43 protein-coding genes (1 of these 43 running past the window's edge) are annotated in these 57671 nt (G+C 46.0%); 8 read left to right on the top strand and 35 right to left on the bottom strand.

Annotation, left to right across the window (positions count from 1 at the left end; translation table 11 throughout):
* On the bottom strand, positions 1 to 511 hold the start of the coding sequence (locus NXH67_RS13905; protein ID WP_272797764.1) for a flagellin. 692 nt of this gene lie to the left of the window's left edge; 511 of the gene's 1203 nt are visible here — the first part of the coding sequence; the start codon lies at positions 509 to 511; the stop codon falls past the left edge of the window.
* Positions 512 to 673: 162 nt separating this feature from the next.
* Between NXH67_RS13905 and NXH67_RS13900 the strand changes: the two genes are divergently transcribed.
* The 4 genes from NXH67_RS13900 (at position 674) to NXH67_RS13885 (ending at position 5900) form a co-directional block, all read left to right on the top strand.
* Positions 674 to 1990, top strand: a complete 1317-nt coding sequence (locus NXH67_RS13900; RefSeq protein ID WP_272797763.1) for a Mur ligase domain-containing protein — start codon at positions 674 to 676, stop codon at positions 1988 to 1990.
* Between the two features lie 445 nt (positions 1991 to 2435).
* A complete protein-coding gene (locus NXH67_RS13895) occupies positions 2436 to 3518 on the top strand; it encodes a DnaD domain protein (protein ID WP_022778882.1) in 1083 nt (360 codons plus the stop codon).
* Between the two features lie 184 nt (positions 3519 to 3702).
* Positions 3703 to 4686: an ATP-binding protein gene (locus NXH67_RS13890; RefSeq protein ID WP_022778881.1), complete on the top strand. Its 984-nt coding sequence runs from the start codon at positions 3703 to 3705 to the stop codon at positions 4684 to 4686.
* Positions 4686 to 5900: a ribose-phosphate pyrophosphokinase gene (locus NXH67_RS13885; RefSeq protein ID WP_022778880.1), complete on the top strand. Its 1215-nt coding sequence runs from the start codon at positions 4686 to 4688 to the stop codon at positions 5898 to 5900. The genes NXH67_RS13890 and NXH67_RS13885 overlap by 1 nt, the downstream gene beginning before the upstream one ends.
* 161 nt (positions 5901 to 6061) lie before the next feature.
* Here NXH67_RS13885 and NXH67_RS13880 read toward each other — a convergent pair whose 3' ends face one another.
* The 16 genes from NXH67_RS13880 to NXH67_RS13805 form a co-directional block, all read right to left on the bottom strand.
* Positions 6062 to 6643 (bottom strand): hypothetical protein, encoded by a 582-nt coding sequence (locus NXH67_RS13880; protein ID WP_272797762.1) that lies wholly within the window; start codon positions 6641 to 6643, stop codon positions 6062 to 6064.
* Positions 6640 to 7062, bottom strand: a complete 423-nt coding sequence (locus NXH67_RS13875; protein WP_272797761.1) for a hypothetical protein — start codon at positions 7060 to 7062, stop codon at positions 6640 to 6642. The genes NXH67_RS13880 and NXH67_RS13875 overlap by 4 nt, the downstream gene beginning before the upstream one ends.
* 116 nt (positions 7063 to 7178) lie before the next feature.
* Positions 7179 to 7841 carry an HAD family hydrolase gene (locus tag NXH67_RS13870; RefSeq protein WP_272797760.1) on the bottom strand — a complete coding sequence of 221 codons (663 nt, stop codon included), beginning with the start codon at positions 7839 to 7841 and terminating at the stop codon, positions 7179 to 7181.
* 46 nt (positions 7842 to 7887) lie between these two features.
* Positions 7888 to 9147, bottom strand: coding sequence for a hypothetical protein (locus NXH67_RS13865; RefSeq protein WP_272797759.1), 1260 nt, complete (start codon positions 9145 to 9147; stop codon positions 7888 to 7890).
* Positions 9148 to 9181: 34 nt separating this feature from the next.
* Positions 9182 to 9664: an RNA polymerase sigma factor gene (locus tag NXH67_RS13860; RefSeq protein WP_272797758.1), complete on the bottom strand. Its 483-nt coding sequence runs from the start codon at positions 9662 to 9664 to the stop codon at positions 9182 to 9184.
* A gap of 413 nt (positions 9665 to 10077) precedes the next feature.
* Positions 10078 to 11250, bottom strand: coding sequence for a GNAT family N-acetyltransferase (locus NXH67_RS13855; protein WP_272797757.1), 1173 nt, complete (start codon positions 11248 to 11250; stop codon positions 10078 to 10080).
* Positions 11251 to 11253: 3 nt separating this feature from the next.
* Positions 11254 to 12372: a helix-turn-helix domain-containing protein gene (locus NXH67_RS13850; protein WP_272797756.1), complete on the bottom strand. Its 1119-nt coding sequence runs from the start codon at positions 12370 to 12372 to the stop codon at positions 11254 to 11256.
* 160 nt (positions 12373 to 12532) lie between these two features.
* Complete coding sequence (locus NXH67_RS13845) at positions 12533 to 13786, bottom strand: coproporphyrinogen-III oxidase family protein (protein WP_272797755.1); 1254 nt, start codon at positions 13784 to 13786, stop codon at positions 12533 to 12535.
* A 24-nt stretch (positions 13787 to 13810) separates the two neighbouring features.
* Positions 13811 to 14713 carry a radical SAM protein gene (locus tag NXH67_RS13840; RefSeq protein ID WP_272797754.1) on the bottom strand — a complete coding sequence of 301 codons (903 nt, stop codon included), beginning with the start codon at positions 14711 to 14713 and terminating at the stop codon, positions 13811 to 13813.
* Between the two features lie 42 nt (positions 14714 to 14755).
* Positions 14756 to 15523 (bottom strand): hypothetical protein, encoded by a 768-nt coding sequence (locus NXH67_RS13835; RefSeq protein ID WP_272797753.1) that lies wholly within the window; start codon positions 15521 to 15523, stop codon positions 14756 to 14758.
* Positions 15524 to 15883: 360 nt separating this feature from the next.
* Positions 15884 to 16336 (bottom strand): GNAT family N-acetyltransferase, encoded by a 453-nt coding sequence (locus tag NXH67_RS13830; protein ID WP_272797752.1) that lies wholly within the window; start codon positions 16334 to 16336, stop codon positions 15884 to 15886.
* Positions 16337 to 16364: 28 nt separating this feature from the next.
* Positions 16365 to 16874, bottom strand: coding sequence for a GNAT family N-acetyltransferase (locus NXH67_RS13825; protein ID WP_272797751.1), 510 nt, complete (start codon positions 16872 to 16874; stop codon positions 16365 to 16367).
* A gap of 457 nt (positions 16875 to 17331) precedes the next feature.
* Entirely contained in the window at positions 17332 to 18885 is a 1554-nt protein-coding gene (locus tag NXH67_RS13820) for an ATP-binding cassette domain-containing protein (protein ID WP_272797750.1), read from the bottom strand.
* A 583-nt stretch (positions 18886 to 19468) separates the two neighbouring features.
* On the bottom strand, positions 19469 to 19999 hold the full coding sequence (locus NXH67_RS13815; protein WP_272797749.1) for a hypothetical protein: 531 nt from the start codon (positions 19997 to 19999) through the stop codon (positions 19469 to 19471).
* A 252-nt stretch (positions 20000 to 20251) separates the two neighbouring features.
* Positions 20252 to 20767 (bottom strand): GNAT family N-acetyltransferase, encoded by a 516-nt coding sequence (locus NXH67_RS13810; RefSeq protein ID WP_272797748.1) that lies wholly within the window; start codon positions 20765 to 20767, stop codon positions 20252 to 20254.
* 188 nt (positions 20768 to 20955) lie between these two features.
* Positions 20956 to 21558: an AAA family ATPase gene (locus NXH67_RS13805; protein ID WP_272797747.1), complete on the bottom strand. Its 603-nt coding sequence runs from the start codon at positions 21556 to 21558 to the stop codon at positions 20956 to 20958.
* Between the two features lie 383 nt (positions 21559 to 21941).
* Between NXH67_RS13805 and NXH67_RS13800 the strand changes: the two genes are divergently transcribed.
* Positions 21942 to 23636, top strand: a complete 1695-nt coding sequence (locus tag NXH67_RS13800; protein ID WP_272797746.1) for a M3 family oligoendopeptidase — start codon at positions 21942 to 21944, stop codon at positions 23634 to 23636.
* A 50-nt stretch (positions 23637 to 23686) separates the two neighbouring features.
* Here NXH67_RS13800 and NXH67_RS13795 read toward each other — a convergent pair whose 3' ends face one another.
* From NXH67_RS13795 to NXH67_RS13775, 5 genes are read right to left on the bottom strand one after another with little or no spacing between them, the layout of a single operon-like run.
* On the bottom strand, positions 23687 to 24469 hold the full coding sequence (locus NXH67_RS13795) for a histidine phosphatase family protein (protein ID WP_272797745.1): 783 nt from the start codon (positions 24467 to 24469) through the stop codon (positions 23687 to 23689).
* Positions 24470 to 24481: 12 nt separating this feature from the next.
* Positions 24482 to 25120 carry a lactate utilization protein gene (locus tag NXH67_RS13790; protein WP_272797744.1) on the bottom strand — a complete coding sequence of 213 codons (639 nt, stop codon included), beginning with the start codon at positions 25118 to 25120 and terminating at the stop codon, positions 24482 to 24484.
* 29 nt (positions 25121 to 25149) lie between these two features.
* Positions 25150 to 25644: a hypothetical protein gene (locus NXH67_RS13785; protein ID WP_272797743.1), complete on the bottom strand. Its 495-nt coding sequence runs from the start codon at positions 25642 to 25644 to the stop codon at positions 25150 to 25152.
* Between the two features lie 11 nt (positions 25645 to 25655).
* On the bottom strand, positions 25656 to 28784 hold the full coding sequence (locus NXH67_RS13780; protein ID WP_272797742.1) for a glycoside hydrolase family 2 TIM barrel-domain containing protein: 3129 nt from the start codon (positions 28782 to 28784) through the stop codon (positions 25656 to 25658).
* A gap of 31 nt (positions 28785 to 28815) precedes the next feature.
* Complete coding sequence (locus NXH67_RS13775; RefSeq protein WP_272797741.1) at positions 28816 to 31374, bottom strand: hypothetical protein; 2559 nt, start codon at positions 31372 to 31374, stop codon at positions 28816 to 28818.
* 89 nt (positions 31375 to 31463) lie between these two features.
* Here NXH67_RS13775 and NXH67_RS13770 point away from each other — a divergent pair, with 89 nt between their 5' ends.
* Complete coding sequence (locus NXH67_RS13770; protein ID WP_272797740.1) at positions 31464 to 31946, top strand: DUF402 domain-containing protein; 483 nt, start codon at positions 31464 to 31466, stop codon at positions 31944 to 31946.
* A gap of 7 nt (positions 31947 to 31953) precedes the next feature.
* Here NXH67_RS13770 and NXH67_RS13765 read toward each other — a convergent pair whose 3' ends face one another.
* The 6 genes from NXH67_RS13765 to NXH67_RS13740 form a co-directional block, all read right to left on the bottom strand.
* A complete protein-coding gene (locus NXH67_RS13765; RefSeq protein WP_272797739.1) occupies positions 31954 to 33090 on the bottom strand; it encodes a cell wall hydrolase in 1137 nt (378 codons plus the stop codon).
* A gap of 61 nt (positions 33091 to 33151) precedes the next feature.
* Entirely contained in the window at positions 33152 to 33634 is a 483-nt protein-coding gene (locus tag NXH67_RS13760) for a deoxycytidylate deaminase (protein WP_022778845.1), read from the bottom strand.
* A gap of 233 nt (positions 33635 to 33867) precedes the next feature.
* On the bottom strand, positions 33868 to 34497 hold the full coding sequence (gene upp / locus NXH67_RS13755; protein WP_022778844.1) for a uracil phosphoribosyltransferase: 630 nt from the start codon (positions 34495 to 34497) through the stop codon (positions 33868 to 33870).
* Between the two features lie 448 nt (positions 34498 to 34945).
* On the bottom strand, positions 34946 to 35383 hold the full coding sequence (gene rpiB, locus NXH67_RS13750) for a ribose 5-phosphate isomerase B (RefSeq protein ID WP_272797738.1): 438 nt from the start codon (positions 35381 to 35383) through the stop codon (positions 34946 to 34948).
* A gap of 67 nt (positions 35384 to 35450) precedes the next feature.
* Positions 35451 to 36509: an L-threonylcarbamoyladenylate synthase gene (locus NXH67_RS13745; protein WP_022778842.1), complete on the bottom strand. Its 1059-nt coding sequence runs from the start codon at positions 36507 to 36509 to the stop codon at positions 35451 to 35453.
* 15 nt (positions 36510 to 36524) lie between these two features.
* Entirely contained in the window at positions 36525 to 38237 is a 1713-nt protein-coding gene (locus tag NXH67_RS13740; protein ID WP_022778841.1) for a glycosyl hydrolase family 18 protein, read from the bottom strand.
* Between the two features lie 689 nt (positions 38238 to 38926).
* Here NXH67_RS13740 and NXH67_RS13735 point away from each other — a divergent pair.
* Positions 38927 to 39721, top strand: a complete 795-nt coding sequence (locus NXH67_RS13735) for an adaptor protein MecA (RefSeq protein ID WP_022778840.1) — start codon at positions 38927 to 38929, stop codon at positions 39719 to 39721.
* Between the two features lie 69 nt (positions 39722 to 39790).
* Here NXH67_RS13735 and nifJ read toward each other — a convergent pair whose 3' ends face one another.
* Complete coding sequence (gene nifJ / locus NXH67_RS13730; protein WP_272797737.1) at positions 39791 to 43324, bottom strand: pyruvate:ferredoxin (flavodoxin) oxidoreductase; 3534 nt, start codon at positions 43322 to 43324, stop codon at positions 39791 to 39793.
* 430 nt (positions 43325 to 43754) lie between these two features.
* On the opposite strand from nifJ, the gene NXH67_RS13725 reads away from it, so the two are divergent.
* Positions 43755 to 43925: a DUF362 domain-containing protein gene (locus NXH67_RS13725; RefSeq protein ID WP_081644326.1), complete on the top strand. Its 171-nt coding sequence runs from the start codon at positions 43755 to 43757 to the stop codon at positions 43923 to 43925.
* Between the two features lie 243 nt (positions 43926 to 44168).
* On the opposite strand, the gene dnaB is transcribed toward NXH67_RS13725, so the two are convergent.
* The 6 genes from dnaB to NXH67_RS13695 all read right to left on the bottom strand — a co-directional run.
* Positions 44169 to 45512 carry a replicative DNA helicase gene (dnaB, locus tag NXH67_RS13720; RefSeq protein WP_022778837.1) on the bottom strand — a complete coding sequence of 448 codons (1344 nt, stop codon included), beginning with the start codon at positions 45510 to 45512 and terminating at the stop codon, positions 44169 to 44171.
* 3 nt (positions 45513 to 45515) lie between these two features.
* The gene (gene rplI / locus NXH67_RS13715; RefSeq protein ID WP_022778836.1) at positions 45516 to 45962 is read right to left on the bottom strand and encodes a 50S ribosomal protein L9; all 447 of its coding nucleotides are present in this window, start codon (positions 45960 to 45962) and stop codon (positions 45516 to 45518) included.
* Position 45963: 1 nt separating this feature from the next.
* Positions 45964 to 48018 (bottom strand): DHH family phosphoesterase, encoded by a 2055-nt coding sequence (locus NXH67_RS13710; protein WP_026668735.1) that lies wholly within the window; start codon positions 48016 to 48018, stop codon positions 45964 to 45966.
* 119 nt (positions 48019 to 48137) lie between these two features.
* Positions 48138 to 53363: a CehA/McbA family metallohydrolase gene (locus NXH67_RS13705; protein WP_272797736.1), complete on the bottom strand. Its 5226-nt coding sequence runs from the start codon at positions 53361 to 53363 to the stop codon at positions 48138 to 48140.
* A gap of 89 nt (positions 53364 to 53452) precedes the next feature.
* Entirely contained in the window at positions 53453 to 54637 is a 1185-nt protein-coding gene (locus tag NXH67_RS13700; protein ID WP_272797735.1) for a YibE/F family protein, read from the bottom strand.
* A gap of 270 nt (positions 54638 to 54907) precedes the next feature.
* The coding region (locus tag NXH67_RS13695) for an InlB B-repeat-containing protein (protein WP_272797734.1) at positions 54908 to 57671 on the bottom strand (2764 nt) is incomplete at its 5' end.

Genomic DNA, 57671 nt, shown 5'->3' with positions numbered 1-57671 from the left:
CCAGGTCTTCATCACTTGTGGCTGCGGTAAGGCTCCCACCTCCTATTCCGGACCAGGGGATATCAGGCATATTGGGAGTAACCCAGTTCTGGGGTATGCCGTCTAATACATGTAGTTCATTAAAAGATGTAGTGGATCCGGTTCTGTCGATCTCAACCTGAAGCTCGTTGATCTCCTCCTGAATATAGGATCTGTCTTCATATGTAAGGGTGTCGTTGGCAGCCTTAACACAGAGCTCGTTCATTCTCTGGAGCATCTCATGGATCTCATTCATGGCGCCTTCTGCGGACTGCAGCAGGGAAATTCCGTCCTGGGCATTATCCGTAGCCTGAGTAAGCCCGCGCACCTGCCTTCTCATCTTCTCTGATATGGCAAGACCCGCTGCGTCGTCCGCTGCTCTGTTTATCCTGTATCCCGAAGATAATTTTTCAGATGCCCGTTTCTGGTCACGTACATTAATATTCAGCATTCTGTTCGCATTCATGGCGAGTAGACTGTGCTGTACGACCATCTTTTTCCCTCACATAAAAAAGTACATAGTTCCATTTCTTATATCGGCATAAGTCACCATATTTTTGACATATATATAATAAGTAATATAATGATGTAGGTGTCAAAAGGTACTTTTGACACCCATATCAAAATATTAATAAGAAGAATCGAGAAAACTATTATGAATATATATATATCAGGAATATCCGGAACCGGCATGGGACCCCTGGCTTTAATGGCAAGAAAGGCCGGAATTAACGTGTATGGCTCCGACAGAAGCCTTGGCGCAATAGCAAAAGAGCTTGAAAATGCCGGTATCGAGTATCAGGTGGGCCCTCAGGACGGAACATATTTTTCCGAAAAAATAGATACCGTGGGAATTGACTGGTTCATTTACACCTCAGCACTTCCCCAGGATCATCCTGAACTTTTGATGGCAAAAGAGCGTGGGATCAAGGTCTCCAAGCGTGATGAGCTCATCGCGAAGCTGGTAAAAGAGCTTGACCTTAAAATGGTGGCTGTAGCAGGAACCCATGGCAAAACTACCACTACCTCAATGCTGGTCTGGGCTATTGATAAGCTCAGGGATGAGAATGGTAACAGACTCCTGCCCTCTTCATATCTGGTGGGAACCATTCTTTCTTTTGCCCCATCGGGGTCTTACAAAGAGGGAGATAAGTTCTTTATATATGAAGCGGATGAGTACGACAGGAATTTCCTTCATTTCCATCCATGGGTCAGCCTTATAACCTATGTGTCCTACGATCATCCTGATATTTACAAGACAAGAAAAGATTACGAAGAGGCCTTCATACAGTTTGAGGAGCAGTCTCAGAACGTGATCTTTGCTACAAAAGAGGCATCTCTCCATGGCATAGACGTCCTTACAGCAGGAGGAAAAGAGCCCCGGATCATCCCTGAAATCGACAAGCGAATCACTCTTTCGGGAAGTCCCAGAAGAGAGGATGCCACCAGTGCATTTTTCGCCCTGAAGGAAATGCTTCGTTACTGCGGCCGGGAGGTTTCAGACGAGAAGCTAATTGAAGTTTTGAATGAATTCCCCGGAGTAAGACGCAGATTTGAGCGGGTAAGCGAGGGCTTTTACTCAGATTATGCCCATCATCCGGAGGAGGTAAAGGCCACTATTGATATAGCTTCGGAAGAGGCAGGAAAGCTCAGCAAAAAAGGTGTTGTTGTAGTTTACCAGCCCCATCAGAACACCCGTCAGCACGAGGTCAGAGCCCTGTACAAGGATGCCTTTGACAAAGCAGACAAGGTTTACTGGCTTCCCACCTTCCTTACAAGAGAGGATGAATCCCTTCCCGTGATCACACCCAAGGAATTCATAGCTGATTTAAATACAAAAGATAAGGCCTTTGTGGCAGAGCTTGGTGATGACCTTGCAGGCAAAATAAAATCAGATCACAGCGAAGGCTACCTTATCATACTTCTGACTGCAGGACCTGCGGATGCATGGTTCAGAGAAAACTTTAGTTGAACAAAAAAGTTCCTTTCGCTAAATTGCACTAAGGGTAATTTGTTGATAACACCGGGAGCCGCAGATGTGGTTAAAATCGGGGATAGGCTCCCCCGCAGGTAATACTTTTCCACTTTTCCACTTTTAAAAAACAATTTATGTAAATCATTCAATGTGGATAACAGCCATCAATTGTGGGTAAACGTTTTCGTAAAAATTCCCGCTAACGATGGCTGTTTTTAATTTCTCAGGAAAAAATAATCCACGTTATCCACATTGTCCACAAAAGAATGTGTATAAGGAAACTCAGGCCCCACCTGAAATATCTTCGTTACATTTGTCCATATCATATAAAAAATCACCATGCTATAATCTGAATTGTTCCGAAAAACATAAGAAAAATTTTAGATTCTTAATAAATAGGCTTATGGTTTTGGATAAATGTGCGAAGTAGGTGATTAAGTTTATGATGGGGCGAGTTTCAATCAGTCATTCTTTAGGGGAGGATTCAACAAATGTATCAAATATCTTTATCGACGAATACATGCAGGACGCAAACGACGCGCAGATTAAGATCTACCTCTATCTGCTGCGGATGATGAGTGCGAATTTATCCACCAGCGTTAGTGCTCTGGCCGATAAATTCAACCATACGGAAAAGGATGTTATCCGTTCTTTAAAATATTGGGAGAAAAAGGGACTTATAAGTCTCGAGTACGATGCATCACAGAATCTTACCGGAATTCATATGGAAGATATCACTTCCCAGAAAAACACCGTAAGAAAGAAGGAGAACACAGTACTCAGGGCTCTTCCTCCTGTTACACAGGCCGTTCCCGAGAAGCCCAACTATTCTGTGGCCATGCTCAGATCCTTTAAACAGTCTGACGGCCAGGGACTTCTTTTCATTGCGGAACAGTATTTTGGAAGAACTTTGAATCCCACAGAGATTTCAACTATATATTATATTCACGATGAGCTTAAATTCTCAGACGAACTTTTGGACTATCTGATGCAATACTGCGTCGATAATCATAAAACTGACTTCCGTTACATGGAGAAAGTTGCCATTAACTGGAGTCAGGAAGGCATCACAACACCAAAACAGGCCCGTGCGGAGAACTACAGACATGACAGTGACATTCTCACTATCATGAAGGCACTTGGTATGGAGAACAATCCTACAGATAAGGAAGTGTCCTACATCAACAAGTGGCGTGGGGAGTTGGGATTTACGATGGAGATTATCTTGGAAGCCTGCGACCGTACTGTTTTGGCCACACAGAAGAACCGTCTTCGCTACTGCGACGGTATTCTGAAGAGCTGGCATGAGAGTAAAGTTATAACCAGGGAGGACATTGCCAGACTGGATGCAAGTTTTACCGCAGATCTCAAACAAAAGAGATCCAAGGCTTCCAATTCCATCGATAATAAAGAACGTTACGGCGAATCATCTATTCGCCTTGGCGCTAACCAGAACCGTTTTAATCAGTTCCAGCAGAACACCTATGATTTTGCTGAATTGGAAAAAAGGCTTCTGGACAACTAATTCATTGGCTGTCTGCTGCCATACGCGGCAGGTGGCGATCGAACGCTTCGGTCAATTGGGGAATTGGTCCGAAGAATTACAAAAGCCTGGCCCTGTACTTTGGCTTAGCGGTGGCAATTACGCCTTCCCTGATACACGTACAGGGCTCTAGTTTTGCAAGAAAATCAATGCGGAGGAGAATAACATGGCACTGACCAATGCTCAATACGACGCGATCATGCATGAATATGAGGAGAGACGCTCCCTTCACAGACTTGAACTGGAGGAACGTCAGCGCTATGTTTATGAAAATGTCCCGGGCTACAAGGAGCTGGAGGATGAATCCGCCAGTGCCAGCGTACGCTTTGGTAAAAGACTTCTCTCCGGCGAGAAGCTGGACAGAAATATACTTAAGAACCAGCTCGCAGAGCTGGCTAAACAGAAACAGATTCTTTTGACGGAAGCTCAGTTTTCTTCCGACTTTCTGGATATGGGCTACACCTGCCCCGACTGCAAGGACACAGGTTATATCGGCAATGAGAAGTGTCACTGTTTCAAGCAGAAGATCATTGACGTACTGTATGACAAGTCCAATCTGAAGGCCCTCGCCAAGAAGGCCAATTTCAAGATTTTAACAGATAAATACTATCAGGGAGAAGATCTTAAGCGCTTTCACGGAGCAAAGAAGGCTGCTGAAGATTTTATAAATAGTTTTAAGGAACACTACCAAAATTTATTCATTTATGGTACAGTGGGTACTGGCAAATCCTTCCTGTCTGTTTGTATCGCCAACGAGCTCCTCAAAAAGGGAAACTCAGTGATATATTTCAGCTCTTCGGGTTTGTTCCAGTTACTGGCGGACAACGCCTTTAATCCTCAGAAAAAGGTCGACAGACAGAGCACCTACGATGATATTTACGGGTGTGACCTTCTGGTGATCGACGATCTTGGAACGGAGCTCATCAACTCTTTTGTTGCCTCGGAGCTATTCTCCTGCATCAATGAGCGAGATATCCGCAAAAAGAGCACCATCATCACCACCAACCTTTCTCTTGAGCAATTACAGGCCACCTATTCTGACCGTATTTTCTCAAGGATCACCAGTAACTACCGACTTCTTAAGCTATCAGGTCAGGACATCAGAAGTATTAAAAAACTTGCTCAAAAAGAAAGTGAGGTTGTGCAGTAATGCCAAGAAGAGAAGAGAAACGTAATCTGGAGACCATTCCTGTAGGTTCCCTGGGTATCATACCACTTAAAGGTGTAAGGTCACTTGCAGATAAGGTTGATTACTATCTCGTTAAGTGGAGAGCAGAACGAGAGAATGAACATAAAGGAAGCCTGGCTTTTACCGGCTATGAACGTCCTTCCTATATTCTTGATGCGGAGGTTCCAAGATTTGGTACCGGTGAGGCCAAGGGTGTTATCAAGGCTTCGGTCCGCGGAGATGATCTATACCTTCTTGTAGATGTTTGTAACTACTCTCAGACCTATTCTCTGTTTGGTCAGGAAAACCACATGTCCCCTGATGATCACTATCAGGATCTTAAAAGAATCATCGCTGCTGTAGGCGGCAAGGCAAGAAGAATCACAGTTATCATGCCTTTCCTCTACGAGTCAAGACAGCATAAGAGAAGTTCAAGAGAATCTCTTGACTGTGCTATCGCTCTTCAGGAGCTGGTGAGCATGGGTGTTGACAATATCATTACCTTTGACGCTCACGATCCCAGAGTTCAGAATGCTATTCCTTTAAACGGTTTTGAGACCGTTCGTACTACATATCAGTTTATTAAGGCTCTCCTTCGCAATGTTTGGGACCTTAAGATCGACTCAGACCACATGATGGTTATTTCTCCCGATGAGGGCGGAATGGGTCGTGCAATCTATCTTGCCAGCGTTCTTGGCCTTGATGTTGGAATGTTCTATAAGAGACGTGACTACACACAGGTTATCGACGGCAGGAACCCTATCGTATCCCATGAGTTCCTCGGAACCAGCGTTGAGGGCAAGTCAGTTATCATCGTTGATGATATGATCTCCTCCGGCGAGAGCATGCTGGATGTAGCAAGAGCCCTCAAGGAGAGAAAGGCTGCAAGAATCTACGCCTTCTCAACCTTCGGTCTTTTCACAAGCGGACTTGAACAGTTCGACAAGGCCTACGAAGAAGGCATTATCGACAGAATCCTTACAACCAACCTGATCTACCAGACTCCGGAGCTTCTCTCCCGTGAATGGTACATCAGCTGCGATATGAGTAAGTATATTGCTTACCTTATTGATACACTAAACCATGATGCTTCCATCAGTGATCTGCTGAATCCGGTAGAGAGAATAAATAATATTATCGAGAGATACAATTCAGGAGAGTTGAGAGCTTCTATGGAAGCAGAAAAGAAGATCTGAATTTCCCTACGGGAATGAAATCAATTGCGCATAAATAAATTAAGACTATGTCTTTTCTATATACTATAGAAGGCATAGTCTTTTTCATGCGTCCGGCGCAATTCATTGTACTGCTTTTTGCTGCTATATCCCTTATCCTTTTCTCGCCCTCTATAAGCTTATTATCCGTTTAGTTCATCCTCTATATCCAGTGCCGTCTCGTAGGTATTACGAAACTGCTCCTGAGAATAATAATACGTAGTTATTTCATGATAGTACTTTCCATACTTGGCAGAATCAAATTTCTTATTTTTTATTAGTGAATCGCTGAAATTATCGGGACAGATAAACCCTATATACTCTTTACTATGAATTTCTTTGCCCTGATTATTGTTATAAATAAGTACATCTGTAACGCGCACCTCAAACCTATTTTTTCCCTCTTTCGTTACAGTAATATCTACCTTATCATTCTCAAAACGATATCCGTCGGTAGGAGGTTCTGCCTGGACGCTGAGTTCGAACCTGTCAAACTTAATCTTGGAGAAGAGGCTCTTATAGTAGTAGTACTTAACACCATCCCTTTCTACGCAAATCTCATTGCCTGAAGTTTTACCGGATGAACCTGCTGTTACAATCTCCGGACTACTTCCCTCAAGAGTAGGCTTAAACATAGAAAATATTATCGCTATAAAAATAATTAATGATGCAATTATTCTCAGCGTAATAATAAGCACTAATAACAGCGTATTTCTTTTTTTCATATTCCCTCCACCTTATTGTTATATTTGGGGGAATTATGTATCGTGATTATCACGGCTAATATCGAGTAACATATTCCAAAGCAGGTATTCATCTTAAGTCCCACATCCGGAACTGCGCCTTCAATCGACATTATATATCTTCCGGCGAATCCTGTGCAGAAGCTTATTACAGTTCCTGTAAGTACCGCGATCATAAGGCCTGTATCCAGAGGCCTTTCTTTGCCATTTGCAAAAAGAAAGCCTACAAAAGCCATTGTGCTGTAGCCAACTCCAAGGGCGGAACTCATAAGGCCAAGAAGTAAGGCAGTACCGAAGTCTCCCAGAGTTAATCCTCTGCGTTGAATATAGCTGTCAATCACAAATGTAGACATATACAATATTACAGGTATGAAATTAAGGAACCACAACTTCTTTTTCATTTTCTCTCTCCGCTTTTATGTAAAAAAATTTGTTTAATAAGCTCTTATATCAGAAAGTATATAGTATTTGCGGGATGAGATAAACATGTATAAAAGCAAATTATGGCATCGTATTTTTATGATGTAGGTGTCAAAAGTCCCTTAATATCAAGTAGCGACGGAACACAGGCATACAACTTTTTACTCAGTTCCTCGTCCGGCTGTGTCAGATCCGGCACCATGATGACATTACAACCGGCCTCATATGCACTGGTAACACCGTTTGGCGAATCCTCAACAGCGAAGGTCTCTTCCGGAGAAAGTCCAAGCTCCTTACAGGCATAGGCATAGATATCGGGCGCGGGCTTACCCTGCTTTACCATATCTGCACAAATTATTCTGTCAAAATGGTCAAAGAGTCCGAGCTTAATAAGATAGCCCTTAGTTCTCTCATATTCATTGGCGGTTGCGATACAGGTAAGAATGCCGCGCTCGCGCAGCCATGTCAGGATCTCCACAGCACCGGGCTTAAGGGGAATCCCCTGCTCTTTAATAATATCTGCCACAAGGCCTCTTCTGTATTCTCTTACTGTATGATAGTCGAAATCCTCTCCGAACCACTCCTTGAACTTAACCGGTGCAAAAGGCCTTCCCAGTGAACGCATCTCCAGAGGCATCCAGGGCTCGCACTCATATCCAAAGTGAGCCAGAGCCTTAGGCCAGGCTATCTGATAGAATTTCTCGGTATCGGTCAGGGTACCGTCTAAGTCGAAAATTACTGCTTTAATGTTTTTAGACATTTTTATCTGTTCCTTTTTATCACAAGCCGTCCCCTTGTCAGGTCTATCAAAGCTCGTAGTATTCCGCATTAATATATTTCGTATCATCCTCAAAGGCTGAGGGCTCAGTGTGTGTTTCATTCACTTCCACGGTATTTCCGCCTCCAAAGATACTTGTGATCAGCGACTTCACAGTGTCCGATCCAATGAATGCAACGTCTGAGGAAACAGAGCTTACAGCCCCTTTCTGTTCATCGCTGCAGGTAACCTTGGCGCAGTCCCTGATCTTGAGCCTTTCTCTGATAAGCTCAGCAGGGATATCTTTTGCAATCTTAAGAAGAGCACAGTCTCTTATCAGTATACCATCTGCTGCCGCTTCAATGGTTACTCTGTCAAGGTTGGCAATCGGCATATCTTCTATTACGATGCCTTTGGCGACAACGATTTTTTTGTAGGAAGCCTTGATCTCGTTAAGTCTTGGAACACACTCCTGATTGGTGACCAGCTCGCCCTCCACAACAAGGGATTCAAGCCTGTTAAGAGCGCTCATATTAGCTGAGGAAATGTGAGCATCTCCGATGATATACAGGTTGGTTCCGTAGGTATTGACGAACTGCTCGTCGATCTCGTTCTCATCAGAAACGACAACCCTGCAGTTATCGGGTATCTCCACGATCTCCGCCTCTATGTTAAAAAGAGGAAGCGCCGTCTCCAAGTGACTCTGTCTGATATAGATCTTGTCCGTTGAAAACTTCACGTTCTTCTCAGAGAGTTTGGCAAAATCGGTCTCGGGATCATTGTCGTAGATAAAAGTAGCTGCGAAATAGCCAGTATCCCTTGGCGCTCTCACAGGGAAATACTTATCCAGCTTGTAGCGATTGTCCATGAGCACGTAGTCATCTGGATATGCCTTGGTCATGCCGTTTATGGAAAGTCCCGGGAATGGCAGCATTGCGGCAATGCTCTTGGGGCAAAGGATGATTCCGTTTACTGTGATGCGGCAGTATTTTTTCAGAACCTCCTGGGAACCGGGGGCTATCTTCAGCATTCCGTTGACGGAGATAGCGGTACCCTCTGCCACGGTTGAATTGGGCGAAATCTCATATACACCGTTGATGGTCTGGGTCATGTTGCCGGGAGCTTCGCCGATGTCCTTGCTCCTAACCTCCTCTGCCTTGATGTTAAAGGGAAGTCTGTTGAGGATTTCTTTACTTCTGTCATCAACGATAAGGTTCTCTGTATAAATTCTGATACTGGAAAACTCCTTGTAGTTGTCTTCGTTAATTCTTCTTGCGTCACAGGTTTCGCAGTTGATTCTGAGTTTCATGTTTTTCCCCTTTCAAACGTATGTATTTATGCTCTTAAATTATCTTTTTCTTTAGATGTTCTCTTGCCTCATGGAGCTTGCTTCTGACTGTCCCCGGGGGAAGTCCCAGCATTTCTCCTATCTGTTTGGAGGAAAAGCCCTCCACATGCCGAAGGATCAGTAGCTTGGCCTCCAGAACATCCATGGTCTTAAGCACCTCAAGGATCTCTTTTTCCGAGTACTTGTCATAGAAGCTCTGCTGCATAGGCAGCTCCTCTGAGCCTGTCAGCTCTCCCTGAAGGCACTCGTTTTTTCTTTTCCTCACGGTGTCGATAAAAACATTCTTGATGGTGCGATAGAGCCAGGCTCTTTTCTGCTGAAATGTCAGGCCCTCAATCTCGTCGTAGTGATCGATGGCCCTTAGGAACCCCTCCTGAACCAGCTCCCTGGCCATGTCCTCGTCCTGAGTCATGATGCAGCACCACCTGAGCAGTTCGGTATTTAGTTGTTTATACAAGTCGGTAATTTCCTGCTCCATATTTCGGCTCCCCTTAGTGGTCAGTCCCCATCAACAAATTGTGAACTTTACCGGCTGGCAGATGTCAACGTTGTTCTCTCACAATTGTACAACTTTTCTATTAGATACCACGAGTGAAAATGCTTTTTTTCCTTAAGCGCCAGCTGAACCAGATACAAATTAACCATAATTATCCTCCAACGATCTACAACTATCCATAATCATTTGTTACTGTTCAAAAGCGCTTTCTGTATATATAACGTTTGAAGGGGGAAAAGTGTTGAAACTTTTTAAAGTTTTTTTCAGATGACAAGTGGGGGAGTTTTTATACCAGTGGGGACGGTTCTCTTTGGTATATTTTGTACATATCTTCACATGCACAAAATATACCAAAGAGAACCGTCCCCACTGGTATAAAAAACTCCCCCACTGACTTACAGTTCCTTCTCATAGCACAGGAAATCCTGGTCGTACATAAAGCACTCCCCAACCACGTTGAATCCAAAGGTGGCATAACAGCGGATTGCCTTGACATTGTGCTTATTAACTAAGAAATGAATTCCCTTGTAGCCGCGTCTTTTCAGCTCTTTCATTCCGAACCCCAGCATTATCCGGCCAAGGCCCCTACTCTGCTCATCCGGAAGCACTGCCAGTCTGGCAAGCTCGCTTGAGGGATTAAGATTCGGGTTCCAGCATTCAAGGGCGTCCACGTCCGGATCCTCCTCCAGTGAGATGGCGGCGTGGATCCTGCCATCAATTTTAAGAACATACAGGGCATCTCTGGACAGGTCAAAATCTATGGTCTGATCAGAAGGATAGTCCTCATCCCAGGGGCAGAACTCGCGGCCCTTCTGCATGTCGTACAGGGCAAGGATCTCAGCTCTGTCCTCTTTAGTTGCAAGGACAATCTGATGTTCCGCCACGTTATCACTACAGATGTTATTCTTGGTTACAGGCTGAGCTACCGGTGTGAGTATCTCCTCAGGCTTATCCACCACATATGTAGCTCCTGCGCTCTCCAGCTCTTTCGTGTCGCCGTAGCCCCAGAGGACTCCGACAGAATCAATGCCAAGCTCCCCTGCAGAAGCAATATCATAATGTCTGTCTCCAACCATAACAACGCTGCTCTTGTCCGTAATTCCACACTCTGTCAGCGCAAGTCTTATAACATCTGTCTTGGTCAGTACATCTGTGTCGTTGGCAGTTGCCACCACATCGAAGTACTTGTTAAGGCCAAAGTGCTCGAGAACCAGCTTGGTTCCCGGAGCTCCTTTGGAAGTGGCGATGGCAAGCTTTTTCCCAGACTTCTTGAGATTATCAAGAAGCTCTGTGATTCCGGGATATACCTCATTCTCCAGGGCTCCGCCATGGTTAAAATAATATTCTCTGTATAAAGTTATGGCCTTCTGAGTATCCTCCTCGGAGTACCCAAGCGCTTTTCCAAAAGAATCGGAAAGGGGCGGGCCGACGAATCTACGAAGCTGCGCTCTGTCCGTCACGGGCTTTCCCATCTTTGCCGTTGCATATTCAAAAGAGTTCATGATTCCCGGACCGGAATCCGTAAGTGTCCCGTCAAGGTCAAACAGGTATGTCTTATAGTCCTTCATTAGTTAGTTGTCTCCATGTACATCTTTGTAGTACTTGCTGTCTGTAGTTGCGTTGAAGCCATCAAGGAAGTATTCCTTTGGCATATATTGTTCATAGTCAAGATCCATAAAGTAATTGCAGAAGATCTGCTCAGCGTAGATAATCCGGCCCTCGCCGTCTGTCAGCGCATAGACAAAGCCGTTGTAGGAATCCGCATTTACTGCGAGCAGCTGATAGGTCTTTTCCTCTTCCACGTCGTAGTAGCCGGTGTATTCGGTGGATTCATAGGCTTTCAGCCTTTTTACCTCTGCGTCGTACTCTGCAGGGCTATAGTCAACCACAAGATATCCTAAATACTGGGCATCCCAGGGGTTGTAGTAGACCATCTTGAAATCCTCCACCTTCATGGAGTCAGTGATCTTCTCAGGCCATATGGTCTCATCCATGCCCCACTTGGTCCACTGAGTATCCACGCCTTCCTGATATGCTCCGTTGGAGAAGTTCATATATTCGTTGTAATGGGAAACATCGTCGTACTCTTCAATTGGCGACAGCCCCACCATAACCATGAGGATTCCAACAATAACAGTCATTACGATAACACGCCAGAATGCTACGGCCAGGCCTATAATAGTCGCGAGCTTAATACTGCGTACAAGCTTCTTGTTCTTCACAATCTTCTCCAAAAGCCCTGTCACATATAAGGTAACAACTGACATTATAACCAGCGCTATAAATGTAACGAACAGGACTCCTTTGTTTATCTTGTTTGAAGCGATCCCAATCGTCTGTAATCCTATCGACAGTAGCAGAACCAGAACTCCTATGAAGCTTATGATCTGCATCCTGCGAAGGAGCTTACTCTTTTCCTCATTGGCATAATCCGCCATCTTGGTGGCCACTTCCCTTACTTCCTTATCCATCATCTCGCTTTTTCTCTCCCCTTCAATAATCTCTCTGACATCAACTCCGTAGAAATCTGCGATCTCCACCAGCAGCGATATATCCGGAAGATTGCTCCCGGTCTCCCACCTTGAAATGGATCTGGTGCTCACGTTAAAAACCTGTGCCAGCTGCTGTTGTGTCATCTGTTTCTCATGCCTTAGTTCTCTCAAAAATCTGCCTGACTTTTGCTGATCCAAATGTGTTCTCCTCCTCTTCCTTAGGATATACCAAGTGTAAAAAAGTCCTCCGCCAAATACAACGACACAAAGCGAGAAATGCCCATATTTAGCCACCGGACACGGTATGTCCTGTCGGATTTATACCAATGGGGACGGTTCTCTTTGGTATATTTTTCGTCTATAACTCCATCCCATCCGGGAATGCTTCTTTTCTCATAAGCCCCCACATCTTATCAATGTAAGATAGCGTATAGTAGTTCTCATAGTAATGGAAGTAAAATGCCCCTTTCTTAGTCAGGGTAATGATTCCATTCTCTTCTGTTATGTAGCCTAAGACCTTGGCCAGGAATATCTCAAGGCCATACATCTTTTTCAAAGGAACGCCAAAAAACTCTTCAAATTCCCGCAGCCCCACTCTGGTGCTGTAGGCTGTCCAGAACAGGTAATAGACCATTCTCTGTCTTTTCCTGAAGCGGGTTGTAAGGGATGTCGGGAGCTTACCTCCATCTATGCGCGCGATGTACTCCTTGGTCGAAAAAGTATTCACCTTGAAACAGTCCCGCAGCAAAGTGGTCGCAGAGCATCCAAAGCCCAGGAAGTTCTCCCTTGTCATTGATGAATACTTGGCTTCCTCACCGGTGGAAAAAGTCCAGATGGAGCTCCTGTAGTAGCCTTTTTCCTCAAAATACTCCGTCATGGCATCCATCAGCGCTCGTTTCCTTCGCTTAGCCATGGCCTTAACAGGACTTGAAGTGAAGGTAAAATCGATAAAAGGGTACACCGCCACATGGTTGGCCCCGGTCTCGAAGGCCTTATCGATATCGGCTTTCAGATCGTCTATGGTCTGCCCGGGAAGGGCAAAAATCAGATCCATGGATACGGTCTCAAATGGAACCTCCGCGAGCGCTGCATTCATGGCCTTCGCATCAACGGCCGCTCTTCCAAGCACTCCCACATACTTATCAAGGAAGCTCTGAACACCGATGCTGATTCTGGTAACGCCTGCTGCCTTGAGCTGTCTTAATATATCAGACGTTACGTTATCAGGATGAAGCTCAAGTCCGATGCCTTCGGTGATTTCAAAGTGGTCACTCAGCGCATCAATGATCTCGCCTATCCTGCTCGCCGCAAGGGCCGGGGTTCCGCCTCCGAAGTAAAGGCTCGTCACAGTCTTTTTTCCCCTCAATGTGCTCCCCACCATATGAATCTCTTTGATGAGAGCATCGATGTAGCGGTCAAGCTTCTCCTCACTATAGATTTCCTTGCAATAGGGGCAGAAGTTACATATGTACCTGCAAAAGGGGATATGGACATAGAGCCCAAGCTGTGTGCAATCCTCGAAATCCAGCTTTTCATCATATTCATTTGTAAAGACAAAGGGTGACAGGCTTCTGGTAAACCACATCCTTGTCAGGTCGGTCTTAATGCTCATGGCGAGTGCTCCTGCTTCTTGTAATCATACGTACTTTAAATATGTTCGGAACATCTCGAATATAACCTTGAGCTTGCCGCTGAACAAAAGCGTGTATTCCGCCACAAAAAAGTAGCCGCACTCCTCGCACAGTCCCGGTACATCAATGCAGCGCCCGCAGACGGAAATCTTGCCGTTCTCGATTACAAGGCACTGATGACAGGGCGTGGGAAAACTATTGTTTATCAGATATGGAAAAGCGCTCTTAAGATTAAAGACCGGTACCCCCTCATCCATCATCTCCGCTATCACATCGCAGCACTTTTTCTTATCTTCCTTGGAAAGCGCCAGGTCGCGAGTGTCCGGATAAGGTGTGTGGAAATTGAAGGAAACTGCTCGGACGTTCTTAGTATCCCTTGCGGTGCGACATACCTCGCGGATCGCATCCTTGTTGATCTGATTCACAGCCATATAAAAACAGATGTTATCAGAGGTTGCGTTTCTGATATTCTCCATGATGGTATCATAGGTATCGCCCCTCACCGCGTTGTGGCGCTCCCTGTCTCCGTCAAGGCTAAGAAGGATCAGGTCCGCCTCCGGAAGGTCAATCGGAAAGGTTCCGTTGGTCACCACATTGACGATCAGAAAGCCCATAGCCTTGGCTTCCCTGACCAGATCCTTGATGGTCCTGTCGCCGTCTCTCCAGATAAAAGTCTCACCACCGCAGAAAAAGAGTATCTTTACTCCCAGGTCAAACAGCTGCTGCATCTCCTTTTTAATCTGTTCAAAAGGATGCATCACCGCAGTGATATTGTTCACCGAGCAGTGCTTGCACTTAAGGTTGCACCTGTCGGTTATAATAACGGTCCCAAGGATGGGATCCTTCTTCTTAAATAAAACAGTTCTTACCCCAAACCGCATAAGCGGCCAAAACGCTGATGCTTTCATACTTCACTCCCAATTTACATAATAAGATGCCCTGACATCATATTATAGCAAACTATAGTCCTTTGATTTCAATAAAGTGAACTTTCCATCAAAGATTTCCCGGCATATCCTAAGCTCCAGCTCCTGCCTGTGCCCCAAATGCTCAAGCATTGCCTCGTGCCCGGACTTATTTCTCGCAAGAGCATAAGGTGAATTGTCAAAATAGCCGATCATTAAAGGGTACCACATCTCATTTCCCTTATCATCGGAACGCTCTTTTCTGATAACATCGATGTTCGCCGCGATATCCGAAGTCTCCAGATACATGATCTGATAGTCCCTACCCTCAAGCGCCTCTTTCACTTCCTTGTAAAAGTCCAGAATCTGCTCATCACTGAAGTTCCTAAACAAAATCATATCTTCAACTATATTCTGGAAAAGAGAGCACTCAAAAATGTTGTTATCTGTATCCCACCTGCGAAATCGCTCTAACACTATCTTCTTAAAGCTGTCAAAATCAATTTGTCCATTGTAAATCTCATACTGCTCAAGATCCTTGTGAAATCCCGGAATATCAGTGATTATCTTGGTGTAGCAGATAACCCTGTGGTCGCCTTCTTCGAAGCTCTTCTCCTCTATCTCGCTTCGAATCTCACTATACTTATCCAAAATTTCATCGTACTGCTGCCTGCTCACATAAGCGCACCAAGCCAGCTCCACCGGAGAATACTCCCCCTCGCAGATTGCTTTATGATCCGCATACTTCTCAGACAACCGTCTAACAAGTGTACTCTTTCCACTTCCCTGTAATCCCTCTATAAAGTAATTCAAGATCATTCCTCCTTTTCTATATCCCGAGCTCATCCCCGGAGGCCCGGTGGCTCAAGGCACCCTCCGTAAATGCTTGTTGTCATCTGTGTCGTGTTTTTCTAAGGCTCAGTAATCCGAAAATACCTCATATCGACTACGCTCAGAACAATCGGCATTTTCGTCTTACTTCACCTTGAAAAACATCTTCCTCAATCAAGAACTGCACATTTCCGAAGGGTACCTTGAGCCACCGGGCCTCCGGGGATGAGCAGCGAAGTTTACCTCCATGAGTGTTTGTAGCCAATAAAAACATGAATAACAATATGTTTCGCAAGCCTGTGAAATTCATAATATGTTGTATTATCCTGGCGCCTAATTGCATTATCTATGGATATAAAGTCTTGTGGGGTCAGGCTCTCCGTCGCCTTGAGCCATGCAGAAGAACTCCCAGCCGTATTTCTCGTAGAATCCGGTGTGATCGGTCACAAGGTAAATAGGTGTAATACCCTTTGACTTCATATCGTCTACTACCATGTTCAAGAGATAGCCACTTATTCCCTGACAGCGGTAATCTTCCTCTGTGTAAACCGCACATACATTAGGCGAAAGGTCTTTTCTATCATGGAAATCGTTCTCGATTACCCCCAGTCCGCTTACAATCTTGTCTCCATCAAGACACAGATACCAGCCATATTCTGTGGTCCCATTCAGATAGGCATCAATGCACTCCTGATAAGCCTCGGTGGGTACTCCCCACTTCTCATGAAACCAGTTAGCTGCTGCCTTACTAATCTCAGGTCTTTGTCTTAAATTGATATATGTAAATTTGCTCAATTCATTCCTCTCCTCTTTTTCAACTATTTCATTTTCTCTTCAGTACATTTCCTCGAAGCTTCAGCTCTTTTCCAGAATCCGTCACAAGCTCCTCTGTCTCAAGTTCAGTAATCTCATAACTATCTGAGAATTTCTTCAGCAATTTATTACTGCCTTCATTTCTAATATCTGCTTCGTAGAAAAACTCAGTCTTTCCATACTTTTCATAGGCCTGATCCAAAGTGTACTTCAGCGCTTCATATGCATAGCCCTTTCCCTGCCGGGGTTCAATAATCCAAACTCCAAGCTCGTTACAATCGTCGGTCAGCCCATGAATCTCTGTACTTCCAATAAATCTGTCAGCATCATCCACCACTGCAAAAATAAGAGTCTCCCCCTTTTCCATCTCATCAAGAAACTCCTGCAGCAGCGCTCTTGCATCCTCAAGTTTCTCAAAGGGATCCGGCCACTGATACTTTGTGATTTCCTCATTAAAATTCTTATGATAATCCTCAATATATTTCATCTCAAAAGGTACTACTCTAATATTTTCTCTCATACTTTATTCCTTCATTTTTTAAGATTCTATCCCCATCTCGCTCTATTGTTTCAAACGTCCAAGTACATCCCTGATAATTTCAAAATCCCACGTTCCCCCCGGATTGCTTCTTGATTCCGAGCCCATCCCTAAGTGTTTCATGATTCGCTTTCAAAAAGTGCTCCATAATTCTTAACTCATCCTTGGAGTGTTTCATGCTTCCGAGCCCTGAATGCTTCCGAGCCCATCCCCGGAGGTCCGGTATCTCAAGGTACACTTCGGAAATGTGTAGTTCTTGATCGAGGCGATGTTTTTCAAGGCGAAGGAAGATGAAAATACCGATTTCTTTGAGCGAAGTCGATATGAGGTATTTTCATCTTACTGAGCCTTAGAAAAACACAACACAGATGACAACAAGCATTTCCGAAGTGTGCCTTGAGATACCGGACCTCCGGGGATAGGCGACCGGCCCTCCATATCACTTCAGGCCGTCTTCGGTAAGCGTGTAGGTTTTGGTGCAGACTTCCTCGATGTACTTGCGGTCGTGGGAGATACTGATAACTGCTCCGGGAAAAGAGGCTATCATCTTCCTTATGACCGGTCCCGACAGAGGCGAAAAGTTTCTCGTGGGCTCATCCAGTATAAGCACATTCGCATCGGACAGACTCATCTTAAGAAGCAGCACCTTCGCCTTCTGCCCGCCGGACAACTCCCTTATGGGGTGATCCATCTCATCTGCGGTATATTTCAGCGACCCAAGATAAGTTCTGATGCGGGTTCGCACCGCTTTATCCCCGGTGTCGTCAAGGAATTCCACGGGCGTCACATCCAGGTCCAGCAGCTCCTCGTAGTTCTGCGGCATATACTGAGCTCTGATGTCGCTCCTACTTAGCATCTCCTCCGCCATCTTCTTCAAAAGCGTCGTCTTTCCCACACCATTGGTACCCACAATGCAGATTTTCTCCGGCCCCCTGACTCTAAGAAAAATATCTTTGGAAAGAACCTTGGAACCATCCGGCGTCGTCAGCTTATCCAGGGAATACTCAATAACCGTTTTTCCCGCAGGCATTCCCGCGTTCTTATCTCCAAGCTTAAAGAAAATAGCTTCCTCCTGCTCCGGCCTCTCCGTCATGTTCTCATCTTCTTTTTCAAAACGTCTGCCCATGGCCTTTACAGTATGCATCTTGTCCTTGAGATTCCTTGCAGCCTGCATGGGATCACCGATATGTCCGGTATCAACGCTACCAATGGTGGTCTGGGCCCTGTTTACACTCTGCATCAGCCTTCTGTACTTCTCGTCGCGGAGCTTCTTATCACGCCTATCGTTCAGAGCCTGCTGCTCCTGCCTCTCAAAATTCGCAGCCCTGTTCTTTATATAGTTCTGATAATTATCCTTTACGATGGTGTATCTGCTCTTAGTCTTTCTCATGATCTGCTCAATATGAATCACCACATTGGCTGTGTTCTCGATCAGCGTCTCGTCATGGGATATGAACAGAACAATATGCTTCCAGTTATTTATCAGCTTCTCCAATAGCTCCAACGTACTGATATCAATGTCGTTGGACGGCTCGTCCAGAAGCAGCACTGTGGGATTATCCATCAGAAGCCGCATCAGCTGCGCCTTTACCTTTTCTCCGCCGGAGAGACTTCCCATTTTCTGGTCACTGTAAAAAAAGTCCGTGGCCACCTGAAACTCCGCTGCCATCCGAGCCAGTTCCTTTGGCTCCTTGTCAAAAAACAGCTGCGCCTCCGAGAAATACTCGTACAAAGTCTTCTCCTTATCAGCTTCCGGCAGCTCCTGAGGCAGATACCCCGGCACTTCCCCGGCCATCACTCTTTCCCCTTCGCACTCCGTGTATTCTTCAGCCATCTCCGGATCATATATCCATTTCATAAGAGTGGACTTGCCGTTCCCCTCTTCTCCGATGATCACCGCTTTGTCCCCATCATTCAGCACCATACTGAAATTCTCCAGAATGATCCGCAGGTCCTTACGATGTGTTATTGTGAGGTTTTTTACTTGTAACATTCACTACCCTCCTACTGTGCTGCAAAAAAATAAGCCTATAATGCATACGCAAAATAGACTCACACAAATAGACCTGCTGATATACCCAGTCTCTATATTCAGACTAAGCAATTTAGGTTTCGAATGCATGATAATCCAGATTAAGCGTACACAAAACAGCCGCAATAGCAGCTAATAAAACAAATATCGTGTTCACTCAAGCCAAATTATCTAATAATCATTCCTTCACCTAAACGCATAGCGCTCTTTCTTTATATTTTCAAACCCTTTTCATACTAACACTGACATAGATACGAGTCAAGAGGGGGTGATAAGACAAGTGCCCGTCCCCATCCCCGGAGCCCCGGTATCTCAAGGTACCCTCCGAAAATGCTTGTTGTCATCTGCGTCGTGTTTTTCTAAGGCTCAGTAAGACGAAAATGCCTCATATCGACTTCGCTCAGAGCAATCGTCATTTTCGTCTTCCTTCACCTTGAAAAACATCTGCCTCGATCAAGAACTGCACATTTCCGAAGTGTACCTTGAGATACCGGGACTCCGGGGATGGGGACGAGCACGATTATGACAGAGGGACGGTTCTTCTTTACCATACTGCTTCTTCAAAATAATACCAGTTGTCGCAGATCTTTTCGCTTCTGTAGCGGGAGCGCTCTCCGGTTTGACCCCCATCGTGTTCAAAATAGTCGCCCTCCTTGGCATTTCCGTATAGATCAGATATTGTATCTGTAGGAGAGTAATAGAAACCACTGTTGTAATAGCGCTTATCATCAGGTCTGTCTTTCAGAATAAAGAATACTCTGTCGCCTTCCGGATGAACACCTTTTTCCACTGATATATAAAGGATTCTTGAATCAGCGAAGGGGTTGCAGATTTTTTTGGAAGATTTAGGTAATTCTTTTGGCGAATCGTAGATAATCAGTTCTTGACTCTGAGTATCATATAAGTCTTTGGCAAAAGCGGTTAAGGCATCATTATTATCTGTAATATATGCTTTTATTTCTTCGGGTGATTTAGCACGACTTGCCATGGCTGTAAGCTGATGGACAACGGTTATGGCAAAGACGATGAAGATGACTGCTAGTGCCAGATATTTTTTTGGGGACTGTTTTTTCATTTGTTGCGGAAGCCTTCCTTTCTCCAGTGTATTCCTTTGACTATAACCTCATGATTCTCAGGCATATTTTTTTCTTCAATTTTAAAGGTTTTAAAATTGAAAATACATTTCTGAGTTAGGAAAATACAGGGAGTTAATTTGCTTTTGGGGAAAGGGATAACAAAAGAACCATCCCCGTAGTCCCGGTATCTCAAGGTACACTTCGGAAATGCGCAGTTCTTGATTGGGGACGGCACCTTCTTAATGGCAGTTCTAGAATTCTCTGATAAATGTCTTTGCATCATACTTCCTGCTGCCGTCGAGTTTCTGGAATTCGGTGTCCTCCAGGTAGTGCATGCCGAGCTTCTCCATTACGCGCTGGCTCTTGTGATTCTCTTTTGCAAAGGTTCCTTCGATGGCGCGGACTGTTCTGTGCTCCTTGATGTGATCAAGTATTCCCTGCATAGCTTCAGGAACATAGCCCTTGCCCCACTGGTCTCTTCTGATGTTGTAGCCTACTTCCCAGGCATCTCTTTCAGGATGGTAAACAAAACCGCCACTACCGATGAGCTCTCCGGTTTCCTTCAGCTCTATGCCAAGGTCATAGCTATCCGGATTGTCATCATCCCGCCCCTCAAGCCAGGCCTTTACATCTTCTGCGCATTTATAAAGTGGATATATCATGTATTCATTTACAATCGGATCGGACCCCCACTTGTATACTGCCTCATAATCCTCCGGTACCAAGGGTCTTAACACTAATCTTTCTGTTTCAATCATTACTTTCATTCTTCATTCCTCCTTGTTTTTATCCTATGTATATTGGGGACGGTTTTATACCAATGGGGACGGTTCTTTATGGTATAGTTTTGTGCATGTAATAATATGCAAAATTTTGTATTGACGAAAACTATACCATAGAGAACCGTCCCCATTGGTATAAAACCGTCCCCATTGACTCGCATCCGTCCTATTACTTACGCTCCAAATCTATATTCCTTCTCTTCCTTCACATTCGCCACCAGCCCAAATTCTGCAATAACTCTATCCGCCACTTCATCTGGCAATAGTTCTGTATTATCAATCTTAAGGTGATGCTCAAAAAGCACTTCATCCTCATTCGTGTTCAATCTATACTTCTTAGCATCCTCCAAAAGATTAGCCCTGCTCCATTCCACATCCTTCTTGGAAGCTTTCTTCTCCATTCGATGTGGCGTTTCATTTCTCACAAGCCTCTCCTCCAGGGTGGCACTTAGTTCCACAAAGTAGAAATGACCTCCCGCCTCCTCAAACATTTTTTCCAAAGAATGAAGATAATCATGCTCTTCCTGCAGATCAAAAGCGGCAACATACGTAAAGATCAGGTCTACATCATGCTTCACTGCCAGTTCAAAGGCCTTTTCCCTGAAATAGCTGTTAAACTCTCGCTGGGCCGGAGTCCCAAATCCAAATATCCTATCCGAAACCTCGATGCTGTCGTGATTCATCATCATGTTGTATCTGAGTTTATCCCTTAAGCTCTCCGCCACAGTCATCTTCCCCACCGCCTGGGGTCCGCATACCACAATTAAGTTTGCCATATATCCTCCTATCACAAAAAAGCCTCACCAGGTTTTCCCTTGATGAGGCTTCAAAATCTCTATATAGATTATAAACTTAGACTACGCCTTGCATATAATCTCGTCCTCATCATGCATATCAAAAACAGTCCCCTGAATAGTATTCACGGAATCGACCACGAGCATCATGCATTTAGTGACGGGATAAAATCTTTCCATTGCGTAATCCTTTCTGAAAATTATTAGTTTTAAGTATATCTGTCTGACAATACCATGTCAACATCTTTTTTTACAGAAAAATTTTCACTAAAGTGACAAAAGAACCGTCCCCATGTCATCCATTGCGCTTTTTTAGGCTTTTATATATAATTCAATTGTGAACAATTTAAGGAGGTCGGTTATATATGAAGAAATTTAGTGAAATCGAATATAAGCGTCCGGATGTTGAGGCGCTTAAAAGAGCTGTAGAAGATACTGCCACCAAGATTCGTGATGCCAAGAGCTATCAGGAGGTCAAAGACGCCTATTTTGCTCTGCAGGAGCGCGAACAGGCCGATGAAACCATGTATACTGTGGCTCATATCCGCAACACCATCAACATGAAGGATGAGTTTTATGACAATGAACTCCAATGGCTTCAGGAGGCATTTGCCGGGACTATTCCCCAGTACAATGCTTTGGCAAAAGCACTGACAAGCTCTCAGTTCAGACCGCAGTTTGAGGAAGAGTTCGGTGCACAGCTCCTTAGGAAGCTGGACGCTTCTCTACTTACAAGCGATGAGAAGATCATTCCCGAGACCATTCGCTGCGAACAGGTCAGCCAGGAATACAGTAAAACAGCAGCCGGTGCTACAACTAACTTTAGAGGTGAAGAATGTAATTTCTATGGACTTCTTAAGCACATGCAGAGCACAGACCGCGCAGAGCGCAAGGAAGCCTTCGAAGCCTGGGCTGCCCTCTATGAAAAAATAAGCCCTGAGCTTGAGGCACAGTACGCAGAGCTGGTTAAGCTCCGTAACGAGATGGCTCTGAAAATGGGATTTAACAACTATACTGAGATGGCTTACGTCAATAGAAACCGTTTCGATTATAAAGCAGAAGATGCGGCCAAATTCCGTGAGCAGGTCAGAGAGATAATCACTCCGGCGGTTGCTAAGCTGCGCAAGATCCAGCAGGAAAAACTCGGCGTTGATAAGCTTTATTACTATGATGAAGAGCTTATTTTCCCCGATGGAAATGCTACACCGATCGGAACCACACAGGAACTTATTGATAAGGCTCAGAAGATGTACACAGAGATGAGCGCCGAGACAGGTGAATTCTTTGATTTCATGAAAGAGTATGAGCTCTTTGATCTGGAGACGAGACCCGGTAAGCACATGGGCGGCTATATGACCTCTATGTCCCTTTTCAAGGCTCCTTTCATCTTCAGCAATTTCAACGGAACCTCAGCGGATGTGGACGTTCTTACCCATGAGGCAGGTCATGCATTCCAGGGATATCTCGCACTGAGATCCATTGATGTAGATGCACTTAGAGGCTCAACAGCAGAGATAAACGAGATTCATTCCATGTCAATGGAACACTTCGCTTACCCTTGGATGGAGCTGTTCTTTGAGGAAAATACAGAGAAGTATGTTACTTCACATCTGCTTGGAGCCCTCTGCACAATTCCTTATCTGGTTAGTGTTGATGAATTCCAACACGAAGTTTATGCGCATCCTGAATACTCAGCCGCTGACTGGAAGAGAACCTGGCATGAGATTGAGCAGAAATACATGCCCTGGCGTGATTATGACGGAAATGAATTCCTGGAGGCCGGTGGTTTCTGGATGCAGAAACAGCACATCTTCCTCTATCCTTTCTACTACATCGAATATGCCATGTCACAGATCTGTGCGTTCCAGTACTATGGCCGCATGAAAGAGGATAGAAAAAAGGCCTGGGAGGATTATCTTCGTCTTTGCCGCGCCGGCGGAACCAAAGGATACTTAGAGCTTCTGAAAATCGGAAATCTCTTAAGTCCCTTCGATGCCGGCACAGTTGAAAAGAGTACAGCTCATGTAATTGAGGAGCTGTCCAAGCGTTACACTGTCTAAACAAAATGAGCCTGCCCCCGTTGCAACATGGGGACAGGCCTTTTTTCCGATTAGTGCCGCTGGTCTTCGTTCTCATAACGCTCGCAGAATCTTCCTGAAAAAGAAGGTTCCACACCGGCGCTATTTAAGTGGGTCAGGTCACCGACTCTGAGAGTGCGGAAGGTTGCAATGCCCTTCTGCCTCTCTTCGGTCACCACCTCGGTAACGGACGTAGGCGCCGTTGCCAGGGACTGCAAAGTCACAAAGGGTGACACATTCCACAGTCTTGACAGAAGAACTGCCGTAATTCCAAAGTGGCAGAAAAACGCAATAGTCTTGCTGTTTCCTTTCTCAACTCTATATACGCTTCCATCCCTCACATATCCGTTATCAGCCAGAAAACGATCAAAAGAGCTGATGACATATTCATACTTCTCCTTCATGTCGCTCTCTTTTACCAACTCCGAGTCCATGAAGGCATTCACATCAAAAAGCTCCGGGTGCTGACCAAAATATGATGGCAAAACATCCCAGATTATGCGCTTTTTGTACTTTCCCGTCTCTTCATCTGTCCACAACTCTGTGGCATAGGCTTTCCTTGCAACTTCAGAAGTATTGGGATCCACCTCTGCGGGGAATTCCCTGAGCCAGTCCAGAGTCGTCGCCTTTTTTCCAAGCGCCCTAAGTGAATACTCCGCAGTATCCACAGCTCTTCCAAGTGGAGATACATAGGCTTCATCGATTCCAAGTTCATTGATCATATCCGCAAGAAGTCTTGCCTCAATTTTCCCCTGCTCAGTAAGTGTGTCGTTGACATAGTCAGGGTCCCCATGGCGTATGAAAAGTATCCTCATAGGTCAGCTCCATCAAAATCCAAGATTATCATTTACAAGAATGACATGTATTCTGTCCGCATGTCTTGAATAGCGGGTTGTCAGAAACTGACAGCAGATCGTGTCGGGAGATTTGCAGTCCATGCATTTTCCGGTCTTGGCGCAGGGAGTTGCAAGGCCGAATCTCTGGGCATTTATCGGAGCTGCAACGTTGCGGGCTCTCTTCATGGCTCCGTCAAGATCGCCGCAGACCTTGTTCATTCCCACGATGAAAATAACCTTCTTGGGTCCCTGGCAGATCATGGACACGCGGTTGGAATTACCATCGATATTTACAAGAATACCGTCATCTGTCATGGCATTGCAGCTGGAAAGGAAGAAATCGGCATCGTAGCCTGCCAGCATTGCGGCTCTCTTCTCCTCGGGAGTTTTAGCCTTATCTCTGTCGATGAAATTGTAATTGCCGTTTTTGATTGCCTCCAAAAGGCCAATCTCATGAGCACTCATGGCTCCGCCCATGGTTACGCTGCTGCCCTCGGGGATGATCTCCAGAGCTTTCTTAAGAGCCTCCTCCTTGGTTGCGGCATAGTAGCCTGTCATATTTCTGGACTTAAGTCCTTCGATTGTTTTTTGCGCCAGTAGTTCATTTCTCTTGGTAATGTTCTCGTTCATGCCTATCCCTCCTACCTTTCACAACATGTTTATCCTTTGGGATTCACCCCATATTTCTTCATCAGCTGCTTCATAAAAAGCGGCTGAATAATGAATATGATAATGTATCCCACAATAAAGCAGATCACCAGGGAGCTGAGAAACATGGGTAAAAAGCTTATCTGCGCCATTCCTCCGCTCTGTCTCATGGCGTTTCTGTAAGCCAGAACAACCATGACCAGTGTCATTATTGGGGTGTAAATGCAATTGGAAATCAAACTCTCCACAAGCCTTGCAGGCATTGATCCACGCTGAAGCTTGAGCTTCCTGCAGGCAGCTCCGCCAAGTTTTCCCATGGGGATCAGAAAGCCAATAGCAAAACTGATAATGGTACTTATCACAAAGCTGATCAGAAATCCCACTATGGAAAAGCTTCCGGAATTCTTCATGCCTATAAGATTTCCTAACAATGACATGCAAAAGCTCATGACCAGGCCCATTCTGATGCTCATTCCCATTGCAATCTTCTTCATAGTCTCTTCCATGGTTTACCTCCTCAGATTCCCTTGAAACTCATGGTAAATGTCAGCTTCTCATCACTTGGAATAAGGAACTCGGGATGTGTCTTGGCTCCCCAGCTGTCATCTCCGGCGATACCCATCTGGCACAGGCTGCAGCGTACCACTGTCTTGCAGTAGCGGGGCAGCTCGTAAGGATGTCTTGCCTCCTCCAGCTCTCCCGGAGTGTAAGGCAATGCGCTGAAATTCATGGTATCGGGAGCTTCGAATAACAGTCCTCTTCCCTTGTTGTTCAGGATCTTGGCCCATCTTACTCCGGTCCTGTTGCCGGTCTCCTGAGGCACAAGATAGTGCTCCATCATGTCCTCTACCTTGTCGCGGTAGATTCTAAGCTTTGCTCCGCGGTTTCTGTCTATATAGTTCTCTGCAGGGCCCTTGCCGTAGTACTCAACCCTGTCAAAATCAGCATCAAATTTAAAGAGCATACCAAACTCAGGCATGGGGCTGAGACCCTTGACGCCTTCATATTCCTCTTTTATCCAGACTCTTCCATCCCCTGTGACCGTGTAGGTTAGAAGCACTGAAGAAGCCGGAACTGTAGGAAGATAGTGCTTGAAGGTAAGGCTCACGCTGTTTTCCTTAACATCCACAACAGGATACCTGCCCTGGTCCTCTGTACCGTTGGCATAGCCTGTGCTCTCCTCCACAATGGGTGCAGCGATGGCATAGGCGCTTGCCAGCTTCCACTGGGCATAGCGCTGAGGCATTCTGTTGCCGTTGTCGTTATCAACAGGTGCTCTCCAGAAGTTAGCCCTTGGCATCTCCCTGATAAGCTCTCTGCCGGCATATCTGTAGGATGTGATATTTCCCTGATCTCTGTTAAAGAGAACCTCGAAATGATTGCCCTTAACTCCGTAGTTATATAGTCCCTGAGTAAACTTAACCGGTGCACAGGTCACAAAGGTGGATGCTGACTTCCTGAACACACCCTCACCGAAGGCAACTTCATGGCCCCTCTGAGCCCACAAAGTATCATCCCTTAACCTGAAGGACACATTTATCACATACTCATCAAGAGGGAAAGGTCCATTTTCATCAAAAGGCCCAAAGCCCACCACTGCCATCTTCTCGATAATGGCATCGGGCAGCTCATACTCGCCCTCACTAAGTGGCTCTACCGAAGTAGCCATGTGCTTCTCAAGGAGCTTAACTCCGTCCTTGTATAATGTTACGAAGCAATCGAATTCACCGGTATTGGTAAAAAGAGAATTGTTAACGACCTTAACCTTGTCGCTCTCCACATATACTCGGATGTTCTGGTAGTTGAACTTAACCTCCTGCATCTTCGCATAGGTTCTTCTCTCACCGTCAACTATACCGTTGCCGCTGAAATTATAATCACAGGGTCTCTCGCCGTGGTCTCCGCCATAGGCCTGATAATCCTCTCCGAAGCGGTTCTTCTCACGAATTGACTGGTCCACATAATCCCAGATAAATCCGCCCTGGTACCTTGGCTCTCTCTCAGCCAGATCCGTGTATTTGAACATGCCTCCGCAGGAGTTGGCCATTGCATGGGTGTACTCACAGCAGATATAAGGCTTGTCATCATGCTCCTTAAGGAACTTCTCAATGCTGGCAACCGAAGGATACATCTGACTTTCCATATCGCTGGTATCGTTATAGGTTCTGTCGTGACAGATTCCCTCGTAGTGAACCAGTCTGTCGGGATCGAGCTTTCTAAAGAGCTGACTCATCTCATAGGGCACTTTGCCGCCATGGGACTCATTACCGATGGACCAGATCAGCACTGACGGATGGTTCTTATCCAGCTGATAGGTGGAATTGATCCTGTCCAGAAGATGCTCCATGCAGTTCTCTCTGCTACCCGGAAGGCGCTTGCCGTGGGCACCCTCATCTCCGTACAAGGACCAGGTTCCGTGGGTCTCCATATTGTTCTCGGCGATCATGTACAGACCGTAGATATCGCAGAGTTCGTATATATAAGCTGAATTCTGATAATGGCTGGTTCTGATAGCATTGATATTGTTCTTCTTCATGGTAATGATATCAAGAAGGGTCTCCTCATTAGAAACAACTCTTCCGGTCTCACAGGAGAATTCGTGTCTGTTGACACCCTTGAACACAATGCGCTTGCCGTTAAGAAGCATCAGTCCGTCCTTCATCTCGAACTTCCTGAAGCCCACATTCTGTCTGACAACCTCCAGAACCTCTCCCCCAGAATCCTTAACCTTCAAAAGAAGCTGATAGAGCTGCGGATCCTCAGCACTCCAGAGCTGGGGCTGCAGCACCTCTTCCCTTACAACATTAAGGGATACACTAGGGCCATCACCGCCGTTTCCGGCAAGCTCTGCACTTCCCTTTATCATGGGATGATTATTGCGGTAAAGAATATAATCAACAGAGCCGGATCCCGTTGTCCTAAGAGTAACCTCCAGCTCAGCCTTGGTAAAATCGTCATTTAAAAGAGTACGAACCTTGAAGTCCTCAAGATGTGTGGCAGGCACGAGCTTCAGATATACATTTCTGTAGATACCTGAGAATCTGAAGAAATCCTGGTCCTCAAACCAGCTGCCGCTGGTCCATTTAAACACCTGCACCGCCAGCTTGTTGACGCCGCTCCTTAGCAAACCTGTAAGATCAAACTCTGAAGGAGTAAAAGTATCCTCGCTGTAGCCCACATACTGTCCGTTAAGCCACAGAGCATATCCGCTCTCAACGCCGTCAAAAACAATGTGAACCTGCTGCCCCTCCCAATCTGCGGGAAGGTTAAAATACTTCACATAGCTGCCCACCGGATTGAACTCCTCCGGCACCTGTCCCAGCTCGATATCCTCGTGTCCATCCCAGGGATACTGGACATTGATGTAAGCGGGAATATCATACCCTTCCATCTGAATATGGGCAGGAACTCTTATATCATCAAAATAACTGCAGTCATAATCCTCTTTTTCAAAGCCCGGAATAACCGCTCTGTAATTCCTGGCATAATGGAACTTCCAAAGTCCGTTAAGTGACAGCCTGAGTGAAGAAACCCTTCCCTCAATCTCTTCCTCGTTCTGATAAGCCACAAAATCGGCTGTCTGAGGAAGCACATTATCCTTGAAAATCTCAGGATCCTTCACCATATCAAAAGTAAAATTCTTCATGTTGTAACCCTCCGCAAAATGGAAACAAAAATCATCGACTGTTCCTTATGTATGTCACAAAATGATTGCCGTTTTCATTAAAAAGCTTGTCCGAATCATTCATTCCGTATTTGTACACCTGTCCCGTCAAAGGATTCATAAGAACAGTGTTAAGATCGTTAAATCCGATGATCAGAACCGCCGTGCCATCGTTGAGCATAGCCATAACCGGCAGATCCTGATTAACATAGTACAGCATTGCCGACATGGGACATCCGTCAAGATCCAATACCGTTGTCTCAGGAAGTGATTCCCTTAGGATATCCGTGACAGAAGAGCCCGCATCCAGCATAGCATCCACATTTCTGTTAATTCCCTCAAACTGAAGGATGAGATCAAGGCAGACAACCGTTGGCGGTGTAGCCATCATATTCTCATAGCTCTCGGCATTTCTCGTTATAGCCATGATCTGGTTGGAGCGAAGAAGATTGCCCTTAACCCAGACATATCCGTTATTGTCGCCGGTTACAGTTCCGGAAGCTTCATTTGCCCTTTTTACCGCCTCAGAAGGATCCGTGTAGATTCCCTCTATTCCAAAGAGTCCGTAGACATAGTAAAAAGGCTGCTCCTGTCTGTCTCTGTCTATATCCAGCTCCACATCTCTCGTTCCCTCAAATAGAGTCTGATTAGGTGTAAGTACACGAAGAGACTTAAGCTTGATCTCATTTCTTACATTTATCTGAACAATTTTTTCAAAAATATCAACTGATACCTGATTCACTGAGTTGCTGCCGTCCTCAGCCTTGAGGGTACTCATAATCTGATCGTCGTAGGTGCTGACGTACTCGCCGTTATCGTCCTTCTCAACTCTGGAGAGTCTGATCTGATTGTCAGTAATCTCAACGGAAGTGACGTATACTCCCTCAGGATGATAGTTCTCAAGGAGATTCCCGTCGCTGTCCTGAATCTTAATGGCATACATGGGATAAATCGGATTGCCCATTTTGTCCTTGTGAACGTCCTCAGAGTGTACAAGGCCGTAAACAAGGTCCTCTCCCATGAATCCAAGAACCACGATATAGTCTCCGTCATCAGCCTGGATCTCGCTCTGGCCTCTTGTGTTGAGGTTCATCATCTTGAAGCTGGTCAGATCCTTGGTCTGCCAGGCAATTGTCCTCTCGGATTCCGATATCTTGTAATCTCCGCTTCCGATATCCGTAGCAACGGTGCCTGCGGTTCTGCCGATAAGGTCAATAGCATAAATATTCTGCTCAAGCATCACATAGAAAACATCGCCGTTTCCAAGGTATGCAAGGGTATCAACAAAAGATACCAGTACCTCCGGAGACTGACTGCTGGGGGCAAAAACCTGCTCCTCCACCGCATTTATGGAAGCATTGTAGTCATATACGGCAATTCCCACCTGGCCTTCGTGAATTCCTCTGGCCATGTAACCTGCCACTGCGAATTTGACATTGCCGGCCTCATCCACCTTCAGGATCTTGATGGTATTGTTGTTCCACCTGGTTCTGATGTCGTTGTTATCTGTGTCATAGAAGCCGAAGAGGTAAGCCAGCCTGCTCTCTGAATTGTTGAACATAAAAAGTCTGTTCTCGCTGACAAAAGCAAACGCCGTTCCTCCACCGTTCTCCACCAGCTGCAGTCCCGGGTCTGAAATGCTAAGACCAATGCTGTTACTGCTTATTGAATATGAACCCGCATCAAAGATGTAGTTCATGGTTCTCTCATAGTTGAGCAAATACATCCTGTCTGAGGTGTGACGAACTCTGAAGGCCTCCTCCACGTTGTAGAGCCTGCTCACATTGCCGTCTCTTACTGTAACTCTGTAGCAGAGCTTGTAGGATCCCGTCTGGGAATGGATATCCGTTACATATATTTCAGGCTCTGTATGCTTGGTGATGTTAAGTTCACCCCAGGTTACCTGATTAAAACTGCTGTGGATATTTACCTTGCTAAAAGTCGTATTGTCACCCTCTGAGTTGGACTCAAGGTATTTCGTGTACTCTTTTGCCTCAGTCTTATTAAAAGTTGCTTCGCTGAAGCCTGTGACAAAGTCCAGCTCCTCATCGATGCTGTATCTGCTGTCCTCAGTCCAGACAATTCTGGAATAGTATCTGGCTTCGCCCACACCGGTATCCATGACAAAAACCAGCATGTACTCGTTGCCGGCGGTTATCAGATCCTTGATCTGCAGGCTCCCGTTTATGGTCTGGGCATTCTCGCTGTAATCAACAATGGGAGTGCTCTCCACAAGGCTCTTGCCATCTATGGTCCTGACCTCGAACTTAAGATTCATGACATTGCCGCCATAGGTATTGATCCTGAATCTTATCTGTCTGTCGGAGCCCACCGGGAAAACAGTCCCCCTCATATGGCTCACATCCATTTCGCCTGTGTAGCCGTGAAGCGGGTTGATCTCCCTGTCACCGCTAAGGAGATTCACAACAGGAAGGGTTGCCTTGGACATCTGTGCTGTCATGTCCGCATTATCGTCATGGGACAGGCTACCTATCACAAAAAGGGACACCGTAAACAGCACAATGGCATATATGATTTTTATTATCGTAATTTTCTTAGTATTATCACGCATAATTGACTTTCAATTTCAATAATAGTAATATTTTCATAACACAATTTCAGATATTTCCATTCTTCTTATGGACGAAAGAGGGTACAGCCATGAACAAACCGATCTTGTACCGCAAACGCTTTATCCCAAATGAATGCAATCTGCTAAAGGACGATATCATCCTTGAATACAACGAGGATATCCTCGTCACCAAATGGAGATTCCTCCACGAAAGATGTGATGACCTGTTCTGTGGTTATTCCTGCTGTTATTTAAACAGAGGCTTTCGCATCAGCAAGTTCCTCAGAGAGGATGGTTCCCTTAAGTGCTGGTACTGCGATATTCTTACCTATGAGCACATCCCCGAAGAGAACAAACTCATAATGGTTGACCTTCTCGCCGACGTTATCATCTTCCCCGACGGCCGTATCAAGGTCGTGGATCTGGACGAACTCTCCGAGGCCTTTGAAAATAGGCTTATCGATGAAGCTCTTCTTAAAAAGAGCCTGCTGTCACTGAGCAAGCTCCTTGATGAAATTTACTCCAAGGGCATTGATGAACTCATCGCCCCGATAGAGAAATACATATCCTGAAATAATACTAGTAAAAAACATGTCCGCCGAGGGTGATTCCGCTAAGTCCCGGCACCGGCGTTCTGAAATAAACGCAGCTTCCTACGTTCGAATAGCCCTTCATGGCTTCATCCGCGGCCTGATAACAGGCTGCATTCGCTCTGCCCTCTGCAAGAGCCAGGGCCAGTCTTCCACTGGCTACAGGCGAAAATTGCTTTCCCTGATAGATAACTCCCACCACCGTATCCGGATAAACCGAAGACAGCACTCTGTTTATAACAACAGCGCCAACCGCAACCTTGCCCTCATAGGGTTCGGATCCTGCCTCACAGTAGATAAGATTGGCCAGAAGATATCTGTCGCCCTCTGCAAAGGTAACCTCAGAGATGTTTCGCCAGGTGGAATTTCTGGCAAGCTTGGATAGTCTCTGCTCCTCCGCCAGCTTGGCTTCCAGAGCCTTGATATCTTTTTCCTGCTCCTTGATCTGAGCTTCCAGCGCTTCTGCTCTGGCCTCAGCGTCAGAGATGTCGTTGGCGTACTGCTTGATACTGCCGGAGGTCTGGGTCACCAGGCCTGAAACCCTGCTCTGTTCCGCCTTCTGCTTCATCTGATAATCTTCAAGGGCAACCATCTCCTCTTCAAGAGTTGCCTCTTTCTCCTCGATGGCCTTCCTGGTCTCGATGTATTGCCTGAACATCTTCCTGTCGTAGGCTGAGAGCTGCTCCACGTAGTTATTCTGGTTGAGGAAGTCTGCAAAACTCGATGAACCGGTGAGCATATCGATAAGAACGAAATTCTGCTTCTCATATATGAACTGTACTCTCTTTTTCATGGAAGCATACTGATTGGCCTCGGTCTGTCTTGCGACCTCCAGCTCTGCCTGAGTATTCTCAATCTCGTTCTCTTTGTTCTCTATCTGCTCCTCGATCTCCTCAAGGTTGGAGCTGACTTCGCTGAGCTGAGTGTTAAGGGAATTGAGCTGCCCCTGAAGCGAGGATTTCTCCTCATTCATCTCGGCGATATCATCCTTGGTGCCCTCAAGCTGATTCTGGGATTCCTTCTTGGCCTCTTTGGCCTTCTCCAGCTTTTCCTTGGTGGACTCGGTAGCCTTGGAAGCTATGGGGATGGATACGAAAGCTATGCATATAGCACAAAGAAAGGCCATTAAGCCTTTCCCTGCACCAGTATATTTAGTTTTTTTATCCCAATGCCCGTTAGTCATGTCGTTAAATGGTAATCTTGATACTTCTGCCGCTTCGCTGATACTGATAATATCTGACTCCCGCTGCATCGAACATCTTCTTGGAAGCTCTGGTTGATGCGGAAGTACTGTATTTGTCACTGTCAAAAACAACGGTCTTGATGCCGGCCTGAATTATGGCCTTGGCACATTCATTGCAGGGGAAAAGAGATACGTAGATCTTGGCCCCCACGAGGCTTCCGCCTCTGTAGTTTAATATAGCATTGAGCTCGCTGTGGGTAACGAAAGGATATTTGGTGGACAGCTCATCCTCTCCGTCCCTCTCCCAGGGAAAATCCTCATCGGAGCACCCCTTGGGAAAACCGTTGTAACCCATGGACAGAATGTTGTTGTCCTCACTTACTATGCAGCTTCCAACCTGTGTGTTGGGATCCTTGCTGCGCATGGCGGCCAGCTTGGCTACGCCCATGAAGTATTCATCCCAGCTGATATAGTCCTCTCGCTTCATTTCCCCCTCCAATAAAAATCTAAATTGCTAAGCGATATTCGGAAATCGCCATGCTCGCTTTGAATGATTGAGTCTGCTCCGCGATATACGGATTGCTCCGCTTACGCTCTCGCAATCCTACGTACATTCGGAATCCGAGCTACCGCTCTTCTTCCTCATGTACGTTAGGTCCTCAAGGTTACATTTTTATGTCTGCAAGCAGTCAAAAATGTAACTTTTCGTCCCTATATCGCTCACTTGGTTCCGAAGATCCTATCTCCGGCGTCTCCAAGTCCGGGTACGATGTAACCGTGCTCGTTAAGTCTCTCGTCAAGTGATCCTACGTAGATATCTACATCAGGATGTGCGTTCTTCATTGCTTCCAGTCCTTCAGGAGCTGCGATGATGCACATGAAGTGAATGTTCTTGCAGCCTCTGTCCTTGAGCATCTGAATAGCTGCAACTGAGGATCCGCCTGTTGCAAGCATGGGATCCACTACAAAAATCTCTCTGTCTGCTACGTCTGCAGGCATCTTGCAATAGTACTCAACAGGCTTAAGTGTCTCGGGATCTCTGTAAAGTCCGATGTGACCAACCTTAGCTGCAGGTATAAGTGCCAGCATTCCGTCTACCATGCCAAGACCTGCACGAAGAATGGGTACTACGCAGAGCTTTCTTCCCTTAAGCTGTTTTACTGTGGTCTTGCAGATAGGGGTCTCGATCTCAACGTCCTTGAGCTGAAGGTCTCTGGTGGCCTCGTAGCAGATGAGCATTGCGATCTCGCTGATGGTCTGTCTGAAATCCTTGGTTCCTGTGTCGGTTCTCCTGATCATTCCAATCTTGTGCTGGATCAGAGGATGATCCATAATAACTACTTTTGACATACTGTGTTCCTCCCGTGAGTGTATTGAATATAGGACGGAATCGATTGTCCCGGATATAAAAATATATTGCTCATGATGCTAAGCGCTTCGGTGAGCCCTGGGCATGAAATAGTCGTGCATAAGGCACTCGTATTTCATAGGTCTCGCCTACACAGCATCAAAATCGCAATAGATTTTCATATCCATGCCCTTCGATTCCTGTCTATGGATTAATTACGTTTATCGGATGTGGTGATCCGAGTATGTTCCATTTCTTTGGAACTGCAATCCGGGTACTTCCCGGTTGTGTTTTACCTTTAGTAACTTATATGTTCGTGTTTACCGGTCTGTTCTTCTTAAGAAACGAGTATCTGAGAGTTTCCCGGTTATTTTTCCTTTAGTGACTGATATATTTGTGCTTCCCGGTTATGTATTTCTTAAGAAACGGATATCTGAAGTTTTCCCGGAATTAGTCCTCCATGCCGGAGATCTTAGAAATTCTGCGGGCGTGTTTCTCGAGGCCTGAGAAGGGGGTGTCGAGGAAGGTGTCCACAATCTCGAGAGCAAGGAGCGGGCCTGTCATGCCGCCGCCGAGGGCGAGGACGTTGGCGTCGTTGTGCTCTCTTGTGAGGCGGGCTGATGTGGTCTCTGAGCAGAGAGCGCATCTTACGCCTTTAACCTTGTTGGCTACAATTGAAATGCCGATTCCTGTGGTGCAGACAACGATTCCCTTCTCGCATTCGCCGCTTGCAACCGCCTCTGCTGCTGCCTTACCAAAATCCGGATAATCGCAGGAATCAAGACTGTAGGTTCCAAAATCCTTGTACTCTATTCCTCTTTCCTCAAGGTGCTTTTTGATGGTCTCCTTGAGCTCAAATCCTCCGTGATCACTACCTAAAGCTATCATACCGTTTTTCCTCTTTTCCTATATTATTATAATGGTTTTAATACATTAATGATATACGTTACAAGGATCACACTTTAGTGATCTGATGGCCTGCTGCCTTGAGAAGGCGGTTCATAATGGCCTGTCCTATTCCGCTGTCATCAAAGGACTCTGAGAACATAACATCAACATTCTCATCATCAAATTCTCTGAGGACCTTGAAGAGCTCGTGGGCTATAGTGCTCTCATCCTCGCGGTTACCGACACTTTTAACAACGTCTGCGCTGTAGAGTGCCTTGGTTACGTCGGTTCCGATAACGCCAACGCGCTTACCTTCTGCCTGAGCTTTCCTTGCTTCTTCGTTAATATAAGAAACAACCTTGTCCTGGGCTCCCTCAACAATCATAAGTGAACCCTTGGGGGCGTAATGTCTGTATTTCATGCCGGGAGCCTTGGGCTTCTCGGTTGATGTGCTGTCTATTATTGTTCTGTCGATGGAGATATCTCCAAGGACCTCTTTTAACATATCCGCTGTGATATAGCCGGGTCTTAAGATCATGGGGACGTCAGAAGTAAGATCCACGATCGTGGACTCAAGGCCAATTCCCACCTGACCTCCGTCGATGATCATCTCAATCTTGCCGGAGAGGTCCTCAACGCAGTATCTTGCAACAGTAGGGCTCGGCCTTCCTGATGTGTTGGCGCTGGGAGCTGCGATGTATCCGCCGGATTTCTCTATCAGCTCCAGAGCAATCTTATTATTGGGCATTCTGATTGCCACGGTATCAAGGCCGCCTGTGGTCTCATAGGGAACCTTGCCGTTTTTCTCCATGATCATGGTAAGAGGGCCTGGCCAAAAGGCGTCCGCCAGCTTCCTTGCCGCTTCCGGAACCTCCTTAACTATTGCCGTAAGGTCCTCAAATCTGTGAATGTGCACGATAAGCGGGTTGTCCGAGGGTCTTCCCTTGGCCGCATATATCTTCTTGGACGAAGAAGGATTAAGGGCATCGCCCCCAAGACCGTACACAGTCTCAGTGGGAAAAGCCACAAGGCCGCCGTCTCTTATGATGTTGCCGGCTTCGGTAAGGGCCTCCTTCGCTTCGTTATCTATATTATTTTCTTCTATTACTACTACTTTCGTATCCAATTCATTACTTCCTTATTACTCGTTAACATAAGCGGAGATGATATCCCACATGTCCGCAGTCTCCATGCCAAGACTCCACTCGGCTATGCCGGCGATCTCATGATGTTTCATTGACTGAAGCTTCTGGGTCATGGAATCCACATCCTCCATCCAGATCTGGTGAAGTCCCTTGCCGTCTGTGAATTCGCCGTAGTTCTGACCGGCGCCTTCATCCCAGCTCATCTGGATATTATGATTGGCAATATACTCTTTTGCCACCTTCATTGACACAGCCTCGCTGGAGAGCTTGCCGTCAGCGGTGTGCCAGATTCTGGTGTAGAAAGGAACAGCATTGATGATCTTGGAGGCAGGAGCCTTCTCAAGAGCCTTAATGATGCCGTTCTCCACATAGCTAAGGGATGCAACTGAGCCTGCCTCAGTGCTTCCTGCGTAGTGCTCATCGTAGCCCATGATGATGATATAATCAGCAACAACGCCCTGCTCTTTGAGATTGTAGTGGTCGTTGAAATTCATGGGAACATAGTTATCAATGGAAAAAACAAGGCCCTTAGCCCTGCAGGCAATTGACATCTCTCTGACAAACTGAATGTAGTTCTGTCCGTCCTCGGTAGCAATTGTCTCAAAGTCAAGATTAACGCCGTCTGCGCCGATCTCTGCGCACTCATTTACAACAGTGCTTATCATCCTTGCTCTGTTCTCGGAAGTAGAGAGCGCCTCTGATGTTGACACGCTGTTGCCGGCATTGAAGTTATTAAAGAGAGCCCAGACCTCAAGGCCCTTGTTATGTGCTCTGTCAACGTAGCTCTTGGAAGCGATGCTGGTTACTGTTCCGTCATTGGCTGAAATATAGAACCAGGTGGGAGAAATAACGTTAAGGCTCTTGGTGCCTGCGATATAATCCTCCAGAGTATCGTTTCCGCCTGCTCCTCCAAGATTATGGAAGCCAAGGTTGATCTTGTGATCCCTTGAAACTCCGGTGTACTCGGGTTCAACGTAGTCGGTTACAGGTATCGGACTTCTTGTGGTCTGATCTGAGAGCCTCTTGTTCTCCACATACCCGATAAAAGAGTTCTCGCTCTTAACCTTGCTCCAGTTCTCGAGCTCCTCAAGGATGACTACGGTGTCACCCTTCTTGACCTGCTCAAGGACCTCGCTCTTAACTCCGCCGCGAAGACGGATCTGTGTATCCTTATTAATAGTGGCAACGGTCTCATCCTCCCAGCTGGTCGTAAGCTGCATATGATAGCCGTCGTCAAAAAACTCGTATCCAAAGTTAGTGTATTTCTTGACATAGTCAAGGGCAACATAAAGCTTGTCTTCTCCGCCATCGTTATCGATTCTGGCTATGATATAGCCCTCATCCCCTGACTCTCCCATAGAATCTGACCAGGCGCTGCCACCTATCGGCGCAGTGATGACCCTGTCGGGAAGTGTGTAGAGAAGAGTATTGTCTGCGATTCCATAGTAGAATCTGTCATTCAAAAGACTCTGAACCAGCGCAAACTCAAAATAAATACGGCCGTCAAAATTCCTTGCCGTCTCATCTATTCTCTTGTTACCGTGGATAATTGCCACATCCGTATCCGATGTGACCTTGAAATAATCGTCCAGATCAGCCTTCTCTGTGCTGTAGGAAAACTTCTGAAGATATAACTGGCCGGCGTAAATAGCGCCGATGATAAAAATAAGGGCAATTATAATAATCGCCGGAATCACTTTCTTTTTCATGTTCTAGCTCCTTTACAATCGCCCTCAAGTATACCATAATATTAAGTTTACGTCATTAAATCAGTCTTAGTTTATTTTAGAAGCATGGCGGGGACCACTTTCTAAAAAATTAATTTGATAGAACTTATGCAATATCATCCGCCAAAAGGCTTTCAAATGTGATAAATTCCTGCAAAGTTTTTACGGTGATATCGCACTTCGTTGACGTTTTTTAATATGGTCGATGTCTAACCCTCAAGCCCTCCCACATTTTGCGCTTAATGCTGCACCAAATATGGTATAATCTAATTAACAAAGATACTAGATGTTTTTAGTCGCATTTTTTCTAAATAAATAATTGCTACGTGTTAATAGATAGTTGTTGTTTGATGTTATAAATCCGGGGAATTTTTATAGAAACTAACTGTAAGACATCTTACGACCTGATCGCAAGAAAAATGAAAGTTAGAACATTAGTATTTTCCCTGATATTCGCCTCCCTTCCGGGCTTACCGGATTGGGTCAGGCATCTCACAAAAACTATTCTAGCAGGAAATTCTTAAGATTTACCGTCGAAATTTCTTAAGATTTTCTTAAGATTGTGAACATTTGGACACATTTTCCTCGTTTATGACGATATATCTATTGACATAGTACAGACTTTCACTTAGTATCTATGTATTCACAAGTCAGGAGAGGAGGTAGGCATCATGAAAATTGAAAAAGTCAATGATCACCAGATTCGATGCACACTTACCAGAGATGACCTTGCGAAGCGAGACCTTAAGATTACAGAGCTTGCATATGGAACGGATAAGGCCAAAGAGTTGTTCCAGGACATGATGCAGCAGGCGAATTTACAATACGGCTTTGACGCAGAGGATACTCCTTTGATGATCGAGGCAATCCCCATCAATTCAGAATGTATAGTCCTTATCATCACCAAGGTTGAGGACCCGGAAGAGCTGGATACCCGCTTTTCCAACTTCGCTCCTTCCGTTCATGAGGACGATGAGGAAGAAGACGAGTACTACGAAGAGGATGAGGAATACGACGAAGCTGAGGAAGATGAGGATGTTATGGGACTGTTCAAGCGCCTTCAGCGCAGCAACATGTCAGACTTCATGGATTCTCCATTCCTGGGAGCTCCCGATAACAAGAAGTTAAAAGAAAAGACCACAGGTCCCAAGAAAAAAGGCACCCCCGGAAGGAAGGGGTCCAAGATCTTCTCCTTTGGTTCACTTCATGAGGTTACAAGGTTCGCTGGAATAGTCAGCAGGAAATTCGATGGAATCAACACCCTGTACAAGAACGAAGCTAACGGTAAGTTCTACCTGATACTTCACCAGGGCAACATAGAGGACGGAATGTTCGCCAACATCTGTTCACTCCTTACCGAATATGGTAAGACAGAGCTCGGAAGCACTGCTGAGCAGTCATATCTGGATGAGCACTTCACCATAGTTATCAAGGATAACGCGGTGCAGGCATTATCTAAAATTTAAATAATTAAAAAACAAGGCCCCGCAACTTTAAGTTGCGGGGCCTATTTTTTATCTCAGCTGACTAAAGAATCAGTCCTGCTTGCCATAGAGAGAAACGAGTTTCTCAAGGTAAGCTCTGTGCTCCTTAGCGTGCTCTGCAGCTGCTGCGTTGAGCTTAGCTGCTCTCTCAGGATTCTTGAGCTTGAGTGAAAGATATCTAACCTCACCGTCAAGGAAGCTCTGGAAGTCCTCTGTAGCAGGCTTGGAATCAAGTGTGAACTTGTTCTCTGCCTGAGGATTGAATCTGAACATATCCCAGTATCCTGTAGCTACAGCCTTCTTCTCCTCATCCATAACCTTGTTCATGCCGGCCTTAAGACCCTGGTTGATACAAGGAGCATAAGCGATGATAAGTGAAGGTCCCGGATAAGCCTCAGCCTCTTTGATTGCGTTGATGGTCTGCTGCATGTTAGCACCCATAGCGATCTGTGCTACATATACATAACCATAGCTCATTGCGATAGAAGCAAGATCCTTCTGCTTGATCTCTTTTCCGCCTGCAGCGAACTGTGCAACAGCACCTGTAGGAGTAGCCTTAGATGACTGTCCGCCTGTATTTGAGTAAACCTCAGTGTTTACAACGAGAACGTTTACATCCTTACCGGAAGCAAGTACGTGATCGAGACCACCGAATCCGATATCGAATGCCCATCCGTCACCACCGAAGATCCACTGTGACTTCTTAGCTGCGAAGTCTTTGTTCTTGATGATGTACTTAGCTGCATCTGAGCTGTCGCCCTTAAGAGCCTCAACAAGAGCCTCTGTAGCAGCTGTGTTCTCAGCACCGTTTGAGAATGTGTCGAGCCACTTCTGAGCAGCATCCTTAGCAGCGCCGCCTGCAGCTACAACAGCCTCAACCTGCTCCTTGATAGCATCACGGAGTGCGTTCTGAGCAAGTACCATACCCATACCAAACTCTGCGTTATCCTCGAACAGTGAGTTATCCCATGCAGGGCCCTGTCCCTTGGCATTTACAGTGTAAGGTGTTGAAGGTGAAGAGTTACCCCAGATTGATGTACATCCTGTAGCGTTTGCAACGTACATTCTGTCACCGAAGAGCTGAGTAACAAGCTTAACATAAGGAGTCTCACCACAACCTGCGCAAGCGCCTGAGAACTCAAGGAGAGGCTGCTTGAACTGTGAGCCCTTGATGGAGCCTTCACCGAACTTAGCAACAACATCTTCCTTAATAGGAAGTGTAACAGCATAATCGAAGTACTTCTGCTCGTCCTTGTTAGCTGCGATAGCACCCATCTTAAGTGTCTCGCCCTTGTTATTACCAGGACATACATTTGCGCAAGATCCGCAACCTGTACAGTCAAGAGCAGAAATAACAACTGAATACTTGTATCCGTCCATTCCGGCAAGAGGCTTGGTCTGAAGTCCCTCAGGAGCCTTAGCGATCTCATCATCGGTCATAGCGATGGTTCTGATAGCAGCGTGAGGACATACAAGTGAGCAGAATCCACAACCGATACATGTTGTAGCATCCCACTTAGGAACGTTAACAGCGATACCTCTCTTCTCGAAGGCAGCTGATCCTGAAGGTGTAGCACCGTCAACATAAGGAAGACAATCTGAAACCTTAAGAGTGTTACCTTCCTGTGCATTAACCTTAGCCTGGATGTTGTTAACGAAGTCGATAACATCCTTTCTTGAGCCTTCAGCCTTCTTGAAGTCAAGGCCTTCGTCCTTGGCATCCTTCCAGCTCTCAGGAATCTCAACCTTGATAAGGTTCTTGGGATCTGCACCTGCATCGATAGCATCCCAGTTCTTCTTAACAACGTCTTCACCCTTACGGCCGTAGGTCTTCTGAGCAGCGTCCTTCATGAACTTGATGGCGTCTGCTTCAGGAATGATCTTGGTGATGTTGAAGAATGCTGACTGAAGAATTGTGTTAATTCTTGTAGGTCCCATTCCAACTTCAACACCGATCTTGGAACCGTTCATGATATAGAAGTTGATCTTGTGATCATACATGAACTTCTTAACCTGTCCGGGAATCTCATTCTCAAGCTCTTCTACTGACCAAGGGCAGTTAAGGAGGAATGAACCACCGTCAACCAGCTCCTGAACCATGTTGAACTTGCGGATATATGAGGGATTGTGGCAAGCTACGAAGTCTGCCTTCTTGATGAGGTAAGTTGACTTGATAGGCTTCTTACCAAATCTGAGGTGAGACATTGTAACACCGCCGGACTTCTTGGAGTCATAATCGAAGTATGCCTGAGCATACATGTCTGTGTTATCACCGATGATCTTGATGGAGTTCTTGTTAGCACCAACAGTACCGTCAGCACCAAGTCCCCAGAACTTACAGTTGGTTGTTCCCTCGGGAGTTGTAACGAGAGGAGCACCTGCATCAAGTGAAAGATTTGTTACATCATCCTCGATACCGATTGTGAACTCTTCCTTAGAATCATTGTTGAATACAGCAACGATCTGAGCAGGAGTTGTATCCTTGGAACCAAGGCCGTAACGTCCGCAGAATACAGGAACCGACTCGAACTTTGTTCCCTTAAGAGCTGCGATAACATCAAGAGCAAGAGGCTCACGATAAGAGCCGGGCTCCTTAGTTCTGTCGAGAACTTCGATTCTCTTAACTGAATCAGGAATAGCATCAACAAGAGCCTTAGCTGAGAAAGGTCTGTAGAGACGAACCTTAACAACGCCGACCTTCTTGCCCTGCTTCTCAAGGTAATCGATAGTCTCTTCGATTGTATCGTTAACAGAACCCATAGCTACGATAACTACCTCTGCGTTAGGATCGCCGTAGTAGTTGAAGAGCTTGTAATCTGTACCGATCTTAGCATTAACCTTGTCCATGTACTTCTGAACAATTGCAGGAAGCTCGTTGTAACCTGTGTTGCAAGCTTCTCTTGTCTGGAAGAAGATATCAGGGTTCTGAGCTGAGCCCATCTGGCAAGGGTGATTAGGATTGAGAGCGCCGGCCTTGAATGCATCGATTGCATCATGGTTAACCATCTCATCAAGATCCTTGTAATCCCAAACCTCGATCTTCTGGATCTCGTGTGATGTACGGAATCCATCGAAGAAGTTGATAAAAGGAATTCTGCCTTCGATAGCTGCACAGTAAGCAACAGGTGTTAAGTCCATAACCTCCTGTACACTTGAATCGCAAAGCATAGCAGCACCAGTCTGGCGGCAAGCATATACGTCAGAGTGATCACCAAAGATATTCAGTGCGTGTGAAGCTACGCAGCGAGCTGATACGTTGAATACACCGGGAAGTCTCTCACCGGCTACCTTGTAGATGTCAGGGATCATAAGAAGAAGACCCTGAGAAGCTGTGTATGTAGATGTAAGAGCACCTACTACAAGTGATCCGTGTACAGCACCAGCTGCACCAGCCTCAGACTGCATCTCTGTAATCTGAACTGTTCTGCCGAAAATGTTCTTCTTTCCGGCTGTTGCCCATTCATCTACATGCTCAGGCATAACAGATGATGGTGTGATTGGGTACATAGCGGCAACTTCAGTAAATGCATATGAAGCATATGCAGCAGCTTCGTTACCGTCCATGGTTTTCATGTTTCTTGCCATTTTGTTTCCTCCTACCTTGTTTTAGGGTTTGTATTTGAATAATATATTCACACTAAATCCTTTTGGCAGATAATTTGTAAAAAAGCACACAAAAATCCGTTCACATTCTTTTCCTCCCTAGAAAATTAGATGTGACGGGTGTTTTTAGCATATTCTGCCGTATTCAATAGTATCATTTTAACCATACAAATGTCAATGTTTTCAAGGCTTTAGCGGGAATTTATGTAAGCGTTTACAATCATAGACTTTTTCTGTATTATCTGCCAATTTACCAAATTTTAATGATTTCAACTGAAAAAAGTTTTCGCTAAGAGTATTGATTAAAGACTTTTCTTATATTATGATAATTAAGTATCAAAGGTTGGTGTGGCAAGCCCAGCCGTGATTTGATGCTCAAATTAACTAAGTATTTACGGAAGGAGATTTAATTATGGCATACGTTATTAGTGATGGTTGCATCAGTTGTGGATCTTGCGCAGCTCAGTGCCCTGTATCTGCTATTTCTCAGGGAGACGCTCAGTTCGTTATCGATGCTGATACATGTATCGATTGCGGTTCTTGCGCAGCTCAGTGCCCTGTATCTGCTATCTCTCAGGGTTGAGTCCAAGCGACAAATAATAAAAAGCACGCTTCATCAAGTTTACTTGATTGAACGTGCTTTTTTTATTTGACATTTGGCTTCGCTTTGCGTCCCTTTAGTCTTCCCCACTTCGCAATGCCGCCAGACTCGGAACCGCTCCGCTTGTTCCTCGTTGTCGCTGCTTCGCAGTATAAAAAAAGGAATATGAATTCACCTTTGTGAGCAAGCTCACACGGTGAATTCATATTCCTTTTTTTGCATTGCTCAGTGGGATCGCTCCATGTTTGCGAATTTCGTATATTCCGGCAACCACAACAAATCAATGGTTCCGATAGGTCCACTTCTCTGCTTGGCGATGATGATCTCCGCCACGCCCTTTTTCTCCGAATCCTTATTATAATAATCATCACGATAGATGAACATTACCATATCTGCATCCTGCTCGATGGCTCCGGACTCACGAAGGTCTGACAGCATGGGTCTGTGGTCAGGTCTTGACTCAACGGCACGAGACAGCTGTGACAGAGCGATTACAGGTACGTCCAGCTCTCTGGCAAGGGCCTTCAGGGATCTTGAGATTTCTGAGATCTCCTGCTGTCTGGACTCTGAGCTCTTACCGCCGCCACCGCTCATGAGCTGCAGGTAGTCGATCATAATAAGGTTAAGGCCGAACTCCATCTTGTACTTCCTGCACTTGGAACGAAGCTCCTGGATGGTGATACCGGGAGTGTCATCGATGATGAGCTTGGAACCGCCCACTACATCAGCGCTCTCGATAAGTTTCTCCCAGTCCATATCCGACATATTACCGGTTCTGATGTGCTGGGAGTCTACATGGGATTCCATGGCAAGGAGACGCTGTACTAGCTGCTCCTTACTCATTTCCAGCGAAAAGATGGCGATGCACTTGCCATCGTGGAAGGCCATATGCTCTGCAATATTAAGTACAAAAGCGGTCTTACCCATGGCGGGACGGGCCGCAATAAGAATAAGCTCCGAAGGATGGAAACCTGCGGTCTTGTAATCAAGATCGAGAAAGCCCGTGGAAAGGCCTGTAACATTGCCCTTCATCTTGCTGGCGATCTCAATACTGTTAAGAGTATTCATAACCACCTGATCGATGGAAACAAAGTCTCCGGCACTTCTCTTCTGGGTTATCTTAAAGATGTCCTTCTCAACATCATTGAGAAGGGCCTCCATATCTTCCTGATTGGTGTAGCAGTTGTTGATGGTATCCTCGCTGACCTTGATAAGCTTCCTCAAAGTGGACTTGTCCGCAACGATCTGGGCATAATACTTGACGTTGGCGGAAGTGGGAACAGCGGATACCAGTTCACCGATGAACTCAACGCTGGAAACCTGGGGCGGAACATTCTTTTCCCTGAGCCTGTTCTGAAGGGTAACAACGTCAACGGCGCTGCCCTCTCTGTTTAGCTCAACCATGGTCTCAAACAGCGTTCCCAGCTGCCTGTTGTAGAAATCCTCCGGATTCACAATCTCCGAAGCCACCTCTATGGCGTCTTTGTCTATGAGCATGGCTCCCACCACCGATTGCTCGGCCTCAAGGCTGTTGGGTGCCACTCTTTTTAAGAGTTGTTCTTCCGGCATAGATTACTGTTCCTTTACACAAACTTTGAGTGTTGCTGTTACCTGGGGATGAAGCTTAACGGGAATCTCGTAGGTTCCGAAAGCCTTGATGGGTTCAGGGAGCTGAAGCTTTTTCTTATCAAGCTTAAAGCCAAACTGCTTCTCGGCTTCACTTACGATTTCCTTGGAGGATACGCTTCCGAATACTCTTCCGCCCTCACCAGCCTTCATAGTCACCTGAACAGTCTTCTCGCCAATCTTCTCTCCGAAGGCCTTGGCCTCGTCCAGCTGCTGCTGTGCAACGATGGCGTCTCTCTTCTGCTGATTCTTAAGCTCGTTCTTGTTCTTGTCGGTTGCCTCTACTCCCAGCTTCTGGGGAATTACGTAGTTCTTGGCATATCCGTCGCTAACCTTTACTATTTCTCCCTTTTTACCAAGGGTCTTAACATCCTGTAATAAAATAACCTGCATATTAATTCAAATCTCCTTCTTCTGTCATTTTATCCAGAGTCTCCTTGACTCTTTCAATGGCTGCAGCCGCTGATATTCCCTCAAACTGACATCCTGCGCTGCTCATATGTCCGCCGCCGCCAAGCTTCTCCATGATGATCTGAACGTTGACTTCATCTATGGATCTGGCACTGACATAGGTCTGGCCCATGTACTCGGTGCAGACAAAGCTTGCTCTTACTCCCTTGATATTAAGGAGCTCATTGGCCGCCTGGGCTGCCACAATAGTGGGACTGGCAAGGCCTTCTGTATCAAGCACCGACATAGCATAGCGCTCTCTGTAGATCTCAGCCTGGCTGACTGCATCAGCCTTGGCCTTGTACTCTCTTGCATCCTCTCTGAAGAGCTTGCGGACTCTTGTGACATCCGCGCCGTTTCTTCTAAGGAAAGCTGCCGCCTCAAAGGTTCTGACACCTGTCTTGTTCATGAAGTTGTTGGTGTCTACCATCATTCCTGAATACATGCTGTCAGCTTCTTCATTGCTGATCTTCACATTCTCGCCGATATACTGAAGTATCTCCGATACCATCTCACAGGCTGATGAAGCATAGGGCTCAACATAGGACAGCGTTGCATTCTCGATAACCTCTGTGCCCTGTCTGTGGTGGTCCAGCACAACGATGGTCTTGCAGAAACGAAGTAATTCCGGACACTCAGTGATACTGGGCTTATTAACGTCCACAACCACCAGAACCGTGTTGCTGCCTGCCATATCGATGGCCTGCTGATTATTGATGATCATGTCATTCTCATAATCCGGATTGTTCTTGAACAGGTCAACCAGAGGCTGCATGGAGGTGGTCACATCATTAAGAACAATATGGCACTTCCTGTCCAGAGTCTTGGCAATCCTGTAGATACCAACCGATGAGCCAAAAGAGTCCACATCTCCGATCCTGTGTCCCATAACAATGACATTGTCCTTGCCGGAAATGATCTCTCTGAGGGCGTGGGCCTTAACTCTTGCCTTAACCCTGGTGCTCTTCTCCATCTGCTGACTCTTACCGCCGTAATAGGCGATGTGGTCTGCGCTCTTAACAACTGCCTGATCTCCGCCTCGTCCAAGGGCCAGATCAATGGCATTGCGGGCAAATTCGTAGTTCTGTGCATAGGACAGACCGTCAAGTCCCATACCTATACTCAAGGTAACCGCCATCTCATTGCCGATGTTAACGGTCTTAACATCCTCCAAGATATCGAATCTCTGCTCCCTTAGCATCTCGCAGGACTTCTTGGGCATAACAACGAAGTATTTGTCCTTCTCAAGTCTCTTGGCGATACCGTTACAGGAAGCGATGTACTTGTTGATCTTACGATCTATAAGAGCTGTCAAAAGAGATCTTCTGACTTCCTCGACACTGTCCAGAGCCTCGTCGTAGTTATCAAGGTAGATAAGACCTGCTGCCAGTGACTGGTTATCAACCTCCTGGATCGCCAGCTTGAGAGCCGTCTCGTCAAAAAGGTATACGGCTATAAGACTGCCCTCGTAGCCATCAGCATCGATGATATCGCTGTTCTGAGCCATCTCATACAGAGATATCCTCTTCATCTTGAGGGTAAAATTGCTGTTGTCATAGTCAAGATCAAAGGACAGCTCCTCCGGTCCTTCCGGGAACTTGTCGGGTGTGATGGTCGGGAAAAGATTGGTAATACTCTTCCTGTAGCCCTTGTCCTGGTGAACTATCCTCTCAAAGGCTGCATTGGTCCATACAATCTTGCCGGTGTCATCAAGAACCGCATGGGCAAGATCCAGCTCCCTGAGGAGTCTCTTCTGAATCTGTCCGTACTCGGTGGCAAAACTCACAAGCTCATTCATGATAATGGGTTTGTTATAGAAATTGAGATACAGAACCGCTATAAAATACAGTCCGGTAAACGCAAGCACGATAAGCCCGGCAGTAAAATTAACCGTAAATACCGCCGCATTTACCAAAACAAGCAGAATCCCCAGATATGTAAAAATACGAAGATAAGTCTTAAGTTTTCCTTTTAACTTCACTCGTGATCTATTTGGCATATTCCTGTCCTCTTCCCCCAAACCACAGACATTACTCATTATAGTATAGCACAAAACTCCGCGATGGGTTAGCCCACCGCGGAGTTTGTATCACAGACTCTTATTTAGTTCCAAGTCAATTATTTGATAAGTTCATAGTTCTCATCGAAGCTGTACTTCTTGCCCCACTTAGTGATTGTCTCACTCTTGGCAAGCTTGCCGTCAGCCTTGGCGTAATACTTGTTAACGCCGTTCTCCTTGATCCATGCCTGCTTAACCTGATGTCCCTTATTGTCAAAGTAATAACGTGCTCCGTCGATATCTGTCATACCGGTAGCCATTACACCATTCTCATCAAAGTAGTAGGTGGACAGCCACTTATCCATGAAGCGGCCCTTTACAAGCTTACCTTTGGAATCAAGGTAATACTTCTTGCCGTCTACTGTAACGAAGTCCTGCCTTACCATGCCGCCGCTCTTAAGGTTGAAGAAATAGGTATCTCCGTCAATTACCTGGAATCCCTTAAGCTTGTTGCCCTTCTCGTCAACATAGTAGGTTGATCCCCACTTGGTGATAAGAGCTGCCTTTACTTCGGGCTCAGCTACTTTTACAAGCTCGATCTCTGCTCTGTCACGAACTCTGAGACATGCTCCGTCAGGATTATAGTATGACAGACCAACCGCCTTGATGGTGTTGCCAACAACAACGTCTTCGTTAACAGTGTCGTTTCCGTCAGATGCAAGGATGTATCCGTCGATGAATACTCTTGCCTCTACGCCTGACTCATCTACAACATAGAAGTAGTCAACGCCTGCTGTGTTGGTTACAACCTTTGTTACCTTACCCTCTACCTGAAGGAGTGATCCACCGAGGGCCTCGTAATCAGCTGCTTCCTTGGTGGTTACTGCCTTAGGAGCAAATACATAAGGCTCAGCATCAAGAACCTTGTAGTTGTAGATCTGGATCTCCTTGTCGCCCTGATATCCGTCAACGAAACCTGTAAGTCTTACCTTGGTTCCGATCTCGATACCTGCATCTGCTATAGGGAATACTGTGGTTCCTGCTGTCTCATCCTGAACATAGATAGTGTCGAAGAACTTGTTGCCTTCAACTGCTGTTCCGGCTGTTACATAACCCTCAACTGTGAAGATGTCGCCGGGGTTACCCTTTCTCATCTCGGCAATTGTGCTTACCTTGATCTCCTTTCTGTTGTTTGAAAGGTAGTTGAGAAGAATGTTTCTGTTAGCGTAGTACTCGTCTCCGCCATTATCAAGTTCTGACTTAACCTCGAAGTTACTGAGGAATACTGTACCTGTTACAAGAACGTCTGAGCCTGATGACAGCTCTTCTCTTGCTGCAAATACGACGCTTCCCTTGGGAACTTCTTTGTACTGATCGTCGAACTGCTTGCAATCCTTGGTGTAGGTTGTGTCATAGCCCATAACAAGAGCTTCTGCCTTACCTGCTGCTACAGCCTCTTCATCAACAAGGACTGAGCATCCGCTGTAAGCGCTGTACTTCTGAGTGCTTGTTACACCCTTGAGGAGGTAGCTGTTTCTGTTGAAGTTAGTAGGATACAGTCTGTAGTTCTGTCCGCCGTTGTTATCATCATCGCAGACCTCATCTGAGTTGATCCTTGTGGTTGCTCCGATAGCTGCAAGGAGCTTGTTGATCTCAACAGATGACTGGCAGTCCTTGGTATCCTGGTAGTCAGCAAGACCGCAGACAATAAGGTTGCCGCCGCCTGCAACATACTCTTTTACCAGTTCTATGAAAGAATCCTCGAAGTGCTTGATCTCACCGTTCTTGGTGTTCTTGTTAGGTGCTGAAACAACGAAAACTGCTGCATTGGCAAGAGTCTCTTTGGTGATCTCTGTATTAACAACGTCTACCTTAACATAATCGCTTGCTGCGATATCTGCGAAGTTACCAACGTTTCCGCTGTAATAGCCTGATACATAGTCATTGAGGTGTGATCCGTCAACTACTACGTGTGTAACCATCTCGTCTGATACATAAACAAGATCAAGGGTAGCTGTGTACTTCTTTTCCACGCCGTTCAAGTATCCAAGAAGAATTACATCGATAGTCTGCTTGCCGGCCTTGTCGCACAGATATTTGAAAGTATCGTTGATCTCGCCCTGAGACTTGATAGCCTTCATATCTCCTGTAACATCTGTTACGTGGATAACCGCGCCGTTAGCTGAGTAAACGATTGATCTTACGTCAAAATCTGTTGCTTCATTGTTATAGAAGGTTGCATTGATATTGAGCTCTTGTCCTGCTACAGGAAGTGATGTATCAGTTGAAAGAGAGCTGATTCCTACAGCCTCAACGGCTGAAACCCATACAGGTGCTGTAACTGCGATATTTCCGTCAGCCTGTGTAACTCTGATGTAATAATAGTTCTTGTCAGGATAAAGGTTAAACTCTGCTACGTCAGAAGCCTCGTTAACCCTCTTGCTTGCTACAACGAATCCGCCGTTAGTAACAACTTCCACAGTCATCATTCCTGAATCTGTAGGATCGGAAGTCTTAACCTTGATGTTAACCTCTGAAGGTGTCTCATCAAGAACTGTTCCCATTATCTCACCGTTAAGTGTGTAGTAAATGGAAAGGTCGTTATCCTCTGTTGCATATACACGCATGTTACGGATAGCGTCGTAAATATTTTCTCTTGTAAGTGAATCAGCAAGGATTACGGATCTGCCTGTGTTGGCATCTCCCCATCTTCCCTTGTGGTTATCCTGGTTGTTGGCAGGTGCTACATGCCAGCCCTTATCAAGAGCTCTTGTGTAGTACTCATATGAAGGGAAGTATCCGCTGGATCCGATAGCGCCTTCACCGTTACCAACCTCGATAAGTGTGATCTGCTGGTCGTTTGCCTTTGAATAGTAAGCAAAGTCATAGAAATCACCGAAGGTTGTTCCGGGGTGGTTGAACATACTGATTGAATCAGGTGTGTTAACCAGCTGTGCATAATAGTTCTGAAGAGCTGTTCTTGACTTGCTCTCATAGCCTGTCATGTTACGGCTCATGAATCCATTGGTGTTAAAGGTATTCATGTGACCGGGAGCTCCGCCTGACCAGGTCATCTCATAGCCATAGAGAGATACGAAGTCGTCTCTTGTGTACTTGTCAGCAAGCTCGTGACCCTCTTTCCACTCTGAGGATGCGCTGCCGTCTGAAATTGTTGCTGATGTGTCGTTGTCAAAAGAGTTGGAGTGGTCAGTTACTGCCAGGAAGTCAAGGTTCTCAACTTCGTTGGCTGCGTGGTTAAATGCCTCCTCACAGGTACCTGAACCATCTGAGTACTGGGTATGTGAATGAAGCTGACCAAAATAGATGTTGTACTCCTCGTTAACTCTCTCTGTAAACTCAAAAGTTGAAACTGCGCTGTCTGAATATCCCTCGCAGGTAGCCTTGGCCTGAACTGTTGCAGGAAGGTCAGAGAGCTTGAAAGGATCTGTGTACTCAGTCCATGTCTCGCCCTTATCAAGGGAGTAAAGGATCTTGGCGCCCTCTGTAGCTGTCTTAAGAGTGATGAACTGGCTCTTTCTTACAGCGCCGCCGTTGGGGCTTGCCTTAACGTTACCTACAGCTGCAAGGCTGTATACGAAGGACTTCTTGATGGAGTCTGTCTTGCCTTCAGCTGTTGCATATGCTACTACTGTAGCCTTCTTAACAGGGTCAAGCTCTGATGCAGCTACAAAATCCTCTGCTGCAAGAACAGGCTTGTTAGCCTCGTCATATGCTGCGAACTCTGCGCCATTTACTGAATAGTAGATAGTTGCATTCTTGGTGGGAGTAACCATTGTAAGAGCCTGTCCGTAAGGAACCTCGCCTGATTCAGGCTCTACATTTACGCCTGCAACCATGTCTGATGTAATTGCGGGGCTAGCTGTAACCTTGATGGTTGTGAAACGGTTAGCTCCTGCTGCAGCAACCTCTTTGCCATTGATGGAAGTGTTGTCTGCAGGACCTACCTTGAAGTATACCTTGTCAACATGAGCAACTTCTGCAGGTACGCTGAAGGTGATATCATCCTTCCAGCTTGTTGATACTTCGAATTTATCTCCGATCTCTGTGAAGTTCTCGCCGTCTGTACTGTAAGCTGCCTTCCAGTTCTTGGCACCTGTGTTTGATCCCTTCATGTCAAAATGAAGTGTGTACAGGCCATAGCCCTTACCTGAAACAGTAACAAGATAGTAGTCCCCGGACTTCATTCCCTTGGAACCGATAACAGCTAATTTGCTGCCACTGCTGGTGTAGTCATACACGGGAGCTACCTGCTTGCCACCTACGAAAGCAGTGATCTCATGAGCTGTATCAGCGAAGTCGTTGTCAGCGCTCTTGTCAGCGTAAACAACAAGGTCTGAAATGTGCTCAGCAAGATTTGTGCCTGCCCACTTAGCAACCTGAAGAGTAACAGAATCATCAACTGTCACATCGTCGGCGGGCTGATCTTCGCCTGCCTCATCTACCTTCTCTACTGCAGGACGATCACCATTTGTAATAGGGAGAAGCTCGATTCCGTTGTAATCGCATACAACAGCTGTCATGTTTACGGTTGTACCAACCTCGAAGCTAAAGAGCTTGTCCAGGTTGCTTCCGTATACAAGAGCCTTAGTTCCGTCAACTTCTACATATACGTTGTTCTTCTTGTCATTGATGGAGGCAAACTTAACACCCTCAAGCTCCACCTTTTTGCACTCATAATCGTTGTAGTTTGCAACAAAATCCTTGAAATTTGCTGCCTCTATGGTGTTAAAACCATAGTCAAAAGTATTGGTCTCATCCTTCTCAACGATTGTTGCTGCGTCAAGCTCTGCAAGTCCCTTGTAGTTCTTGAGGGCACCTGTTGCAGTTAGAAGGTTACCAACCTTTATTGTCTTGTCTGCTTCAGACAGATAGAGGCAGATAGCTCCTGTCTCATCCTCTACATAGACATTTTTGCCTGATACGTAGTTAACGACACCCTTAACCTTGTAAGTTGTGCCTTCTGCGCCGCTTTTGGCCTCAGCGATTGTTGTAAGCTCGATCTCCTTGTCAGCCTCAGTCTCTGCTGTAGCTTCCACAGCAGCTGCCTCTGTAGTGCCTTCAGTTGCAGCCTCGGTCTGCTTCTCGGATGAAGCTTCGCTTGATGCCTCTGATGAAGCCTCACTCGATGCCTCACTTGATGCTTCACTTGATGCTGCCGATGAGCTCTCTGATGAAGCCTCGCCGGATGCCTCACTCTCTGTCTCGGACTGAACAGTCTCGGTAGTCTCTGCAGCAAATGCTACGGAAGTGTTAACCGAGAATGCCGTTGATACTGACATAAATCCCGCAAGGAGAATCGCCAGTATGCGTTTTCTGTTTTTCATACGCTCCCACCTTTCTTTTGAAACAATACTTTATGTTCAGACAAAAGACTCACTCTCCCAATTAAGCCTTTTGATGGAACCGAAGCAGATCACACCTTGGTATCCTTCTTCATGGTCTCTATCCTTGCGGATAAAAGCGCCACAATAGGTACCGTAAGGACAATGCCGATGCTGCCTGACACGCCCTGTATTACTTCCCTTGCTATCAGATCTGTACTAAGAAGCTGAAGGGGTGTGATATCGTAAAAATATACCAGTAAAAGCAGTGTAAAAGAAGATCCCGCAAAAGCCAGGATAAGTGTATTGGCCATAGTGCCCATGGCGTCACGGCCGATGTTCATGCCGGATTCAAAGAGCTCTCTTGCGGAAAGGGCTGTGTTAACGCTCCTTAGCTCATGAACCGCCGAAGCTATGCTCATGGCCACATCCATAACAGCTCCCAGGGCTGCGATAAGGATTCCGCAGGTAAAAAGTCCGCCGATCTTCATACCGTGATCTCTTCCTATAAGAAGGAGTTCCTCCGACTCATTGGTCTGGAATCCCGTAATATGCGCAAATGCACCGGCGATAACCGCAAACAGTGAAGCTATAACGACACCGGAGAGCGTTCCAAGGGCCGCGCTTATCGTTTTTTTGTTAATTCCGTCTATTAAAACAAAGGTAAAAACTGTGGTGTAGAAAACAATCAAGACTGTAACAGGTATTGCGGGAAATCCATATTCCAAAAGAGGAAACAGAATCCCTATTATGCTGACAAATGTGATAAACAGAGCGATGAAGGCCATGGCGCCTTTTCCTCTGCCGATGATAAGGAGACTTGCTACGAAGATAAGAATAAGTACAAGAATGACCATCCCCCTGTCATAACTGTATATAAAGGCGCTGACGCTATCCCCCTGCGGATCAAGTCTTACGATGACCTTGGCGCCCTCTTTTGCATTGATATTGTACAAAGCACTCAGGTAATTGGTGGTCAGAAACTGCTTCCCCTTCTGAGTTCCCGACAGGATCTCTACGATTACCTCCTGGGAGCCTCTAAGGACTCCCTCGGTGCTCTCATCCCTCTGGGTGTTGTCCTGCAAAACGCTGACAACCCTGCCCTTGGCAAACTCGGACTTGGCACTGGTGCTCTCTGCTTTTTCAATAAGGAAAAAATGAATGAGAAAATAAGACAAAATAAAAATTGCAGTCAGCACTACCACTGCAATTATGCGCTTGTTGTCCCACTTAGAAGGTAAGGACACAGATCCCCCGCTCCCTTTGATACTTCCCATACTATCCATCCCAATCCGCCGCAGATACAGATGCAGCGGCAAAAACAAAAAACAGTTACATTATCCCCGAAATATTAATTCATATTTTATTTCTCTCGAGCGAGATTTAATTTTAGCAGATATCCATATCAAATTCCATATAAATATTTAACTATAATATAACAATTTTGTTAGACAAAACTACGATACAAAAGTCCCCCGGGATATCCGCATTGTACGGGCATCCCGGGGGAAACTTTCAGTTACCGTTAAGTAAATATTATTTGGTTATTATTTCTGCTCTTCCTCTTCTTTTTTCTTTCCTGCGAAAAGTAGAGAAATCGCTACCGCTGCTGATACAAGAATTGCAAAGCCTCTTGATGTCTGATTGGTGGTGTCATCGGTTCTTGCTCTTCTAGCTCCGAGAACGGCCTGTCCGTTACCTGTGTCACGTCTTGCTCCGAGAACTGCTTCTCCGCCGCCTGCTGCAGCTACGGGTGCTGCCGGGGTAGGTGTCGGTGTAGGTGCAGGTGTCGGGTCAGGTGTAGGAGTAGGTGTAGGTCCCGGTGTAGGCGGGTTAGGTGTAGGAGGCGTAGGCGGTGTAGGTGTTGAGGTCCTGGTTACGATAGAGTACAGAACTACATCGTAAGCAGGTGCTCTCATCTGTCCCTGGGATCCTGCAGCGAACAAACCGAGGAAATTAAATGTATTTCCACCTGCTGTAAAGAATTCCAGCAATCCGCTTGTATCTCTCTCCATTGCCCAATCAGTGAGCTTGTATCCCTTGTAAGTAGGTACGTCAGCCACATCGAAGAGCTCGTTGTACTTAACCTTGAAGCTTGCAGGCGCTGCAGGGAAGTCACTTGGAAGGGTTACTCCTGCTGCAGGTCTGTACTCATAGCGAACATTGATCATTATAGGCTCATAGATCACGTTGATAACTGTCTTATCCTTAACTTCATCATCAGCCTTGGCTTCTGCGCCGCCCTCTGCATATACAGTCTTGCTGTACTCATATCCGTCATAGGTGTTAGGCTTGAGACTTTCAGCTGTTACCTTAACAGTCTGAGGATCTCCAACCCATACCTTAGAGGTGTAATTAGTAGTTGCTTTAGTTTCGCCGTTAACTATGTGGTTAACAGTGTAAACAAGATCCTTGGTCTGGGTCTCATCCTTCACGAACTTAGCTGTGAAGATCGTATTGGCAGGAAGTCCGTCTTCTCTTGTATCAAGGTTTGCAAATACCAGGGCAGGGCTGAACTTTTCGATAGCTTCAGCAATCTTTTCAGTTCCCTTATACCATCCGTCGAACTTGTAGCCCTTGTTGGCCTTTGCTTCAGAACCGGTGATATCCTCTGCTGTTGCAAGAACCTGATGGCTCTCTTCAGCAGGAGTTGCGGTTCCGTTTCCGTCAGTTACGTATGCGATCTGGAATGTATCCTTTTCATCGATCACAAACTTGGCGATGAAGGTGATATTCTCGTAGAATCCCTTAGCATCCTTTGTAAGGTTAGCTCTTGCTGCGGTCTTATCAAGCACTGCCGCATCAGCAACCTTTGTATTTCCTACATACCAGCCTTCAAATACATAGCCGGGCTTAGGTGTTGCTGTGGAACCGGTGATCTTGTCGTTTCTGAGAACCTGATCAACCTGCTCTGTAGGAGATACTGTTCCCTTAGCCTCATCCTCTGACTTATAGGTTACTGTGTAGGTCAGGGACTCGTCATAGTCAAACCTTGCTATGAATTCTGTATTGGCTCTGAGGCCGTCTACCATGTTGATCTTAGCTATAGCCTGTGTTGCTGTAAGTTTAGGATCTGATGTAAGGATTGCTGATTCTCCGCTCTTGTACCAGCCGGTGAATACATATCCGTTATCAGGTGTTGCTTCGGAACCGGTTACACCCTCGGTTGTATGAACCTGAATCTTCTCATTCAGTCCGGGATTTACGGATCCGCCTGCTTCTGCAGTATAGATCACATTGTAGTTCTTGTTGTCATCGGGCTCGAACTTAGCGATGAACTTGGTGTAAGTATAGAGTTCTTCGTTCTCCGGATTCTTGTTTACCTTAGCCTGGAATGCTTCTGCTCCGGGCTCTTCAGCTGTTGATACGGAGACATTATCGCCATCTCTGAACCAGCCGACGAACTTATAGCCGGGCTTTGGTGTTGCCTTGGATCCTGTTACTCCTTCAGTTGTGAGTACCTGGATTCCGGTGTCTTCGGTATTGCCTACAGTTCCCATTGTTGCGTTCTCAGACTCATACGCTACGTTATAGGTCTGATCGGGATCTGCTTCGAACTCTGCTGTGTAGTTGGTATCAGCAAAGATCTTTCCGTCCTTCTCAAGATATTCTTTTGCAAGCTCAGGTGAAAGAACTGCTTCTGCACCGGTAATAGGTGTATCGGTCTCTCCGACTGTCTTATACCATGCCTTGAATCTGTAACCCTGTGCAGGTTCTGCCTTTGAGCCTTTTACATCATCATTTGAAAGTATCTGATAAGCTCCCTCTTCTGAAGGATCAACGGTTCCGTTGCCCTTTGAGAAGTAGTAAATCTTGTAGGTCTTGCTGTCATCGATATCAAATCTGGCTTCAAAGGCGGTGTCTTCATAAAGTTCGTCGCTGTCTTTGTTCAGGTATTCCTTAAGGGCAGCATTGGTAAGTTCTTTCTCTGTACTTACCTGAACATCCTCAAGACCCTCTTTTACTCTGTACCAGCCGACGAACTTATATCCGTCCTCCTCTGTTGCCTTAGAGCCGGTGATCTTGACATTTGAAAGTACCTGATCGGACTGCTCTGTAGGAGATACCTTTCCTTTAGCCAGGTCTTCTGACCTATAGCTTACCGTGTAGGTCAGTGTTTCGTCGGGCTTAAACTTTGCAGTGAAGGTGATATTCTGATAGAATCCCTTTTCATCCTTGGTAAGCTGGCCTATTGCTGTTGTCTTATCGAGTTCTTCTGTGGCAGCTACCTTGTTTTCTCCTACATACCATCCGTCAAATGCATAGCCGGGCTCAGGTGTTGCTTTGGAACCGGTGATCTTGTCGGTCTTA

This window comes from Butyrivibrio sp. DSM 10294 (assembly GCF_028539135.1).
Taxonomy (GTDB): domain Bacteria; phylum Bacillota; class Clostridia; order Lachnospirales; family Lachnospiraceae; genus Butyrivibrio.
The sequence above is the reverse complement of the archived record's forward strand: the minus strand, read 5'-3'. Positions and strand labels throughout refer to the sequence as shown.

Coding starts and splice junctions, on each gene's coding strand:
- NXH67_RS13900 (WP_272797763.1), top strand. CDS start 674: ATGAATATATATATATCAGGAATATCCGGAACCGGCATGGGACCCCTG.
- NXH67_RS13895 (WP_022778882.1), top strand. CDS start 2,436: ATGATGGGGCGAGTTTCAATCAGTCATTCTTTAGGGGAGGATTCAACA.
- NXH67_RS13890 (WP_022778881.1), top strand. CDS start 3,703: ATGGCACTGACCAATGCTCAATACGACGCGATCATGCATGAATATGAG.
- NXH67_RS13885 (WP_022778880.1), top strand. CDS start 4,686: ATGCCAAGAAGAGAAGAGAAACGTAATCTGGAGACCATTCCTGTAGGT.
- NXH67_RS13880 (WP_272797762.1), bottom strand. CDS start 6,643: ATGAAAAAAAGAAATACGCTGTTATTAGTGCTTATTATTACGCTGAGA.
- NXH67_RS13875 (WP_272797761.1), bottom strand. CDS start 7,062: ATGAAAAAGAAGTTGTGGTTCCTTAATTTCATACCTGTAATATTGTAT.
- NXH67_RS13870 (WP_272797760.1), bottom strand. CDS start 7,841: ATGTCTAAAAACATTAAAGCAGTAATTTTCGACTTAGACGGTACCCTG.
- NXH67_RS13865 (WP_272797759.1), bottom strand. CDS start 9,147: ATGAAACTCAGAATCAACTGCGAAACCTGTGACGCAAGAAGAATTAAC.
- NXH67_RS13860 (WP_272797758.1), bottom strand. CDS start 9,664: ATGGAGCAGGAAATTACCGACTTGTATAAACAACTAAATACCGAACTG.
- NXH67_RS13855 (WP_272797757.1), bottom strand. CDS start 11,250: ATGAAGGACTATAAGACATACCTGTTTGACCTTGACGGGACACTTACG.
- NXH67_RS13845 (WP_272797755.1), bottom strand. CDS start 13,786: ATGAGCATTAAGACCGACCTGACAAGGATGTGGTTTACCAGAAGCCTG.
- NXH67_RS13840 (WP_272797754.1), bottom strand. CDS start 14,713: ATGAAAGCATCAGCGTTTTGGCCGCTTATGCGGTTTGGGGTAAGAACT.
- NXH67_RS13825 (WP_272797751.1), bottom strand. CDS start 16,874: ATGAGAGAAAATATTAGAGTAGTACCTTTTGAGATGAAATATATTGAG.
- NXH67_RS13820 (WP_272797750.1), bottom strand. CDS start 18,885: ATGTTACAAGTAAAAAACCTCACAATAACACATCGTAAGGACCTGCGG.
- NXH67_RS13815 (WP_272797749.1), bottom strand. CDS start 19,999: ATGAAAAAACAGTCCCCAAAAAAATATCTGGCACTAGCAGTCATCTTC.
- NXH67_RS13810 (WP_272797748.1), bottom strand. CDS start 20,767: ATGAAAGTAATGATTGAAACAGAAAGATTAGTGTTAAGACCCTTGGTA.
- NXH67_RS13805 (WP_272797747.1), bottom strand. CDS start 21,558: ATGGCAAACTTAATTGTGGTATGCGGACCCCAGGCGGTGGGGAAGATG.
- NXH67_RS13800 (WP_272797746.1), top strand. CDS start 21,942: ATGAAGAAATTTAGTGAAATCGAATATAAGCGTCCGGATGTTGAGGCG.
- NXH67_RS13795 (WP_272797745.1), bottom strand. CDS start 24,469: ATGAGGATACTTTTCATACGCCATGGGGACCCTGACTATGTCAACGAC.
- NXH67_RS13790 (WP_272797744.1), bottom strand. CDS start 25,120: ATGAACGAGAACATTACCAAGAGAAATGAACTACTGGCGCAAAAAACA.
- NXH67_RS13785 (WP_272797743.1), bottom strand. CDS start 25,644: ATGGAAGAGACTATGAAGAAGATTGCAATGGGAATGAGCATCAGAATG.
- NXH67_RS13780 (WP_272797742.1), bottom strand. CDS start 28,784: ATGAAGAATTTTACTTTTGATATGGTGAAGGATCCTGAGATTTTCAAG.
- NXH67_RS13775 (WP_272797741.1), bottom strand. CDS start 31,374: ATGCGTGATAATACTAAGAAAATTACGATAATAAAAATCATATATGCC.
- NXH67_RS13770 (WP_272797740.1), top strand. CDS start 31,464: ATGAACAAACCGATCTTGTACCGCAAACGCTTTATCCCAAATGAATGC.
- NXH67_RS13765 (WP_272797739.1), bottom strand. CDS start 33,090: ATGGCCTTTCTTTGTGCTATATGCATAGCTTTCGTATCCATCCCCATA.
- NXH67_RS13760 (WP_022778845.1), bottom strand. CDS start 33,634: ATGAAGCGAGAGGACTATATCAGCTGGGATGAATACTTCATGGGCGTA.
- upp (WP_022778844.1), bottom strand. CDS start 34,497: ATGTCAAAAGTAGTTATTATGGATCATCCTCTGATCCAGCACAAGATT.
- rpiB (WP_272797738.1), bottom strand. CDS start 35,383: ATGATAGCTTTAGGTAGTGATCACGGAGGATTTGAGCTCAAGGAGACC.
- NXH67_RS13740 (WP_022778841.1), bottom strand. CDS start 38,237: ATGAAAAAGAAAGTGATTCCGGCGATTATTATAATTGCCCTTATTTTT.
- NXH67_RS13735 (WP_022778840.1), top strand. CDS start 38,927: ATGAAAATTGAAAAAGTCAATGATCACCAGATTCGATGCACACTTACC.
- nifJ (WP_272797737.1), bottom strand. CDS start 43,324: ATGGCAAGAAACATGAAAACCATGGACGGTAACGAAGCTGCTGCATAT.
- NXH67_RS13725 (WP_081644326.1), top strand. CDS start 43,755: ATGGCATACGTTATTAGTGATGGTTGCATCAGTTGTGGATCTTGCGCA.
- dnaB (WP_022778837.1), bottom strand. CDS start 45,512: ATGCCGGAAGAACAACTCTTAAAAAGAGTGGCACCCAACAGCCTTGAG.
- rplI (WP_022778836.1), bottom strand. CDS start 45,962: ATGCAGGTTATTTTATTACAGGATGTTAAGACCCTTGGTAAAAAGGGA.
- NXH67_RS13710 (WP_026668735.1), bottom strand. CDS start 48,018: ATGCCAAATAGATCACGAGTGAAGTTAAAAGGAAAACTTAAGACTTAT.
- NXH67_RS13705 (WP_272797736.1), bottom strand. CDS start 53,363: ATGAAAAACAGAAAACGCATACTGGCGATTCTCCTTGCGGGATTTATG.
- NXH67_RS13700 (WP_272797735.1), bottom strand. CDS start 54,637: ATGGGAAGTATCAAAGGGAGCGGGGGATCTGTGTCCTTACCTTCTAAG.